At 65.5% G+C, this 55563-nt stretch carries 55 protein-coding genes (2 of these 55 running past the window's edge); 23 read left to right on the top strand and 32 right to left on the bottom strand.

The annotated features are described in order from the left end of the window. Both NDN16_RS09385 and NDN16_RS09380 read left to right on the top strand, forming a co-directional pair. Window positions 1–710 carry the 3' portion of a pyridoxal phosphate-dependent aminotransferase gene (locus NDN16_RS09385; RefSeq protein ID WP_251113351.1) on the top strand. 460 nt of this gene lie to the left of the window's left edge, so 710 of the gene's 1170 nt are visible here — the last part of the coding sequence; its start codon lies off the left edge, out of view; the stop codon is at window positions 708–710. Then, window positions 707–1828 carry an AbrB family transcriptional regulator gene (locus tag NDN16_RS09380; protein WP_251113350.1) on the top strand — a complete coding sequence of 374 codons (1122 nt, stop codon included), beginning with the start codon at window positions 707–709 and terminating at the stop codon, window positions 1826–1828. The genes NDN16_RS09385 and NDN16_RS09380 overlap by 4 nt, the downstream gene beginning before the upstream one ends. Before the next feature lie 18 nt (window positions 1829–1846). Here the strand turns inward: NDN16_RS09380 and NDN16_RS09375 are convergent, their stop codons facing one another. The 4 genes from NDN16_RS09375 to NDN16_RS09360 all read right to left on the bottom strand — a co-directional run bounded on the left by NDN16_RS09375 (window position 1847) and on the right by NDN16_RS09360 (window position 6023). After that, window positions 1847–3490, bottom strand: a complete 1644-nt coding sequence (locus NDN16_RS09375; protein WP_251113349.1) for a Na+/H+ antiporter — start codon at window positions 3488–3490, stop codon at window positions 1847–1849. Between the two features lie 41 nt (window positions 3491–3531). Continuing rightward, window positions 3532–4809 carry a 5-aminolevulinate synthase gene (gene hemA / locus NDN16_RS09370; RefSeq protein WP_251113394.1) on the bottom strand — a complete coding sequence of 426 codons (1278 nt, stop codon included), beginning with the start codon at window positions 4807–4809 and terminating at the stop codon, window positions 3532–3534. Between the two features lie 93 nt (window positions 4810–4902). Further along, window positions 4903–5070: a hypothetical protein gene (locus NDN16_RS09365; RefSeq protein ID WP_251113348.1), complete on the bottom strand. Its 168-nt coding sequence runs from the start codon at window positions 5068–5070 to the stop codon at window positions 4903–4905. Further along, entirely contained in the window at window positions 5067–6023 is a 957-nt protein-coding gene (locus NDN16_RS09360; protein ID WP_251113347.1) for an NAD-dependent epimerase/dehydratase family protein, read from the bottom strand. The genes NDN16_RS09365 and NDN16_RS09360 overlap by 4 nt, the downstream gene beginning before the upstream one ends. An 83-nt stretch (window positions 6024–6106) precedes the next feature. Here NDN16_RS09360 and NDN16_RS09355 point away from each other — a divergent pair, with 83 nt between their 5' ends. Next, a complete protein-coding gene (locus NDN16_RS09355; RefSeq protein WP_251113346.1) occupies window positions 6107–6658 on the top strand; it encodes a sugar transferase in 552 nt (183 codons plus the stop codon). A 73-nt stretch (window positions 6659–6731) separates the two neighbouring features. Beyond that, the gene (locus tag NDN16_RS09350; protein ID WP_251113345.1) at window positions 6732–8054 is read left to right on the top strand and encodes an NAD(P)H-dependent oxidoreductase; all 1323 of its coding nucleotides are present in this window, start codon (window positions 6732–6734) and stop codon (window positions 8052–8054) included. Between the two features lie 4 nt (window positions 8055–8058). On the opposite strand, the gene NDN16_RS09345 is transcribed toward NDN16_RS09350, so the two are convergent. Genes NDN16_RS09345 through NDN16_RS09330 form a run of 4 tightly spaced genes read right to left on the bottom strand, consistent with a single transcriptional unit; the run spans window position 8059 to window position 12578 of the window. Beyond that, window positions 8059–9306 carry a DUF2254 domain-containing protein gene (locus NDN16_RS09345; RefSeq protein ID WP_285292536.1) on the bottom strand — a complete coding sequence of 416 codons (1248 nt, stop codon included), beginning with the start codon at window positions 9304–9306 and terminating at the stop codon, window positions 8059–8061. 28 nt (window positions 9307–9334) lie between these two features. Then, window positions 9335–10144 carry an ABC transporter permease gene (locus tag NDN16_RS09340; RefSeq protein WP_251113343.1) on the bottom strand — a complete coding sequence of 270 codons (810 nt, stop codon included), beginning with the start codon at window positions 10142–10144 and terminating at the stop codon, window positions 9335–9337. Next, window positions 10141–11061, bottom strand: coding sequence for an ABC transporter permease (locus NDN16_RS09335; RefSeq protein WP_251113342.1), 921 nt, complete (start codon window positions 11059–11061; stop codon window positions 10141–10143). The genes NDN16_RS09340 and NDN16_RS09335 overlap by 4 nt, the downstream gene beginning before the upstream one ends. Window positions 11062–11084: 23 nt before the next feature. Then, window positions 11085–12578: an ABC transporter substrate-binding protein gene (locus NDN16_RS09330; RefSeq protein WP_251113341.1), complete on the bottom strand. Its 1494-nt coding sequence runs from the start codon at window positions 12576–12578 to the stop codon at window positions 11085–11087. Between the two features lie 120 nt (window positions 12579–12698). Between NDN16_RS09330 and NDN16_RS09325 the strand changes: the two genes are divergently transcribed. Then, complete coding sequence (locus NDN16_RS09325; RefSeq protein ID WP_251113340.1) at window positions 12699–13766, top strand: siderophore-interacting protein; 1068 nt, start codon at window positions 12699–12701, stop codon at window positions 13764–13766. A gap of 6 nt (window positions 13767–13772) precedes the next feature. Here the strand turns inward: NDN16_RS09325 and NDN16_RS09320 are convergent, their stop codons facing one another. The 4 genes from NDN16_RS09320 to NDN16_RS09305 all read right to left on the bottom strand — a co-directional run bounded on the left by NDN16_RS09320 (window position 13773) and on the right by NDN16_RS09305 (window position 17149). Further along, window positions 13773–14108, bottom strand: a complete 336-nt coding sequence (locus NDN16_RS09320; RefSeq protein WP_251113339.1) for a DUF779 domain-containing protein — start codon at window positions 14106–14108, stop codon at window positions 13773–13775. Between the two features lie 59 nt (window positions 14109–14167). Next, on the bottom strand, window positions 14168–15685 hold the full coding sequence (gene adh / locus NDN16_RS09315; RefSeq protein ID WP_251113338.1) for an aldehyde dehydrogenase: 1518 nt from the start codon (window positions 15683–15685) through the stop codon (window positions 14168–14170). Window positions 15686–15828: 143 nt separating this feature from the next. Then, window positions 15829–16785, bottom strand: a complete 957-nt coding sequence (locus tag NDN16_RS09310; protein WP_251113337.1) for a GAF domain-containing protein — start codon at window positions 16783–16785, stop codon at window positions 15829–15831. A 91-nt stretch (window positions 16786–16876) separates the two neighbouring features. Further along, window positions 16877–17149 (bottom strand): helix-turn-helix domain-containing protein, encoded by a 273-nt coding sequence (locus NDN16_RS09305; protein WP_251113336.1) that lies wholly within the window; start codon window positions 17147–17149, stop codon window positions 16877–16879. Window positions 17150–17413: 264 nt separating this feature from the next. Here NDN16_RS09305 and rocF point away from each other — a divergent pair, with 264 nt between their 5' ends. Then, a complete protein-coding gene (gene rocF / locus NDN16_RS09300) occupies window positions 17414–18343 on the top strand; it encodes an arginase (RefSeq protein WP_251113335.1) in 930 nt (309 codons plus the stop codon). A gap of 3 nt (window positions 18344–18346) precedes the next feature. After that, the gene (locus NDN16_RS09295; RefSeq protein WP_251113334.1) at window positions 18347–19387 is read left to right on the top strand and encodes an ornithine cyclodeaminase; all 1041 of its coding nucleotides are present in this window, start codon (window positions 18347–18349) and stop codon (window positions 19385–19387) included. A gap of 11 nt (window positions 19388–19398) precedes the next feature. Here NDN16_RS09295 and NDN16_RS09290 read toward each other — a convergent pair whose 3' ends face one another. After that, window positions 19399–19815, bottom strand: coding sequence for an Lrp/AsnC family transcriptional regulator (locus NDN16_RS09290; protein WP_251113333.1), 417 nt, complete (start codon window positions 19813–19815; stop codon window positions 19399–19401). Between the two features lie 310 nt (window positions 19816–20125). Between NDN16_RS09290 and NDN16_RS09285 the strand changes: the two genes are divergently transcribed. After that, window positions 20126–20596 (top strand): hypothetical protein, encoded by a 471-nt coding sequence (locus NDN16_RS09285; RefSeq protein ID WP_251113332.1) that lies wholly within the window; start codon window positions 20126–20128, stop codon window positions 20594–20596. 26 nt (window positions 20597–20622) lie between these two features. Here the strand turns inward: NDN16_RS09285 and NDN16_RS09280 are convergent, their stop codons facing one another. Genes NDN16_RS09280 through cyoA form a run of 6 tightly spaced genes read right to left on the bottom strand, consistent with a single transcriptional unit; the run spans window position 20623 to window position 26284 of the window. Next, window positions 20623–21237, bottom strand: coding sequence for an SCO family protein (locus tag NDN16_RS09280; protein ID WP_251113331.1), 615 nt, complete (start codon window positions 21235–21237; stop codon window positions 20623–20625). After that, window positions 21234–22055, bottom strand: coding sequence for an SURF1 family protein (locus tag NDN16_RS09275; protein ID WP_435301081.1), 822 nt, complete (start codon window positions 22053–22055; stop codon window positions 21234–21236). Before NDN16_RS09275 ends, NDN16_RS09280 begins: the two co-directional genes overlap by 4 nt. Continuing rightward, window positions 22052–22432, bottom strand: a complete 381-nt coding sequence (gene cyoD / locus NDN16_RS09270; protein ID WP_251113330.1) for a cytochrome o ubiquinol oxidase subunit IV — start codon at window positions 22430–22432, stop codon at window positions 22052–22054. The genes NDN16_RS09275 and cyoD overlap by 4 nt, the downstream gene beginning before the upstream one ends. Continuing rightward, on the bottom strand, window positions 22429–23061 hold the full coding sequence (gene cyoC / locus NDN16_RS09265; RefSeq protein ID WP_251113329.1) for a cytochrome o ubiquinol oxidase subunit III: 633 nt from the start codon (window positions 23059–23061) through the stop codon (window positions 22429–22431). Before cyoC ends, cyoD begins: the two co-directional genes overlap by 4 nt. Before the next feature lie 4 nt (window positions 23062–23065). Beyond that, on the bottom strand, window positions 23066–25069 hold the full coding sequence (gene cyoB / locus NDN16_RS09260; RefSeq protein ID WP_251113328.1) for a cytochrome o ubiquinol oxidase subunit I: 2004 nt from the start codon (window positions 25067–25069) through the stop codon (window positions 23066–23068). A 54-nt stretch (window positions 25070–25123) separates the two neighbouring features. Beyond that, window positions 25124–26284: a ubiquinol oxidase subunit II gene (gene cyoA, locus NDN16_RS09255; protein WP_251113327.1), complete on the bottom strand. Its 1161-nt coding sequence runs from the start codon at window positions 26282–26284 to the stop codon at window positions 25124–25126. Window positions 26285–26489: 205 nt separating this feature from the next. Between cyoA and NDN16_RS09250 the strand changes: the two genes are divergently transcribed. Next, window positions 26490–27857, top strand: a complete 1368-nt coding sequence (locus NDN16_RS09250) for an MFS transporter (RefSeq protein WP_251113326.1) — start codon at window positions 26490–26492, stop codon at window positions 27855–27857. A gap of 22 nt (window positions 27858–27879) precedes the next feature. On the opposite strand, the gene NDN16_RS09245 is transcribed toward NDN16_RS09250, so the two are convergent. Together NDN16_RS09245 and NDN16_RS09240 are read right to left on the bottom strand one after the other, a co-directional pair. Continuing rightward, on the bottom strand, window positions 27880–28410 hold the full coding sequence (locus NDN16_RS09245; protein ID WP_353050206.1) for a response regulator transcription factor: 531 nt from the start codon (window positions 28408–28410) through the stop codon (window positions 27880–27882). A gap of 2 nt (window positions 28411–28412) precedes the next feature. Continuing rightward, window positions 28413–29696: an ATP-binding protein gene (locus NDN16_RS09240; protein WP_251113325.1), complete on the bottom strand. Its 1284-nt coding sequence runs from the start codon at window positions 29694–29696 to the stop codon at window positions 28413–28415. A 205-nt stretch (window positions 29697–29901) separates the two neighbouring features. Between NDN16_RS09240 and phnD the strand changes: the two genes are divergently transcribed. The 4 genes from phnD to phnE (NDN16_RS09220) are packed head-to-tail and all read left to right on the top strand — an operon-like array spanning window position 29902 to window position 33328. Beyond that, window positions 29902–30861: a phosphate/phosphite/phosphonate ABC transporter substrate-binding protein gene (gene phnD / locus NDN16_RS09235; protein ID WP_251113324.1), complete on the top strand. Its 960-nt coding sequence runs from the start codon at window positions 29902–29904 to the stop codon at window positions 30859–30861. A gap of 15 nt (window positions 30862–30876) precedes the next feature. Next, the gene (phnC, locus tag NDN16_RS09230) at window positions 30877–31710 is read left to right on the top strand and encodes a phosphonate ABC transporter ATP-binding protein (RefSeq protein WP_251113323.1); all 834 of its coding nucleotides are present in this window, start codon (window positions 30877–30879) and stop codon (window positions 31708–31710) included. Further along, window positions 31707–32516, top strand: coding sequence for a phosphonate ABC transporter, permease protein PhnE (gene phnE / locus NDN16_RS09225; protein ID WP_251113322.1), 810 nt, complete (start codon window positions 31707–31709; stop codon window positions 32514–32516). The genes phnC and phnE (NDN16_RS09225) overlap by 4 nt, the downstream gene beginning before the upstream one ends. Continuing rightward, window positions 32516–33328 (top strand): phosphonate ABC transporter, permease protein PhnE, encoded by an 813-nt coding sequence (gene phnE, locus NDN16_RS09220; protein WP_251113321.1) that lies wholly within the window; start codon window positions 32516–32518, stop codon window positions 33326–33328. The genes phnE (NDN16_RS09225) and phnE (NDN16_RS09220) overlap by 1 nt, the downstream gene beginning before the upstream one ends. Here phnE (NDN16_RS09220) and NDN16_RS09215 read toward each other — a convergent pair. Genes NDN16_RS09215 through NDN16_RS09195 form a run of 5 tightly spaced genes read right to left on the bottom strand, consistent with a single transcriptional unit; the run spans window position 33325 to window position 37560 of the window. Further along, window positions 33325–33810, bottom strand: coding sequence for a DUF1348 family protein (locus tag NDN16_RS09215; protein ID WP_251113320.1), 486 nt, complete (start codon window positions 33808–33810; stop codon window positions 33325–33327). The two genes, phnE (NDN16_RS09220) and NDN16_RS09215, sit on opposite strands and share 4 nt — an antisense overlap. Before the next feature lie 2 nt (window positions 33811–33812). Beyond that, a complete protein-coding gene (gene cynS / locus NDN16_RS09210; protein ID WP_251113319.1) occupies window positions 33813–34307 on the bottom strand; it encodes a cyanase in 495 nt (164 codons plus the stop codon). A gap of 32 nt (window positions 34308–34339) precedes the next feature. Continuing rightward, a complete protein-coding gene (locus NDN16_RS09205) occupies window positions 34340–35323 on the bottom strand; it encodes an ABC transporter ATP-binding protein (RefSeq protein WP_435301080.1) in 984 nt (327 codons plus the stop codon). Between the two features lie 11 nt (window positions 35324–35334). Continuing rightward, window positions 35335–36177: a nitrate ABC transporter permease gene (gene ntrB, locus NDN16_RS09200; protein WP_251113318.1), complete on the bottom strand. Its 843-nt coding sequence runs from the start codon at window positions 36175–36177 to the stop codon at window positions 35335–35337. A 3-nt stretch (window positions 36178–36180) separates the two neighbouring features. Further along, entirely contained in the window at window positions 36181–37560 is a 1380-nt protein-coding gene (locus NDN16_RS09195; RefSeq protein WP_251113317.1) for a CmpA/NrtA family ABC transporter substrate-binding protein, read from the bottom strand. A gap of 164 nt (window positions 37561–37724) precedes the next feature. Between NDN16_RS09195 and NDN16_RS09190 the strand changes: the two genes are divergently transcribed. Further along, complete coding sequence (locus NDN16_RS09190) at window positions 37725–39593, top strand: sigma 54-interacting transcriptional regulator (protein WP_251113316.1); 1869 nt, start codon at window positions 37725–37727, stop codon at window positions 39591–39593. On the opposite strand, the gene NDN16_RS09185 is transcribed toward NDN16_RS09190, so the two are convergent. After that, complete coding sequence (locus NDN16_RS09185; protein WP_251113315.1) at window positions 39590–40711, bottom strand: NADH:flavin oxidoreductase; 1122 nt, start codon at window positions 40709–40711, stop codon at window positions 39590–39592. The two genes, NDN16_RS09190 and NDN16_RS09185, sit on opposite strands and share 4 nt — an antisense overlap. Before the next feature lie 99 nt (window positions 40712–40810). Between NDN16_RS09185 and NDN16_RS09180 the strand changes: the two genes are divergently transcribed. Then, on the top strand, window positions 40811–41176 hold the full coding sequence (locus tag NDN16_RS09180) for a winged helix-turn-helix transcriptional regulator (RefSeq protein WP_251113314.1): 366 nt from the start codon (window positions 40811–40813) through the stop codon (window positions 41174–41176). On the opposite strand, the gene NDN16_RS09175 is transcribed toward NDN16_RS09180, so the two are convergent. Next, a complete protein-coding gene (locus NDN16_RS09175) occupies window positions 41173–42021 on the bottom strand; it encodes a response regulator (RefSeq protein WP_251113313.1) in 849 nt (282 codons plus the stop codon). The two genes, NDN16_RS09180 and NDN16_RS09175, sit on opposite strands and share 4 nt — an antisense overlap. Beyond that, window positions 42014–45379 (bottom strand): hybrid sensor histidine kinase/response regulator, encoded by a 3366-nt coding sequence (locus NDN16_RS09170; RefSeq protein ID WP_251113312.1) that lies wholly within the window; start codon window positions 45377–45379, stop codon window positions 42014–42016. Before NDN16_RS09170 ends, NDN16_RS09175 begins: the two co-directional genes overlap by 8 nt. Window positions 45380–45626: 247 nt before the next feature. Between NDN16_RS09170 and urtA the strand changes: the two genes are divergently transcribed. The 7 genes from urtA (at window position 45627) to NDN16_RS09135 (ending at window position 52147) form a co-directional block, all read left to right on the top strand. Then, entirely contained in the window at window positions 45627–46892 is a 1266-nt protein-coding gene (gene urtA / locus NDN16_RS09165; RefSeq protein WP_251113311.1) for an urea ABC transporter substrate-binding protein, read from the top strand. 73 nt (window positions 46893–46965) lie between these two features. Further along, complete coding sequence (urtB, locus tag NDN16_RS09160) at window positions 46966–47892, top strand: urea ABC transporter permease subunit UrtB (RefSeq protein ID WP_251113310.1); 927 nt, start codon at window positions 46966–46968, stop codon at window positions 47890–47892. Window positions 47893–47900: 8 nt separating this feature from the next. Continuing rightward, window positions 47901–49034 (top strand): urea ABC transporter permease subunit UrtC, encoded by a 1134-nt coding sequence (gene urtC / locus NDN16_RS09155; protein WP_251113309.1) that lies wholly within the window; start codon window positions 47901–47903, stop codon window positions 49032–49034. A 12-nt stretch (window positions 49035–49046) separates the two neighbouring features. Then, complete coding sequence (gene urtD, locus NDN16_RS09150) at window positions 49047–49793, top strand: urea ABC transporter ATP-binding protein UrtD (protein ID WP_251113308.1); 747 nt, start codon at window positions 49047–49049, stop codon at window positions 49791–49793. 27 nt (window positions 49794–49820) lie between these two features. Beyond that, window positions 49821–50510: an urea ABC transporter ATP-binding subunit UrtE gene (gene urtE, locus NDN16_RS09145; protein ID WP_251113307.1), complete on the top strand. Its 690-nt coding sequence runs from the start codon at window positions 49821–49823 to the stop codon at window positions 50508–50510. Between the two features lie 45 nt (window positions 50511–50555). Further along, entirely contained in the window at window positions 50556–51788 is a 1233-nt protein-coding gene (fmdA, locus tag NDN16_RS09140; protein ID WP_251113306.1) for a formamidase, read from the top strand. Between the two features lie 20 nt (window positions 51789–51808). After that, window positions 51809–52147, top strand: coding sequence for a zinc ribbon domain-containing protein (locus tag NDN16_RS09135; RefSeq protein WP_251113305.1), 339 nt, complete (start codon window positions 51809–51811; stop codon window positions 52145–52147). Here the strand turns inward: NDN16_RS09135 and NDN16_RS09130 are convergent. The 3 genes from NDN16_RS09130 to NDN16_RS09120 are packed head-to-tail and all read right to left on the bottom strand — an operon-like array spanning window position 52137 to window position 54626. Beyond that, the gene (locus NDN16_RS09130) at window positions 52137–52898 is read right to left on the bottom strand and encodes an ABC transporter ATP-binding protein (RefSeq protein WP_251113304.1); all 762 of its coding nucleotides are present in this window, start codon (window positions 52896–52898) and stop codon (window positions 52137–52139) included. The genes NDN16_RS09135 and NDN16_RS09130 overlap by 11 nt on opposite strands. A 1-nt stretch (window position 52899) precedes the next feature. Then, the gene (locus NDN16_RS09125; RefSeq protein WP_251113303.1) at window positions 52900–53670 is read right to left on the bottom strand and encodes an ABC transporter permease; all 771 of its coding nucleotides are present in this window, start codon (window positions 53668–53670) and stop codon (window positions 52900–52902) included. Next, window positions 53667–54626 carry an aliphatic sulfonate ABC transporter substrate-binding protein gene (locus NDN16_RS09120; RefSeq protein WP_251113302.1) on the bottom strand — a complete coding sequence of 320 codons (960 nt, stop codon included), beginning with the start codon at window positions 54624–54626 and terminating at the stop codon, window positions 53667–53669. The genes NDN16_RS09125 and NDN16_RS09120 overlap by 4 nt, the downstream gene beginning before the upstream one ends. Window positions 54627–54794: 168 nt before the next feature. On the opposite strand from NDN16_RS09120, the gene ssuD reads away from it, so the two are divergent. After that, on the top strand, window positions 54795–55563 hold the 5' portion of the coding sequence (gene ssuD / locus NDN16_RS09115; RefSeq protein ID WP_251113301.1) for an FMNH2-dependent alkanesulfonate monooxygenase. 407 nt of this gene lie beyond the right edge of the window; only the first 769 of its 1176 coding nucleotides appear in the window; the start codon lies at window positions 54795–54797; the stop codon falls past the right edge of the window.

Below are 55563 nucleotides of genomic sequence, written 5' to 3'. Positions count from 1 at the left end.
TCGACCGCCTGAAAGCCGCGATCGGGCCGCGCACCCGGGCGATCTTCGTCAACAGCCCCAACAATCCTACGGGCTGGACGGCCGATATCGACACGCTGCGGGCCATACTGGCCATGGCGCGGGCGGCCGGCATCTTCGTCATCGCGGACGAAATCTATGGCCGCTTCTTCTACGAAGGCGGACGGGCGCCGTCCTTCCACGATGTGATGGAGCCGGGTGACGCGATCCTGTTCGTCAACTCCTTCTCCAAGAACTGGGCGATGACGGGCTGGCGCGTCGGCTGGATCGAGGCGCCGGCCGAGTTCGGCGACGTCATCGAGAACCTTGTCCAATACTCCAACTCCGGGGTCGCGCCCTTCATCCAGCGGGGCGCCATAGCTGCCCTGCGCGAGGGAGAGGAGTTCGTGGAGGGACAGATCGCCCGCGCCGAGACGGCGCGCGACATCTTCTGCGAAACGCTACGCGCTACCAACCGCGTTTCGCTGACCATGCCGGCGGGCGCGTTCTATGCCTTCTTCGCTATCGACGGCGTCACCGATGCCAGGGCCGCAGCCATCCGTATCGTGGACGAGGCCGGCGTCGGGCTGGCGCCGGGCGCGGCCTTCGGCAACAGCGCGGCACCCTATATGCGTGCCTGCTTCAATCGGCGGTTGGACGAGGTGGAGGAGGCCGCCGCCCGCATCGCCCGCTGGGTGCGGCACGCCGCGTGATTTCGAGGATGCCGGAAGCGGCGCGGCTGTGCCTGACGCTCCTGTTCGGTGCGACGGGAGGGCTGGTCGCGCATCTGGCCGGAATGCCGGCGGCATGGTTGCTGGGCTCCATGCTGGCGACGCTGGCCTCCGTGCTGTGCGGCTTCAAGCCATCGCTGCCGAACTGGTTGCGCGACATCACGTTCTTCATCCTCGGCGTTCAGGCCGGGTCCGGCGTCACCCCCGCCGTCATCGAGCAGTTGGCCCTCTGGCCGCTGTCCTTCGCGATCCAGATGGCGGGTGTGGTCGTCGTGGCGCTGGTGACGATGCTGTTCCTGGAACGCGCCTTCGGGTGGGACAGGGAAACCGCGCTCTTCTCGTCGCTGCCGGGGGCGCTGTCCTTCGTGCTGGCGGCGGCGTCCGAGACGCGCGCGGACATGACCCGCATCACGGTCCTGCAGACGGTACGGCTGTTCTTCCTGATTGCCGTGCTGGTGCCGCTCCTCGGATGGCTGGAGGGCGAGGAGCCGGAGCTGTCGGCCATTGCCACGCATGGCGAGGCATGGTGGCAATATCCGCTGCTGGTTGCCGTCTGCGCGGTCGTCGCATGGGCAGGCGTCCGCAGCCGCGTGCCGGGCGGCCTCATTCTGGGCGCGCTCGTCGGCAGCGCCTTCCTGCACGGTGCCGACGTCGTGACGGTGGGTGTCCCACCCTTCATCGCGACGCCCGGTCTCGTCGCCATGGGGGCGTTGATCGGCTCCCGGCTGCAGCGTGAGGACAGGGGCGCGCTTCCGCAGCTTCTGCCGGCCTCGGTCGGCGCGTTCGTCATCGGGCTGTCGATCATGACGTTGGCGGGGTGTGCCGCCATCTGGACGCTGGGGCTCGACATCGGACGCGTGTCGCTGGCCTATGCGCCCGGGGCGCTGGAAGCGTTGACGGTTCTCGCCTACCAGTTCGACATCGATCCCGCCTATGTCGCCGCACACCATGTCATTCGCTTCGTCGGGATCGCGCTGCTGGTGCCCGTGCTGGCGCGCCGGCTGCCGCGCCGTAGCGCGATGCCGGCCGATGCCGCACGGACCGAGGCGGCCTTGCCGGCCGCCGCGCACGACACCGAAGCGACGGGCCGCGATCGCTGAACGGCGGGGCGGAAACGCTCAGCCGCCGCGCAGGCGCGTTTCCAGAAGGTCGAGTTCGCGCACAAGCTTGCGCATGATATCCTCCGGCAGGCGGTGTGTGCGCGTCAGGTGATAGAAGGTGTCCCGCTCGGCCTTGATGCCCGCCAGCCGCAGGTCTCGTTCGATAACCTCCATCCTGCGCATCGCCTCCGCATCCTCGCCGGTCGAAGAGCCGCGCTGCAGGCGCTGGCGGTAGACGTCCATGATATGGGCGGCGGCATCCGCATAGACGTCCGCCTCATCCGCGCTCTTGCCGCCAAGCCGGTATTGTGCCGTCTCGACCGCCTTCATGCCGGCCTGCGCAGCGGCCAGCCGTGCGCGATCTTCCTCTTTCCTGTGGGTGGGTTCCGGCGGCAGATGCAGCCCGGACAGCATCGTCGGCAGGCCGATGCTGGCGATGACCAGGGATAGGATGATGACGCCTGCCGCAAGGAAAATGGCGAGGTCGCGCGCGGGGAACGGCGAGCCGTCCGGCAGCAGCAGGGGCAGGCTCATGACGCCGGCAAGCGTGACGGAGCCGCGCACACCGGCAAGCGCGGTAGCCACGACCAGCCGCCAATTGGGCGCCGTCATGCTGTGGCCGCGCCGCGCGGCACGAAACAGCGTGAAACGAAGTGCCGTCCACGTCCAGATGAAGCGAAGCAGGACGAGACCCAGGGTCATGGCGAGAATGTACACGGCCAGCCATGCCGGCTGGTGGTGACCCGTCTCGCGGACGACGCGGGCAGCACCCTGGACGATGCGAGGCAACTGCTCTCCCAAAAGCACGAAGGTCATGCCGTTGGCGGCGAACTGGACCGTATCCCAGAAGGAGGCGCGGCGGACGCGCGTCATGGCGAGGGCCTGGCCCCATTGCTCGACATAGCTCATGCTGATGCCGGCGCCTACGGCCGCAAGGATTCCGGAACAGCCGAGATGCTCTGCCAGAAGATAGGCGCCGAAGGGCGTCAGCAGGCTGATGAGGATCTGCGATCCCGTTTCCTCGCCGTAGCGCAACGAGGTGTAGCGCTTCGCCTGCGTGATCGCATAGGTCAGCACGATGCCGACCGCCAGGCCGCCGACCGACATCCAGACCAGGCTGCCGAAGGCGCCGGCCAGAGAGAAGGTGCCCGTTGCGGCGGCGGCGACCGCGAACCGCATGCAGACGAGGCCGGACGCATCGTTGAGCAGCGACTCGCCTTCCAGTATGTGCATCAACCGCCTGGGAATGGGCGTACGCGATGCGATGGCCGAAACGGCGACCGGGTCTGTCGGCGAAACGACCGCGGCCAGCGCGAAGGCCACCGCCAGCGGCATGGACGGGATGAGCCAGTAAAGAAAGAACCCCAGGCCGACCACCGTGAAGACGACGAGACCGAAGGCCAGCGCCAGAATGGTTCTGGCGTCGTGGAACAGCCCGTCCTTCGGAATGCGCCAGCCGTCCAGGAACAGCAGCGGCGGCAGGAACAGCAGCATGAAGATTTCGGGCTGCAGGAGAATGCCGAAATCGAAGGTCGCCGAGATCGCCGCGCCAAGCGCGATCTGCACCAGCGGCAGCGGTATGGGCAACGGCAGCGCCCGCGTGACCGTGCCGCTGATCGCGACGGCGACGAGCAGGACGAGTACGGGTACGACCGATTCCATTCAACTTCCCGGACAGGCAGGTGCCGCTGTGCGGCGGCAGCTTATCCGCCTGCCTTGGATACGACCAGTGGTGTCGCCGGCATATCGGCTTCTCCTCGGGCGGGCCGGTCGCCGGCGAAGGGGATGCCGACCGAGATCCAGGTTTCCACCAGTGCATCGCGCAGCGTTTCGATCAGCGCATCGCCATGCAGTGGCGTCGGAGTGATGCGCAGCCGTTCGGTGCCGCGCGGCACGGTCGGATAATTGATCGGCTGGATATAGATGCCGTGCCGCATCAGGAGATGGTCGCTGGCCTGCTTGCACAGGTCGGCATCGCCCACCAGCACCGGCACGATATGCGTGTCGGACGGCATCACCGGCAGGTTCGCGGCAGCGAAGACGGACTTGGCGCGCGATGCCTGCCGCTGCTGCCCGTCCCGCTCGGCCTGCGACCCTTTCAGATGGCGGATGGATGCCGTTGCCGCCGCCGCGAGGGCGGGGGGCAGGGCGGTGGTGAAGATGAATCCCGGCGCATAGGATCGCACCGCGTCGATCAGGTCCTTCGAGCCTGCGATGTAGCCGCCCAGGACGCCGAAGGCCTTGGCCAGCGTGCCCTCGATCACGTCCAGGCGCGCCGCCACCCCGTCGCGCTCGGAGATGCCGCCGCCGCGTGGGCCATACATGCCCACGGCATGCACCTCGTCGATATAGGTCATCGCGTTGTAGCGATCGGCGAGGTCGCAGATTTCGGCGATGGGCGCGATGTCGCCATCCATCGAATAGACGCTCTCGAACACGATCAGCTTGGGGCGGCCGGGCTCCGCCGCCTTCAACAACTCTTCCAGGTGCGCCACGTCGTTGTGGCGGAATATCTGCTTCTTGCCGCCGGCCTTGCGTACGCCCTCGATCATCGAGGCATGGTTGAGCTCGTCCGACAGGATGAGGCAATCCGGCAGAAGCCGGGCGATGGTGGAGATGGAGGCCTCGTTGGAAACGAAACCGGAGGTGAAGACGAGCGCCGCCTCCTTGCCATGAAGGTCGGCGAGCTCCTGCTCCAGCTCGACGAGCGGGTGGTTGGTACCGGAGATGTTGCGCGTACCGCCCGCGCCGGTGCCCATGGCGCCGGCTGTCTCGCGCATGGCGGCGACGACCTTTTCGTGCTGGCCCATGCCGAGATAGTCGTTGGAGCACCAGACTGTTATTTCCTGCGCCTTGCCGTCATGCCGCAAGATCGCCTGGGGAAAACGACCCGCGATCCGCTCCAGGTCGGCAAAGACGCGGTAACGCTTCTCGGCGTGCAGGGCCTCGATGGCGGATCTGAAGTGGCTCTGATAGTCGATCATCCGGAACTCCTTCGTAAGAAGGGTTCTAAGGTCCCCGGCGCGGCAAGTCCATGCCCGGAACCGTGCCTTGGACATTCTGTCCAAGCCGGCTCAATCCTTTTCGGGCCTGTCTGCCTGTTCCTCGTCTTCGGGCTCGTCCATCAGGGAGCGGCGGGCCTTGGCCTGCGCCTTGCGTTTCCTGAGGTTTTCGCGAAGCTGCTCCTCGAGCCGCTTCTGTCGCTGCACCTTGCCGGGTTCGATCGGCCTGTGCGAACTCATGCGCCTTTCCTCCGGTCGTCGGAGCGGTTGTAGAGCGTCAGCGCCTCATGCGTGGACAAACGCGGCCGCCAGCCCGTGCGCAGCCGGATCTTGGCCGTATCGACCACGAATTCGGCAAACAGCCTGTCCGCCATCTCGGATTTGCCGGCCAGCCGCGCGAGGAGGCGGAGAAGGCCGACCGGCATCGCGAACAACCCGGGAGATCGGCCCCGCGCCCCTCGCATCGCCGCGACGAGCTCCGACAGCGTCGCCGGAGCGTCGTCGGCCACAAGGAAGGTCCGGCTGGCGGCGGCGGGATGCTCGATCATCGCGATGATGGCCTCCACCGCATTGTCGACGGCAAGGATGCTGCGGCGGTTGCGGGCGGACCGAAAGGGCAGGGGCAGGCGGGTCGCGGCGAGCCTTTCCAGCTTGGCGATGGCGCCCTTGCCGCCGGGGCCGTAGACGGCAGGCAGGCGCATGATCGTATATTCGGTGGCGCTGTCTTCCAGCTCGGCGCGCAATCGGCGCTCGGCCTCCAGCTTGGAAGCTGCGTAATTGTCGACCGGGCGCGGCCGGTCGTCCTCGATGATGGGCCTGTCGCCCTGCATGGAATGGATGTTCGCGGTGCTGGCGAACACGAATCGGCGCACGCCGGTTTCCGAGGCCACCCGCGCCAGCGCAGCGGTGCCGCCGGCATTGGCTTGCCCCAGCGCCACCGCATCGTCCATGGTGGTATCGCCGCGCTCGGGGTTGAGGGCGGCAAGGTGCACGATGGCGTCGAGTCCGAGGGGCCAGCCTTCGTGCCGGCGTATGCGCGACAGGTCGCGCGGGGAATCCAGCGTCTCGGCCCGTTCGTCCGGGCTTTTCCCATCCTCGCGCACGAGCACGGTCACCTCGTGCCCTTCGTCGAGCAGGCGCGAAACGAGGCGGCGACCGATGAACCCTGTTGAGCCTGTGACGAGGATGCGCATGAGACTGCTTGAAACGACTCCAATTCATTGCCGGTCGTTTCTTCCTTGCCCAATAAGTGGCTTTGCGGCAATTCGCTTGTCCCATGAAACGTGTTTTTGACATAGCAGCGAGCTTTTTCGGTCTCATATGCCTCGGCTGGCTCATCCTGCTGCTTGCAGCGATGATCCGGCGCGATACGCCGGGACCGGGCATATTCCGGCAGACGCGCGTCGGCCGGAACGAACGGCCCTTCACCTGCTACAAGCTGCGCACCATGGCGTCCGGTACCGTCTCGGCGGCCTCGCACGAGACACCGCGCGCGGCGGTGACGAAGCTCGGCGCGCGCCTGCGCGCCTGGAAGCTGGACGAGCTGCCGCAACTGTGGAACGTGCTGAAAGGCGACATGAGCTTCGTCGGACCGCGTCCCTGCCTTCCCGTCCAGACCGTGCTGATCGAGGCGCGGCGACGGGAGGGCGCCTACCGCGTGCGGCCGGGCATCACCGGGCCGGCCCAGGTGCGCGGCATCGACATGTCCGAGCCGGAGCGGCTGGCTCGTATCGACGGGGCCTATGCGCGCTCATCCGGTTTCTGGAGCGATCTGGCGCTGATCCTCCAGACGGTCACGGGCAAGGGCCGGGGCGACAGGGTGCGGTGATTTCACAAGCGCCGCCAATTGCCTTATAGACCCCGAACTTCCCGGCCGCCGGGACCAGATCGAAAGGCGTTTCATGAACCGGATCGACCCAATCGGCTTCGCTGCGGAGCTTGCGGCCCACGCGGAGCGGCACGGCCCGGTCACGATCGGGCTTGCCGGAGCGGGCCAGATGGGCACGGACATCGTCGTGCAGGCCGCCTTGATGCAGGGCATCCGCATAGGGGCCATCGCCGCCAGCCGTCCGACGCGGCCGATGGAGGCCATCGCCATGGCGGGCCATGGCGAGGGACACGGTATCGTCGTCGAAACGGATGGCGCTATCGACGCCGCCATCGAGGCCGGGCGGATCGCGGTGACGGGGGACCTGACGGCATTGACCCGCGCCGGGCGCATCGACGTCGTGGTGGATGCGACGGGCAGCCCGGAGATCGGCACGCTGCTGGCGCTGGAAGCGATCCGCAACGGCAAGCATATCGTAATGCTGAATGTGGAAGCCGACATAACCGTCGGCCGTTATCTGGCGGAGGAGGCCCGCAAGGCCGGCGTGGTCTATACGGGGTCCGCAGGGGACGAGCCCGCCGCGACGCTGGACCTGATCGCCTTCGCGCAGGCGCTGGGCATGGACGTCATCGCCGCAGGCAAGGGCAAGAACAACGCCCTGGATTTCAATGCCGTGCCGGCCGACTTCGAGGAAGAGGCGCGCGCCCGCAACATGAACCCCCGCATTCTCGTGGAGTTCGTCGACGGCTCCAAGACCATGGTCGAGATGACGGCTATCGCCAATTGCACCGGGCTGCTGCCCGATGTGCCGGGAATGCACGGTCCCGCCGCCACGCTGGACAATCTGGCGCAAATCCTGTGCACCAAGGCGGACGGCGGAATCCTTTCACGGCCCGGCTGCGTCGATTACACGATCGGCAAGGGGGTGGCGCCCGGTGTTTTCTGCGTGGTGAAGCCGCGGCACGAGCGCGCCATCGAGCGCATGGCCGACCTGAAGGTCGGGCACGGGCCATGCTTCACCCTGACGCGGCCCTTTCACCTGACCAGTCTGGAAACGCCGTTGTCGGCCGCCAGGGCCGTGATGTACCGGCGGCCCGACATGGTCCCGCTGGCGCGTCCCGTGGCCGAGTGCGGCGCCGTGGCCAAGCGGGACCTCGCCCCCGGCCAGACGCTGCAGCGCATCGGCATGGAAGATTATCGCGGCTACGCGATGACATGGGCGGATGGCCGTGCCGCCAGGGCGTTGCCGCTGGGGCTTGCCGAAGGATCCCGCGTCACGCAGCCCGTCAAGGCCGGCGATCTCCTGACGCACGACAATTGCAGGGCCGACGAAAGCCTGAACGTGACGCGTATCCGCAAGCTGATCGACGACGCCGATACACGATACCTCACGTGATGCATCAGGTGAACCGGCTGTCGTAAACCTGTTTGAGGGCACGTTTTTCGCTGTCCATCTGCAATGTCGTTTCGCCGCGCTCCAGGAGTTCGAGCGCGTGGCGGCGCGATGCCTTGCGATAATCCGGTCCGCCCAGATCGTGCAGGCTGGCGAGTGCCTTCATCAACCGCACCATCACCTCGATCTCGCCGGCGCCGTCGCGCCCGAGCGAGGTGAACATGTCGTCGAACAGGTCGTCGGCCTGAATGCGCGCCACATAGACCCTGTCGTGGCTGATATCGGACGCTTCGGAGGGCTGCGCGGCGGCGGCCATGACGCGCAATGACCGCCCGATGATGTCGATGGCCGTGCCGATATCGTTGATCGCCGCCGACAGGGCCCGCGCCCCGATCTCGGCAAGGACGGCGACGGCAAATCGCGGATCCTGATCGAAGGACCGCTGATCGCCGATCGTGAGCGCCTCCAGGAAGGCGGCATCTTCCGGCATCTCGCCGTCACCTGCGATCTCCAGTACGGGGCGCGAAGGATCGCAGAAGGTGCCGACGTCGGACACAAGCGCGATCCGGCAGTCGAAGCGCTCCGCAAGGCTTTGCAGGCCGGCGAAATCGACATGCTGGATGTAACCTATGGTGCGGCAGCGCAGTTTGCGCCGGTTACCCTCCGCAGGAAAGTCGACGCTGTTCCTGCAGCCCCTGAACGGGTCTTTGGCATAGGTTCCGACGACATCGAGCGCCACCTTTTCCACCCGCTGGGCCGTATCGCCCACCCGGCCGATACGCGACAGGTAGTCGATCCAGCGCAGCAGCGTGAACACCGTGACCACGATGACGGCGATGGTTGCGCCGAACAGGATGACGCGGCCCTGCTCGCCATATGTGCCGGTGGACAGGGCGATGATTCCGACGATGGAATAAAGGAACACGCCGACGAAGGTGGACAGGACGTTCTGGCTGGTCGGGTCTGCCATGAGCAGGCGCGTGGCGCGCGGTGTCGCGTTGTTGGTTGCCGAGGAATAGGCGCCCACCATGATGTTCAGCGAGAAGGTCGTCACCGCCAGCATGCTGGAAGCCAGGATGCCGAGGATGTTGTCCACGGCGTCGGCGCCGATCTGGCCGCCGAGGTCCGACGGGATCAGGGGGCTCAGCCACGCCGCCATCAGGGCGGCGACGACGCCGATGGCGGAAAAGATAAGGGAACGGAACCAGAGCCCGCTGGTCAGTTGCTTGAGGATAAACCGCCAGCGTGACATCATACTCTCTTCGGCAGGTTGCGAACGGTCCTTATCTTGGCGTCCGGCCGCGCGGGTCCAGCCTTTCCGCAAGGCCGTCGCCCAGAATATTCGCGCCCAGCACCGTTATGGCGATTGCCGCGCCCGGCGCCAGCGCCAACCACGGTGCGACGCCGAGGAAACTTTGCGAATCCGCCAGCATGCGCCCCCAGGATGGCGAGGGCGGCTGTGTTCCCAGGCCCAGATAGCCGAGCCCGGCTTCCGTCAGGATGGCCAGCCCGAATTGCAGGGAGGCCTGGACCGCCAGGAGGCCGCCGATGTTCGGCAGCACATGATGTGCCGCGATGCGCCGGTCGCCCGCGCCAAGCGCTCGCGCCGCCCTTACGAAATCGCTGCGCAGCACCTGCCCGGCCCCCGCATGGGCAACCCGGGCGAAGACCGGCGTGACGAAAAGGGCGATGGCGGCGACCGCGCCTTGCGGCCCTGCGCCGAGCGTGAAGGCAAGAAGCAACGCGGACAGCACCGGCGGAAAGGCGAAAAGGATATCCATGATCCGCATGGTGAGGGCAGCGGCGATGCCGCCGCGAAGTGCGGCGAAGAGACCCGCGGCGCTGCCGGCGAGGCCGCCGAGGGCCACGGCTGCCAGCGCGATGGACAACGAGCTTGCCGCCCCCATCATGACCATGGAAGCCGTGTCGCGCCCGAGTTGATCGGTGCCCAGAAGGGCTGCCGAGCCGGGCGGTGTCAGCCGGGCGGCGATATCCAGGCGCAGGGGCGCGGGGTCCGGCGTCCATGCGAACGACAGAAGCGCCATCCCCGCCACAAGGCCCAGCGAGGCCAGGCCGATGGTGACGCGGATCATGTTCGCGCCCTCGGGTCGGCGGCCGCGACGAGGGTCTCGATCGCGAAATTGACCAGGACGACCATGGCGACGAAGATCAGGATGCAGCCTTGCAGGACGGGTATGTCGCGTTGCGCCAGGGCCTGTATGGCAAGGCGGCCAAGCCCCGGCAGGACGAAGACGTTCTCCACCAGCACCGCGCCGGCCACGAGATACGACAATTGCAGGCCCGCCAGCGTCAGGATGGCGGGCAGGGCAGACCCGAAGACATGGCGGCGCATGATGGCGGCGTCCGTCAGCCCCTTCGCGCGGGCGGTCCGGACATGATCCTGCGACAGGGCTTCCTTCAACGCGCCGCGCGCGACGCGGGCAAGCACCGCGGCCTGCGGTACGGCCAGCGCGATTGCCGGCAGTATCAGGTAGGGCAGCGCCGCAAGGCCATCCTGCCAGCCGGGGAAACCGCCCGTCGGCAACGGTCCGGCCTGAAAGGCGAGAATGAGAAGGATGCCGATGAAAAAGCCGGGCAGGGCGATGCCGCCTTGCGCCAGAAGGGCGACAGCGGCTTCGGCGGCCGGGCGACGGCGCGCCGCGGCCATGGCCAGGGGCAGCGCCAGCAGGGTGGCCGCCAACATGGCCAGGCCGGCAAGCGGCAACGTGACGGACAGCCGCTCGGCGAGGAGGCGGGATACGGGAACGCCATAGGTTGCCGAGACGCCGAAATCGCCTCTTGCCGCGTCCGCGATCCAATGAAGGTACCGCAGCCAGAGCGGCCGATCCAGGCCGAGTTCGGCGCGAAGGGCGGCAATGGTTTCCGGTGACGCCGAGGTGCCGAGCATGATGGCGGCCTGGTCCCCCGGCAGGATCGATGTCATCAGGAAGATCAGGCTGGCGACCGCCAGCAGCGACAGGACCAGAACCGCCACACGTCGTGCGAGCATGCCTGCCGGTCGGCCGCGGGGCCTCACTCGCTGCTCCAGCGAACATCCGTCAGATCGTTGGAAGGAATTGGTTCGTCGTGCCAGAACCCGGTGAGGCCGGATCTCCAGACACCGAGTTTCGGCATCACGAACAGGAACAGTGCCGGGACATCGTCGGCCAGAACGTCCTGGGCTTCCCCGTACAGGATGTCCCTGCCGGCCTTGTCGCCGGCCGCTTCCGCCCTGGCGATGATGTCGTCGAAGCTCGGGTTGGCGTAGCCGAAATAATAGTCGGGCCGCGAGAAGATATCGATATCCATCGGTTCGGCATGCGCCACGATCGTCATGTCGAAGTCGTGGTTCTGCAGGACGTCCGATACCCAGGCGGCCGGAAACTCCGTCGGAACGATCCTCAGGCTCACGCCGACTTCGGCCAGGAAAGCCTGCAGGATTTCGGCCGAGCGCACGGCATAGGGCATTTGCGGAACCTTGATGCTCATACTGAGCCCGTCCCCGTAACCTGCTTCCTCCAATAGATTTCTGGCGCCGACGGGATCGTAGGCGAGATGCCCCGTCAGATCCTTGAAGCCCGGATCGTTCGGCGTGTAGTGGCTTCCGATCGGCGTGCCGTAGCCCGACCACGCCCCATCCACCAGGGCCTGCCTGTCGACGGCCATCATCAGGGCGCGGCGCACGCGGACGTCGTCGAATGGCGGCCGGCGAAGGTTCATTCCCGCGACTACCTTCAATTCCGTATTGCCCACGACCGTTTCGAACGCCGGGTTTGCCTCGAGCGCCGCGTACAATTCGGGGGCTGCGAATTCCGGAAAGGCATCGACCTGCCCGGAGTTGAGCGCGGCCGCCTGCGCCTGCGGATCGTTGATGAAGCGGAAGGTGGCTTCCGCCAGATGCGGTGCACGGGCCTCGTCCCAGTAATCGCCGCTGCGCGCCAGCCTTACGCTGTCTCCGGGCTTCCACTCGGCTACGGTGAATGGGCCCGTGCCCACCGGCGAGGTCCGGTTTTCGTCGGCGCTCGACGGCTCCACCATGACGCTGGCCGGCCATCCAAGCCAGTAGGGAAGGTTGCCGGAGGGGCGCGACAGGCGGACGATCAGCCTGTCCGGCCGGGGTGCCTCGACGCTGTCGATGGCGGCGAAGAACCTCTTCTGCGGATTGGCGGAATCGGCCCCGCGCGCGCGATCCAGCGCAAACTTCGCAACCTCGGCATCGAAGGGAACGCCATTATGGAAGCGCACGCCCTCCTGCAGGTCGAATTCGTAGGTGAGGCCGTCGTCGGACAGCGTCCAGCGGCGCGCCAGCAGTGGCTGGACCGATCCATCCTCGGCGATCCGCGTCAACCCCTGGAACACGTTCTGCCAGACGACCTGGCCGATGGAAACCGGGGCCGAGATCGTCGGATCCAGGCCCGCCGGCTCGATCGACATGCCGATGACGACATCGCTGCGCGGCGCCGAAGTCGCCGTGCCGCCGAGTGCCAGGATCAGGCCTGCCGCCAGCATCAATCCGGAAAATCGCATGAGGCCTTCGCACCCGCATAAGAAACCGTTCGGACTTCATCCATCACATGAATGGCGCGTTGTCGAGCCCGCCCACGGCATGTGCTTGACGCTCCCGCAGCGGCAAAATAGTGGAGTGTCATGGACAAGTTCAACGAAGCAGGGACACTGCGCTCCAAGGCCGTCATGCGCCTTGCCGACGGGGCAGGCTTCTTCCGCCACATGATGCGTCAGTATCCCGACGCCTTCGACGCCCGCGCCGGCCGCTTTTCGATGGGATTGGCCGTTGCCGTGCTGAGCGTGGATGCCGAAACGCTGACCGTCGAGGCGATGTCCGACGATATAGGCGACCTCGGCGTCATCAAGGGGATCGTCGCTTACCATATCCAGAACTGGCAGGGCTCCGACGGATCCTCCGTGGTCTGGACGGGCGACGGTGCAGGGTCGACCGTTCTACCGCACTTCCGGGCCATGCGCCTTGCCGCACGCCTCTGGCTGACGCCGCGCCTGTGCCGACTGACGCTCGAAGGGCCCGATCTGCACCGTTTCGCACGCGGCGGCTGGCACGTCCGGCTGCTTCTGCCGGCGGATGGCCGCAACCCCGTCTGGCCGCATGCTGGCCCCGGAGCGTTGCCGATCTGGCCGCAAGGAGCGGACAGGCTGGCCTTGCGCACCTATACGCTGCGCCATGTCCGGCCGGACCGCGACGAAGTCGATATCGACGTGGTGATGCACGAGCCGGCCGGCCGCATGACGGACTGGGTATCGCATGCGGCGCTGGGCGACCCGATCGGCATGATGGGGCCGGGCGGCGGCGAGGTGCCCGAGGTGGACCAGGTCTGCCTCGCGGGTGACGAAACCGCCCTGCCGGCCATCGCCCGGGCGCTGGAGCGGCTGCCGGCCGGCGCGCGGGGCCATACCTTTATCGAGGCCGACGGCCCGGCGGACGAGATGTCGTTGCACAGGCCCGCCGGGGTGGATGTGCGATGGATACACAGAACCGCGCCCGCAGGCCTTTGCGATGCCCTGCAGCGGGCGGTGGCGGCGTTGCACTGGCCCGACGGGCCGGGGACCGTCTACGCCTTCTCGGGCACCGAGTTCGTCGCCTACAAGGCGCTTCGGCACGAGTTCCGCAAGCGTCGCGCCCTCAAGCGCAGCCAGCATCTGGCGATGTCCTACTGGCGGCGCGGTATCGCCGAAAGCGCCTGAGCGGCATCAGCCGTCGACGGCGCACAGGGTCGAGCGCGTCAGGAAGCGCCGCTCCCGGCCGTTGTCGAGCGAGAACATGCCGCCGCGCCCCGGCACGACGTCGATCACCAGGTCGGTATGCTTCCACGCCTCGTATTGCGAGGCGCTGATATAGAAGGGCGCGCCGCCGATCTCGCCCAGCTTCACGTCGCGGTCGCCGATGATGAAATCGCCCTGCGGATAGCACATGGGCGACGAGCCGTCGCAGCATCCGCCGGATTGATGAAACAGGACCGGGCCATGATCCGCGACGATCTCGCCCAGAAGCTGCAGGGCTTCCGGCGTTGCAGTGACCTTGTCCATGGCTTCTCCTCCGGACGGGGATCGAGCGCCCGTCGACAAGATGGGCGCTCGATAATGCCTCAGAAGAAGCCGAGCTTCTTGGGGCTGTAGGATACCAGCAGGTTCTTCGTCTGCTGGTAGTGATCGAGCATCATCTTGTGCGTTTCGCGCCCGATGCCGGACTGCTTGTAGCCGCCGAAGGCCGCATGGGCCGGATAGGCGTGGTAGCAGTTGGTCCAGACGCGGCCGGCCTGGATGGCCCGTCCGAAGCGGTATGCCCGGTTGCCGTCGCGGGTCCAGACACCGGCGCCGAGGCCGTAGAGCGTATCGTTGGCGATCGACAGCGCCTCGTCATCGTCCTTGAAGGTCGCGACGGACACGACCGGCCCGAAGATCTCTTCCTGGAAGACGCGCATCTTGTTGTGGCCCTTGAAGACGGTCGGCTTGACGTAGTAGCCCCCGGCCAGGTCGCCCGGCAACTCGTTGCGCGCGCCGCCCGTCAGCACCTCGGCGCCTTCCTGGCGGCCGATATCGAGATAGGACAGGATCTTTTCCAACTGCTCGCTGGAGGCTTGGGCCCCGATCATGGTGGACGGGTCCAGCGGATCCCCCTGGGTGATCGCCTCCACGCGCTTCAGCGCCCGTTCCATGAAGCGGTCGTAGATGGATTCATGGATGAGCGCGCGGCTGGGGCAGGTGCAAACTTCGCCCTGGTTGAGCGCGAACATGACGAAGCCTTCGATGGCCTTGTCGAAGAAGTCGTCATCCTCTGCCGTCACATCCTGGAAGAATATGTTGGGCGATTTGCCGCCCAGCTCCAGCGTGACCGGAATGAGGTTCTGGCTGGCATACTGCATGATAAGCCGGCCGGTGGTGGTTTCGCCGGTGAAGGCGATCTTGGCGATCCGGGGCGAGGAGGCCAGCGGCTTGCCGGCTTCCAGCCCGAAGCCGTTGACGATGTTGAGGACGCCTTCCGGCAGGATGTCGGCGATCAGGTCCGCCCAGAGCATGATGGAGGCCGGCGTCTGCTCGGCCGGTTTCAGCACCACGCAATTGCCTGCGGCAAGGGCGGGCGCGAGTTTCCAGCAGGCCATCAGGATGGGGAAGTTCCACGGGATGATCTGCCCGACGACGCCGAGCGGCTCGTGGAAATGGTAAGCGACCGTGTCGTGGTCGATCTCGGACAGCGCGCCTTCCTGCGCGCGCACCGCGCTGGCGAAGTAGCGGAAGTGATCGATCGCCAGCGGAATGTCGGCGGCCGTCGTCTCGCGGATGGGCTTGCCGTTATCCCAGGTCTCGGCCAGTGCCAGAAGGTCGAGGTTCTCTTCCATCCGGTCGGCGATTCGGTTGAGCAGCAAGGCGCGCTCGGCCGGGCTGGTGCGGCCCCATGCCTCCTTGGCGGCATGGGCGGCATCCAGTGCCGCCTCCACATCGTCGGCGTTGGAGCGCGCCACGCGGCACAGCACCTGGCCGTTGACCGGCGAGGTATCGTCGAAATACTGGCCTGAACGGGGCTCGACGAACTTGCCGCCGATGAAGTTGCCGTAGGACTCCGCATAGGGCGATTTCTGCGTGCGGTAGAATTCCACCTTGTTCATCTTTTTCCTCCCGAAAAAGGCGATGCCGCGCTTCAGGCGGCGAGACGCCCATCTGAACCGACCCATCGCCGCCTGTCAGGCGGGTGGGCGGGCAACGCGTCCGGCACTTGTCGCAACTTTGCGACAGGCCCGGCGTCAAACCGTCAGTGGTGACGGCCGATGTTCAGCCTGTTCAACTTCCGGTGCAGGGTCGCGCGGCTGATGCCGAGGCTGCGCGCGGCGGCCGAAACCTGATTGCCGTTTCGGGCAAGGGCGCGCAGCAACGTCGCCCGCTCGGCGGATTCCAGATCGTCTTCCGCCTCGCCGAAAATGTTGTCGGCCGGCAACGGCCGCCCTTCCGCCAGCGCCGACATGTCCTGGGACAGCCGAGCGCCGCGCGTTGCCCCGACGACCAGATCGTGCCTGTCCACCGCTACGAGGCCGCCGGGGCCACGTTCCGTGGCCGGGGACAACAGGATACGCTCTCCGGCGAAGAGGCTGCGGAAATTGTCGTTCTCGATCCGCCGCGCCGCCTCGTTGACCGAAAGCGCGATCAACTGCGCGAACTCCAGCGTCAGGTCCTTGCGGCACGAGGAAACGTCGAGCGCCGCCACCAGCCGCCCCTCATGATCGAAGACAGGCGCGGTAGTGCAGCTCAAAAGCGTATTGCGCGAGAAGAAGTGCTGGTCGCGGTGGATGGTGACGCCGCGCTCCTCCACGAGGCAGGTGCCGATGCCGTTGGTGCCCTCGGACTCCTCGCTCCAGACGTTTCCCGTCCACAGGCCCCAATCGCGGAACGTCGCATCGTCGGCGGCGGCCCCGCGCCGTTCGATCGGGATGCCGCTGGCATCGGCCAGAAGGACGCAGCATCCGATACCGCCGACCGCGGCATAGAGACGGTCCAGCGTATCGCCCGCAACGGACATAAGCCGCTGCAACGGCTCGCGGATGCGGACGAGTTCGGGCTCGGATAGCTGCTTGGGCGGCCTATGCTGTTCCGGATGCAGGCGATGAAGCGTCACGGAACGCTGCCAGGAAGCCACGAGCGCAGAACGCGCGGCTCCGCCGCTGGCCAATGCAGTTTCAACCAAGGCGACATGCTGGCTGCGGCTGGCTTGCAAGCATTCCTCCCATGACCATGGCTATCGGATCTGGCGGCTCGCGTCTCCCATCGCTTGCAGTCTCCGCCCGGCCGATACGCCGCCCGGAACGTTAGACCCTGCGCGCCTCCGCGTCCACGAAAGCTTGTGCTGCAGCGCGGCGAACGGTTCTACCCTGTGTGCCATCCCAGGCGGCCAGTCCGTGTGCGAGGGCATTGCAGGCCAGCGCCACCGTGTGCGGGATCCGAACGGGCCTGCCGCTTTCCCGCCGAATGCCGAGTTCGTAATTGTAGATGGATGGTATCGAGAGGCCGAGCGCCAGTGCGGCCTGCCGCCGCGAAAGGCCACATCGTTCTCGCCATGTCTTGAAGTCAGCGGGTGTCATGCAGATCCAGTCTCCGATCCCACGCAAACAGCCCCGGCGGACGAGGCACGGGCGATCATACATTTAGTTGATTGCAAACTCAACTAAAACGGTTGGCTTGTGTTTCAGGATCGGATGGTTACCCGGTCGATCGAGAATGACTGTACAAATTGTTAAATTGTCCTGCCATAATGCCCGATAGATGCTTTCAAAAATGACAGCATGCCTATTCAAAGTGGGCATCCGGTTGCCATAGCCTGAACTCTGTCGCAGAGGAGGCGTAGCGTGGACCGCAAGAAATGCATTCTCGTCGGCGTGCCGGTTCAGGACGGGGCAGGGCGGCCGGGTTGCGAGATGGGCCCGAGCGCCTATCGCACGGCAGGCCTGCCGGCGGCGCTGGCCGAACTGGGTTTTGCCGTCGAGGACAGGGGAGACCTTCCGCGGCCGTCCGAGGCGCGCGCGCGGCACTCCAACATGGCGCTGAAGCAGCTTGGCCGCGTCAGGGCCTGGACGCAGCAGGCCGAGGCGGCGGCATTCGATGCGGCGGGCGACGGGTTTCCGATCTTCCTGGGGGGAGATCACAGCCTGTCGGCCGGCACGATCGCCGGTTTGAGCCGACGTGCGGCGCGCGAGGAAAAGCCGCTCTTCGTGCTGTGGCTGGACGCCCACCCCGACTATCATACGCTGGAGACGACCACGAGCGGCAATCTCCACGGCGTGCCCATGGGTTACGTGACCGGCCTGCCGGGCTTCGAGCCGCACTTCCCGCCACTTGCCCATCCTGTGCCGCCCGGCCGCGTCTGCATGATCGGCCTGCGGAGCGTCGATGCCGCTGAGCGCGCCGCATTGACGGAGGCAGGGGTGGATGTCAACGACATGCGGGCATTGGACGAACGGGGACTGGCGACGATCCTGTCGGCCTTCCTGCAGCGCGTGGCTGCAGAGGACGGGCTGCTGCATGTCAGCCTGGACGTCGATTTTCTCGATCCCGGCATCGCGCCCGCCGTCGGCACCACGGTTCCGGGCGGCGCCACTTTCCGCGAGGCGCATCTGGCGATGGAGCTTCTGCACGACAGCGGCCTCGTCCGCAGCCTCGACCTTGTGGAACTCAACCCGTTTCTGGACGAGCGGGGCCGCACGGCGCTTCTGATGGTAGACCTGGCCGCCAGCCTGATGGGACGCCGCATCTTCGACAGACCGACCCGGAGTTTCTGACCCATGATGCCGAAACTGAATATCGTGCCGTTCGTCAGCGTCGACAACATGATGAAGCTTGTTCTCTCCATCGGGGTCGAACGCTTTCTGATGGAGCTCGCGGCGTATGTGGAAGAAGATTTCCGCAGGTGGGAATCCTTCGACAAAACGCCGAGGGTCGCCTCGCACAGTGCCGAGGGCGTCATCGAGCTGATGCCGACAAGCGACGGGATCGCCTATGGCTTCAAGTATGTGAACGGCCACCCCAAGAACACGAAGGAAGGGCGGCAGACGGTTACGGCCTTCGGCGTCCTGGCCGACGTATCCAATGGTTATCCGTTGCTTCTGACGGAAATGACGATCCTGACGGCCCTGCGCACCGCCGCGACATCGGCCGTGGCCGCGCGCCATCTGGCGCCGAAAGGCGTGCGCACGATGGCCATTATCGGCAATGGCGCGCAGGCCGAGTTCCAGGCACTGGCGTTCAAGGCGCTGCTGGGCGTCGACAGGCTTCGCCTCTACGACATCGACGGGACGGCAAGCGAGAAGTGCCGCCGCAACCTTGCCGGTTTCGGCTTCGACATCCACGTCGCGGCCAGCACCGAGGACGCCGTCGAAGGCGCCGGCATCGTCACCACGGTCACGGCCGACAAGCAGTACGCCACCATCCTGACCGACAATCTCGTCGGGGCCGGCATTCATATCAATGCCGTGGGCGGCGATTGCCCGGGCAAGACGGAGCTTCATGCGGACATACTCCGCCGCTCGGAGATCTTCGTCGAATACCCGCCGCAGACCCGGGTCGAGGGCGAGATCCAGCAGCTTCCCGCGGACTATCCGGTGCGGGAGCTCTGGCGTGTCATCGCGGGGCTGGACGAAGGCCGCACGGATGCGGCGCAGATCACGCTCTTCGACTCCGTCGGTTTCGCGACGGAGGATTTTTCGGCGCTGCGCTATGTCCGGGACCGGCTGGGTGGGACGGACTTCTTCGAGGAGCTCGACATGCTGGCCGATCCCGACGAGCCGCGAGACCTGTTCGGCATGCTGCTGCGGGCCGCCGCCTGAACGCCCCCCGCTCAGGCGGAACTGAGGAGGATGCTGGTTTCGCTGTTCAGAATGCCGTCGATCGCGCGCACTTCGCGCAGCACCCGGTCGAAATCGCGCAGGTCGGCCGCGCGGATTTCGTCGACAAGGTCCCACGCGCCGTTTGTCGTGTGCAGGGCGTGCAGCTCGGGCAGCCCGTGCAGCCGCTTGATGATGGTGTCCGTACGCCGTCCGGCGACTTCGATCATCATGACTGCGCGGATCGCCTCGCGATCGTGGTCCTGCCGAACCCGGACGGTGAACCCCAGCACGGCCCCGCCATCGATGAGCTTGTCCAGCCTTGCCTGCACCGTCGCGCGCGAAACGCCGAGGATGTCGGCCAGCTTGGACACCGGCGCGCGGCCATCCGTCCTCAGCGCGGCCACCAGCTTTCGGTCGAGTTGGTCCATCCTGCTTCGCATCCTGGTAGCCGCGCACTTCCGCCGAACGTCTTGTTGGCGGGCCATCCAAACGCCGTCAAGCGCGATCAGTCTTGACGGCATAAAAGAAAGATATATAAGTAGAATGAATTTCGAGGAAGCGAATGTCATTCAAGCTCAAGAGGCCTCAGGCTGCGCCTGTTGCTACCGCCCCCGTCAAGGTCGAGGGGCGGTTACCGGCGGTATGGACTCTGACGTTCCCTGACGGAACGACGCGACGCGTGGTCCGAAGTGACATCATCGCGCGCGCTCTACGGTCTGCTGTCACGCCGAAGTAAGCATGAGCGAGATTGCATCCGCCTACAGTCGTGCTTTCGAGAATATGGTTCACAACGGCCCGGACGACGTCGTGGGCCTTCTGGCCTATGCGCTTTACAAGCAGCATATCCGCGAAGAGGCCGCGCAGGGGCAAGTGACCGAGGCAGGGCGCCGCAACCCCACCAGCCGAATGGTCGCTACCTTTCGCGCGTCGGCAGACAATCTTCTCGGAAAATTCGCAGAAGAGGCGATCCGGCTCTCCGAATTCGATCGGGAGAAATCCGCGACCTTACAGCGTCTGGATGCAGTCGAGAGCAACGTCAAGGCTCATGTCACAGATGCTCAGCCAAGCTTTCTGGCCCAGATCGCGATGAGCATCATAGGGTGGCTTGCATCGCTTGCGGTAACGATCGTCATTGTTGCAGGCTTGAGAAGCTCGGAAGTTCTCAGCCAGGTCACCGCGAAAATAGTCGCCTTTCTGACCGGGCTGTGACCTGCCATATCGGGTAAGGAACCGCGTCAGCGGTTTGCCGCGACCCGGCCCGATGCACCGTCCTTCAGCAGCAGGTCGCGAATGCGGGCAACGGCGTCCTCCATCGTCACCTCATAGGGCAGCATGCCTTTCAGCCGTCCGTCGGCCCCGACCAGGAACACCGACATCGTATGGCTCATGCTGTAGCTTTCGCCCGCCGCGTTTTCGCTCGCCGTGACGAGCCAGGCGTCCAGAACCTTCCGCATTTCCGCCTTGTCCCCGGTGATGCCGGTGATCCGGTCCGAAAAGGCCTCGACATACGGCCCCAGCACTTCGGGCGTGTCCCGCTCCGGATCGATGGTGAAGAACAGCGCCTGAAGCCGGTCGCCCTCCGCCCCCAGCTCATGCAGCCATCCCGACATCTCGTACAGCGTCGTCGGGCACACTTCCGGGCAGTGCGTGTAGCCGAAGTAGACAAGCGAGGGACGCCCCTTGAAGACCGTCTGGTCCACGCTTTCGCCGCGCGTGCTCGTCAGTTGGAAGGGCGCGTCGGGCTTGCCGCTGGGCCGGGCGATGGCGGTGTAGGCCAGAACGCCGACCAGAAACGACATGAGCGTCGCCAGTCCGCCGATCGCCAGAAGGCGGTTGGATCGAGAGGTCATGGGCGGCTCCCGTTCGATGAGGCGAGGGGTGCGCCTTGGGCGTGCCGGCCGGCGGCGGATCGCCGGCGGCGCGAGTCGTCCATCAGGACATAGGCGGTCGCGCCCGCGACGATGGCGGCAAGGCCGAACCAGGTGAGCGCATAGACGAGATGCGAGTTGCGAAAGGAGACGACCGTCAGCCCACCGACGGGCAGGCCGCCGCTATTGGGCGTGGCGTCGGCATCGACGAAATAGGGCTGCGCGTCGATCAGACCGTGCGCTTGCACGATGGCCGCCACATCGCGGGAGAACCACCGCGCGGCTAGCGGGTCGTTGCTGCGCAGGAAGCCGCCATCCGGTTCGCTCAGGCGGACCAGGCCGGTAACCTCGACCGTGCCGTCGCGCTGGCCCGCGGTGCGGCTTTCCTGTGCGCGCCGGTCGCCGGGCACGAAGCCGCGATTGACGAGAACCGTTCCGCCCGAGGCCAGAGACAGGGGCGTCATCACCCAGAAACCCGGCCCCTGCTCGGTGACGGCCTGCACCAATGTCTCTTCCTTGTGGCGAAAGGCGCCTTGCAGGACGACATGCCGATACTCGTCACGCCATGGATCGAAGGGCGGTTGCCCCTCGGTGCCTGGTGCAGCGGTGGGCGCGGCATGAATGCGCGCATCGACGCGCTCGATGAGGTCGAGCTTCCAGTACAGCCGCTCGACCTGCCAGATTCCGAGCGAAACGAAGCCAAGGGCCAGAAGAGCTCCGCAGGCGGCCACCACGGCGCTGCGGCGCCGGGAGGCGACGGGCACGGACGGCGTTCCGGCCTGTGGCGCAGGATGGGTCACGGCGTGTTGCTGACCTCGCCCATCGGCATCATGTTGGTGTTGAGGTGGTACATGACCCAAAGCGAGCCGGCCAGCATGATCACCGTGATGACCACGGTGAAGATGAGGGCAAGCATGTTCCAGCCGCCTTCCGAATGCGTGTTCATATGCAGGAAGTAGATCATGTGGACCACGATCTGCACGACGGCGAACCCCATGATGAGGAAAGCCGTCATCTGCGGCGATATGCCGAAATCGCGCATCGCCAGCAGGAACGGGATCGCGGTCAGTACGACCGAGAGGCCGAAGCCGATCATGTAGCCGCGGATCGTGCCATGTGCCGCGGCATCGTGATGGTGGCCGTCGGCGGCGTGGGCGGAGTGCTTGTGATCGCTCATGACAAAGAGCCTATCAGGTAGACGAAGGAGAAGACGCCGATCCAGACGACGTCGAGGAAATGCCAGAACATGGACAGGCACATCAGGCGTCGCCGGTTTGCGGCGATGATGCCGCGCTGGCCGATCTGCACCATGAGGACGGTGAGCCAGATGCAGCCGAACAGGACGTGCAGCCCGTGCGTGCCGACCAGGGTGAAGAAGGCCGACAGGAACGCGCTGCGCTGCGGGCCGGCCCCGATCTCGATCAGGTGGTGGAACTCGTAGATTTCCAGCCCGAGGAAGACGAGGCCGAGAACCAGCGTGACGCCGAGCCATGTCATCATCGCCTTCTGGCGTGCGTTCTGCATGGCGATCATGGCCATGCCGAAGGTGAGTGACGACAGAAGCAGCATCGACGTGGCGATGGCGACGAGGTTGAGGTCGAACAGGTCGGCGCCGGAAGGGCCGGCCGCAAAGGACCGGCTGTAGACGCCGAAGCAGGCGAAGAGGACCGCGAAGATGAGACAGTCGCTCATCAGGTAGATCCAGAAGCCCAGCATCGTGCCGCCGTCGGACTCGCCGTGATGCTCCTCTTCGAGGACGTAGAAGTCGACGGCCTCGGCGGTGGCTGCGGTTTGTGCGTTCACCATCGTATCAGGCTCCGGCTGCGAGGGCTTTGGTGCGGCGGTTCTCTTCCTCGGCCACCGTGTCGACGGGGATGTAGTAATCCCAGTCGTAGTTGAAGGTGTGCGCGATGGCGAGAACGAGGATCGCGGCGAAGCTGACGGCGGCGAGCCACCAGATATACCATACCATCGCGAAGCCGAAGGCCAGCGCCAGGCCCGACAGGATGATGCCCGTGCCGGTGTTGCGCGGCATGTGGATGGGCATGAAGCCCTTGACCGGGCGCTCATGGCCGCGGCGCTTCATGTCCCACCACGCGTCCTGATCGTGGACCACGGGCGCGAAGGCGAAGTTGTAGGCCGGCGGCGGCGATGACGTCGCCCACTCCAGCGTACGGCCGCCCCACGGATCGCCCGTCACGTCCTTCAGCTTTTCGCGGTCGCGGATGCTGACATAGATCTGCACCAGGAAGGAGGCGATGCCGATGGCGATCAGCACCGCGCCGAAGGCGGCGATGACGAACCAGATCTGCAGCGACGGATCGTCGAAATGGTTGACGCGGCGCGTGACGCCCATCAGCCCCAGCACGTAGAGCGGCGTGAAGGCGAACCAGTAGCCGACCAGCCAGAACCAGAAGCTCATCTTGCCCCAGAACGGATCGAGGCGGAAACCGAAGGCCTTTGGGAACCAGTAGTTGATGCCGGCGAAGAGGCCGAAGACGACGCCGCCGATGATGACGTTATGGAAGTGCGCCACCAGGAACAGCGAGTTGTGCAGCACGAAATCCGCCGGCGGCACGGCCAGCAGCACGCCCGTCATGCCGCCCACGGTAAAGGTGACCATGAAGCCGACGGTCCACAGCATCGGCACGTCGAAGCGGATGCGCCCCCTGTACATGGTGAACAGCCAGTTGAATATCTTGGCCCCTGTCGGGATCGAGATGATCATCGTGGTGATGCCGAAGAACGAGTTGACCGTCGCTCCGGCGCCCATGGTGAAGAAGTGGTGCAGCCATACGAGGTAGGAGAGGATGGTGATGACCACAGTCGCGTAGACCATCGACACGTAGCCGAAGAGACGCTTGCCGGAATAGGTCGACACGACCTCCGAGAAGATGCCGAAGACCGGCAGGATGAGGATGTAGACTTCCGGATGGCCCCATATCCACACGAGGTTCACGTACATCATCGGATTGCCGCCGAGATCGTTCGTGAAGAAATTCGTGCCGACATAGCGGTCGAGCGTCAGCAGCGTGATGACGACGGTGAGCACCGGAAAGGAAGCGACGATGAGCACGTTGGTGCACAGCGACGTCCAGGTGAAGATGGGCATCTGCATCATGCCCATGCCCTTGGCGCGCATCTTGACGATGGTCACGATCAGGTTGATGCCCGACAGGGTCGTCCCTATGCCCGCTATCTGAAGCGCCCAAAGATAATAATCCACGCCGACGCCGGGACTGTAGGCCGCCCCGGACAAGGGCGGGTAGGCCAGCCAGCCGGTGCGGGCGAATTCGCCCACGAACAGCGACACCATCACCAGCGCGGCGCCGGCGGCCGTCAGCCAGAAGGACAGGTTGTTCAGGAAGGGGAAGGCGACGTCGCGCGCGCCGATCTGCAGCGGCATGACATAGTTCATGAGGCCCGTCACCAGCGGCATGGCGACGAAGAAGATCATGATGACGCCGTGCGCGGTGAAGATCTGGTCGTAGTGGTGCGGCGGCAGGAACCCTTCGTTGGCGCCGAAGGCCATGGCCTGCTGCGCACGCATCAGAAGCGCGTCCGAAAAGCCGCGCAGGAGCATCACGATGGCCAGGATCACATACATGATGCCGATCTTCTTGTGATCGACGGACGTGAACCATTCCTTCCAGAGGTAGCCCCATAGGCGATACTTGGTCAGGGCGTACAAGAGCGCCAGCCCGAGGACGGCGACGCCTGCGAAGGTCGTCACCAGGATCGGGTCGTAATAGGGGATCGCTCCGAGGCTGAGACGCCCGAAGATCAGTTCCGTAAGGCCCGTATTGGATTCCATGGCTCGGTTCGTTCCTTGCGCGTTCGGGGTACGGGCCGCCGGCCCGGCGATCTTCTAGTTGAGCTGGTCCGGTGCGGCGGTACCCGTGTCCGGGTTGTCGCCGCGCTGGCCTTCATGCGGTGCGGTATCGCCGCTTTCCGTCTCGTCGGAGCGCGGCAGGCGGTCGGTGGCGGGGAAGGTGGCGCCCGGCGCCTCGGCGCCGTCTCCTGCCCCGACATAGCCTGAAGGGCCATGCCCGTGCTGCGTGCCGTGAATGCGGTTGGCGTCGTACATCAGCCGGTCCATGTTGGCGAGGCTGTCGATGCCGCCGCCGCCCTGCATGTCGATGTGCATCATCTCGTCGGCGCACATGCGGCCGGGCTCGACGCACATGTTCAGCACGGCCTGGAACAGGCCGGCATCGACTTGCGAGAAGTAATGGACGGGCTCGAGCTCGCTGGGTTGCTCTATCTCCAGGTAGCGCTCGCGCGTCAGCGGCTGGCCCTCGGCGCGCACCCGCTCGACCCAGGCGTCGAAATCGCCTTCCGAAAGTCCCAGGAACTGGAAATGCATGTTGGAGAAGCCGGGGCCGGAATAGTTGGAGGCGATGCCCTGGTAGGTGCCTTCCTGGTTGATGACGGCGTGAAGCTGCGTCTGCATGCCCGGCATGGCGTAGATCATGCCGGACAGCGCCGGGATGTAGAAGGAGTTCATGATGGACGAGGAGGTCAGCCGGAAATTGATGGGAGTATCCACCGGCGCCGCGAGCTGGTTGACCGTCGCTATGCCGAGCTCGGGGTAGATGAACATCCATTTCCAGTCCAGCGCCACCACCTGGACGGTGATCGTCGGGGTCTCTTCCGTCACGGGGCGATCCGGTCCGATGCGGCTGAGCGGACGATAGGGATCGAGCAGATGGGTGAACAGCCAGGTCATCGCGCCGAGCGCGATGATGATGAGCAGCGGCGCCGTCCAGATGATGACTTCCAGCTTGGTGGAGTGGTTCCATTCCGGATCGTAGTCCTCGCGCTTCGCGGCCGCGCGATAGCGCCAGGCGAAGAAGAGCGTGAAGCAGATCACCGGCACGATGATCAGCAGCATCAGGCCCGTCGACCAGAGGATCAGGCTTGCCTGACGCGAGGCGACGTCACCGGCCGGATTCATGACGATCATGTTGCAGCCGCCGAGGAACAGCAGCGGCAACAGGAGAAGAAGGCGGAACGGTTTCGAAGGCAAATCTTGAGTCCCCGGCCTGAGCGTCTGGTAGCCTGCCTGTAAGTCTTTGGCGGCAGGTGAGGGATTGGACGTTTTGTCCACCCCCCACCCCTTTGACCTCGGTGCGCGCGTGCGACTATTGGGCAGTGGTGGAAAGCATTATAGGCTGTATGCGGAACCGAAACAGCCTAGGGTCTATTCCGAGATATCTGAAGGAGGCTCGTGCATGAGCTCGACTACCGTGCAGACGGGTTCATCGACGCAGGCGGAACGTCATGCGCGGCAGGCTTCGGGGGCAAAGGACCACAAGTCGCACGTATCGCCGGGCGAAATGGCGCTCGCCGTCATCATCGGCCGCTCTTCCGAGGCGTTCGACTTCTTCGTCTTCGGCATAGCCTGCGTGCTCGTGTTTCCGGCCATCGTGTTTCCCTTTGCCGATCCGGTGGTGGGCACGATCTATTCCTTCGCGGTGTTCAGCCTTGCCTTCATCGCCCGTCCGATCGGCTCCATCCTGTTCATGTCGGTCGACCGCGAGCATGGCCGCAGCACCAAGCTGACCATCGCGCTGTTCCTTCTGGGCGGCTCCACCGCCGCCATCGCCTTCCTGCCCGGTTACGAGACCATCGGCGGATATGCGATCGCGGCGCTGATCCTGTTCCGCCTCGGACAGGGCTTCGCGCTCGGCGGCGCATATGACGGGCTCGCGTCCCTTCTCGCGCTCAACGCGCCGGAGCGCCATCGCGCCTGGTATGCGATGATGCCCCAGCTCGGCGCACCCATCGGCTTCATCGTCGCGAGCGGCCTGTTCGCCTTCTTCTACCTGAACCTGTCCGAAGGGGATTTCCTCGGTTGGGGCTGGCGCTACCCGTTCTTCGTCGCCTTCACCATCAACGTGGTGGCGCTGTTCGCCAAGCTGCGCCTGATCGCCACCCCGGAATACGCCGAACTCTACGAGAGCACCCATCTGGCGCCGACGCGGGTTTCCAAGCTGGTCGAGAGCCGCGGCGCGGAAGTGATCGTCGGAGCCTTCGTGCCGCTGGCCAGCTTCGCGCTTTTCCACCTCGTCACGATCTTCCCGATCTCCTACATCGAGCTGTATTCCAACCGTTCCATCGGCGAGTTCCTCCTGACGCAGCTCGCCGGAGCGGCCATCGCCCTCGTCTGCGTCATGGCGTCGGGCACGATCGCCGACCGCATCGGCCGGCGCAAGCATCTCGGCTATTGCGCGGCGGCCATCGCTGCCTTCAGCATCGCCACGCCCTTCCTGTTCGCCGCCGGTTATCCCGGGCAGACGGCCTTCATCCTGATCGGCTTCGCCTTGCTGGGGTTGTCGCACGGTCAGGCGGCCGGGGCGGTCGCATCCAATTTCGCGAACCGCGACCGCTATACGGGCTCGGCCATCACCTCCGATCTTTCATGGCTGATCGGCGCCGGGTTCGCGCCCCTGGTGGCCCTGCTTCTCACCTCGCGGTTCGGCGTCGGCGCCATCGGCCTCTATCTGATGTCGGGCGCGATCTGCACGCTTGCGGCCCTGTGGTTCAACCGCAACCGCCGCGCCAGCGAATTGTCCGGCCCGTCGCCGGACGGCGCCTGATCGGGGGAAGCCATGCGGCAGGTCAGCGAACCTGCCGCTTTTCCAGCTTGCGCGCCAGGGTGCGGCGATGCATGCCGAGCCGCCGCGCCGTTTCCGAGATATTGAAATCGGCTTCCACCAATGTCTGGTGGATGCGTTCCCATTCCAGGTTTTTCAGCGATGTCGGCCGGCCGTCCACGGCAACGCTTGCATCGCCCTCGTCGCGATGGAAGGCGAGCTCGATGTCGTCGGTGTTTGCCGGCTTCGGCAGGTAATGGCTTGCGCCGAGCTTCACCGCCTCGACGGCGGTGGCTATGCTGGCGAAGCCCGTCAGCACCACGATGCGCATGTCCGGATCGTGCATATGCAGGCGCTTGACGCAATCGAGGCCGGATCGGCCGACGAGCTTCAGATCGACCACCGCGAAATCGGGCGATGCGCCGTCAAGGAAACGCTCCATCGCATCGTAATCCGCCACATGCGCAACCTCGTATTCGCGCCGCTCGAAAGAGCGCTTCAGCGCTTTCGCAAGCGCCATGTCGTCCTCGACGATCAGTAATGCACCCTTGGACACGTCTATTGCCCTTTCCCGATGGAAGACAATGGCAGGCGCAGGACGACGGTCGTACCGCCGCCATCGCCGGCGTTGCGCGCTTCGAGCGTTCCGCCCAGCTTGCGCACCACATTGCTGACGAGGAACAGGCCCAGCCCCGCGCCCGGCCGTCCCTTGGTTGAAACATAGGGACGACCGAGCGATTCCAGAACCTCGGGCGAGAAACCGGGTCCATCGTCCGAAACGGTCGTCAGCACGTGATCCCCGTCGCGCGAAAGGGTTACCGTTATGGTGCGCCGCGACGCCTCGAGCGCGTTGTCGAGAAGGTTGAAGACGACCTGTCGCAGCGCCAGGTCGACGACCATCGGCTGGTCGGGAGCGAAGTCGTTGAAATAGGTCAGCCTACGTGCCGCCCCGATGCGGCTCCAGTCCGCGATGAGATCGTCGAAGAAGGCCCGCACGGTGGTTCGCACCGTGCCTTCGCCCCGCGTCTGGCCGGCCGAGGTCAGGATACTGGAGACGATGGTCTTGCACCGGTCCAGCTGGGCTTCCGCCTCTTCGAGTTCCTCGATGATGCCCGGGTCGGAGCGAAAACCGTCCGCACGGCGCCAGTCGTTCATGATGACGGACAGCGTCGCCAGGGGCGTGCCGAGCTCGTGGGCGGCGCCGGAGGCCAGAAGGCCGATGCGCACGATATGGTCTTCCTCTACCGCCTGCCGCCTCAGTTCGGCGACGCGGGCGTCGCGGGCGGCGAGGTTGCCGTTGATCCGGATGATCAGATAGGTCAGCAGGACGGCGACCAGCAGAAAGCAGATGAACAGTCCCTGCACATGCAGACTCGCGATGGCGAGCTCGCCCTCGTGCGGAATGTCGATGGGCCGGTAGACGATCGACAGGGCGACGAAGCACCCGGTGGCGACGACCACGAGCGCCCACGCGTACGAGCCGGCCAGGAGCACGGCGCCGATGATGACCTGCAGCAGGAACAGGGAAATGAACGGATTCAGCGCCCCGCCGCTGAGATAGAGCTGGGCGCTGAGCGCAGTCACGTCGAGCAGCAATTGCGCGAACAATTCCCGGTTGGATACGGCCGGGCTGCGCTGGTAGCGCAGGAAGCTTGCGATGTTCACCGCCGCCAGCAGCGCCAGCACCGAGCACATCTCCTGCATGGGCAGGCCGATGCCCAGCCGGAAATGCACGAAGAGGATGGTGAACACCTGGCCGGCGACCGCTATCCAGCGCAGTTGGATCAGCAGCAGCAGATTGCTGCGGTTGGCGACCTCCGTCGCGGAACTCTGGGGCCGCATGGGACGCACCTCGGATAGCTGCCGGCAGGGCAGGGCATGGCGCAATTGCCGGCGCTTGTCAAAACGCCTGGCAGCGAACCACACGACAGCGTGATCGGCTGTTGATCGCGATTGCGTCCGCCGTGCGGGCGTTTGTCATGCGGCTGTAATCCACCCTTGGTTTTACGCGGCCCTCGCACCTTCCGGACAGTTCCACAGGATCGCCATGAAAACCTATCTGACCGCTCTTGCCGCAGGCGCCGCCCTCGCGCTGGTGTCCACCACGGGCGCCTTCGCCCAGTTCGCACTCGACGGCCGTTTCACGGATGCCGACGGCGACATGATCGCCGATATCCCGACCGACGAGACGCAGCTCGTCGACCCCGATACCCTGGTGTTCGCCTATACCCCGGTGGAGGATCCCTCGATCTATGTCGATGTCTGGGACGATTTCCTGAAGCACCTTGAGGAAAAGACGGGCAAGAGCGTCCAGTTCTTCCCGGTCCAGTCCAATGCGGCGCAGCTCGAGGCCATGCGCGCAGGCCGCCTGCACATTGCCGGCGTCAATACCGGCGGCAACCCGCTGGCGGTCGCCTGCGCAGGCTTCCGGCCCTTCGCCATGATGGCGGCCGAGGACGGAACCTATGGCTACGAGATGGAGATCATCACGCATCCGGATTCGGGCGTGGAAGAGGTCGCCGACCTTGCCGGCAAGACGGTCGCCTTCACCTCCGAAACCTCGAACTCCGGTTACAAGGCGCCTTCGGCGCTCCTGGCCAGCCAGTTCGACCTGACGGCAGGCGACGATTTCCAGACGGCATTCTCCGGCGCGCACGACAATTCCATCCTGGGCGTCGCCAACAAGGATTACGATGCGGCCGCCATCGCCAATTCGGTGAAGGGCCGGATGATCGAACGTGGCGTCGTGCAGGAAGAGCAGCTCCGCACGATCTATACGTCCGACAGCTTCCCCACCACGGGCTATGGCGTCGTCTACAATCTGAAGCCCGAGCTGCAGGAGCAGATCCGCGATGCCTTCTTCTCGTTCGACTGGGCCGGAACGGGCCTTGCGGCCGAGTTCGGCCCGCAGGGCGAAGAGAAGTTCATGCCCATTACCTTCAAGGAGCATTGGAGCGTCATCCGCGACATCGACGCGGCGATGAACGTCTCCTACACCTGCTCCTGAGCTCCGGGTCCGACCATGCTGCGTATCGAGGCACTGGAAAAGCGCTACCGGACGGGGGACCTCGCCATCGGCGGGGTCTCCCTGACGGTCTCCCGGGGGCAGGTCGTTGGCCTGATCGGCCCGTCCGGGGCCGGAAAGTCGACGTTGATCCGCTGCGTCAACCGGCTGGTCGAGCCTACGGCCGGGCGGATATACCTGGGCGATACGGAGCTGACGCGGCTCGGCGGCCGCCAACTCAGACGCGCCCGCCGGCGCATCGGCATGATCTTCCAGGACTATGCGCTGGTGGAACGGCTGACGGTCATGGAAAACGTCCTGTCCGGCCGGTTGGGCTACGTGCCCTTCTGGCGTTCGTTTCTGCGCCGCTTTCCGGGCGACGACGTCGAGCGCGCCTTCGCGCTCATCGACCGCGTCGGTCTTCTCGACCATGTCGACAAGCGCGCCGACGCTCTCTCGGGCGGCCAGCGCCAGCGTGTCGGCATCGCGCGGGCGCTGGCGCAGGAGCCCGAACTGCTTCTGGTGGACGAGCCGACGGCCTCGCTCGATCCGCGGACGTCGCGGCAGATCATGCGTCTCATCCGCGCCATATGCGCCGAGCGTAGCCTGCCGGCCATCGTGAACATCCACGATGTGCTTCTGGCCCGCGCCTTCGTCGACAGGATCGTCGGCCTCCGCGCCGGCGTCGTCGTCTTCGACGGCGCACCGGACGAGCTGACCGACGACGTCCTGACGGTGATCTACGGGGAGGAAGACTGGAAGGCGCTGCGCGGCGAAGAGGGAGACGAGACGGAAAGTCCGGCGCCCGACTTCGCCGTCGCGTCCCTTCGGCGGCAGGAGGCGCTGGCATGACCGTCGCATCCGCCCATGCGCGGACATGGCGAAGGCCGCCTCTGTTCATCCAGGCGCGCGCGACGCGCCTGATCGTTTATGGCGGCATCGGCATCTATCTGGTGCTTGCCCTCGCGTCCGTCGATGTGAACTGGGCGCGGGTAGCCGAGGGGCTGGAGCGCGGCCAGCGGTTCGTGTCCGCCTTCCTCTCGCCCGACTTCACCTCGCGCTGGCGCGATATCAGCCAGGGGCTGGCCGAGAGCCTGACGATGACGTTCTGCGCAACCATCGTCGGCATTCTGGTTTCCGTTCCCATCGGCATCGGCGCCGCACGCAACATCGCGCCCCTTCCGGTCTACTGGGCATGCCGGGGTATCATCGCCGTCAGCCGTGCCTTCCAGGAGATCATCATCGCCATCCTGTTCGTGGCCATGGTCGGATTCGGCCCGCTGGCCGGTTTCCTGACGCTGGCCTTCGCCACGATCGGTTTTCTGGCCAAGCTTCTGGCCGAAGATATCGAGGAAATCGATCCTCGGCAGGTGGAGGCCATCCGCGCAACGGGCAGCTCGTGGCGGCAGGAGATCAACTATGCCGTGCAGCCACAGGTAATGCCGCGCGTCGTCGGCCTGTCGCTCTACCGCTTCGACATCAACTTCCGCGAATCCGCCGTCATCGGCATCGTGGGCGCGGGCGGCGTCGGCGCGACGCTCAACACCGCAATGGAGCGCTACGACTACGATACGGCCGCCGCCATTCTTCTGATCATCATCGCCATCGTGATGATGGCCGAATATCTGTCTTCCTTCATCCGCAAGCGGGTTCAATGATGACCGGACCTTCACGCCCGGCGCCCGTCTGGCGCAAGCGCACCACTGCCGCCGAATGGCTGCAATGGCTTTGCTGGGCGGCGCTCGCCGCCTTCTTCGTCTGGTGCTGGCAGGTGATGAACCGGAATACGATCTGGGCCTTCGCCCTGGATGCGCCGTCGCAGGGCGCGCAACTGGTCGCACGGGCGTTTCCGCCGCGCTGGGATTATGCCGGCCAGCTCATGGGCCCCTTGTGGGATACGATCAACATCGCGACGCTCGGGACGCTTCTGGGTTCGGTGCTGTCCGTGCCGGTCGCGTTTCTCGCCGCATCCAACACGACGCCGAGCGCCGCCTTCCTGCGGCCCCTGGCGTTGCTGGTCATCGTCGCCTCCCGCTCGATCAACTCCCTGATCTGGGCGCTGGTGCTGGTCGTCATCTTCGGGCCCGGGCTTCTCGCCGGCATCCTGGCCATCGCGCTCCGCTCCATCGGCTTCATATCCAAACTGATCTACGAGGCGATCGAGGAGATCGACGAAGGCCAGGTCGAGGCGGTCCGCGCAACCGGCGCCGGTACGGCGCAGCTTCTGGATTATGCGGTGGTGCCGCAGGTGCTGCCCACCTTCATGGGTGTGACCGTGTTCCGCTGGGACATCAACATCCGCGAATCCGCCATCCTCGGTCTTGTCGGGGCCGGCGGCATCGGAATGCAATTGCAAAGCTCTCTCAACATGCTGGCCTGGAGCCAGGTGTCGGTGATCTTCGCCCTGATCCTCGCCACCGTCTTCCTATCGGAATGGGTGTCGGCCAAAGTCCGTCACGCGATCCTTTAAAGGCCGAGGTCGGACAGTCCCGGATGATCGTCCGGGCGGCGGGCGCCCTCCCAGCGGAACAGGCGCTCGTGCTCCGATATCTGCACGTCGTTGATGGAGGCCTCGCGGCGCTCCATCAGGCCTTCGGCATCGAATTGCCATTGCTCGTTGCCATGGCTGCGGAACCACCGGCCGTCCGCGTCGTGCCACTCGTAGGCAAAACGCGCCGCAATGCGATTGCCGTGGAAGGCCCAGACCTCCTTGATGAGGCGATAATCCAGTTCCCGCTGCCATTTGCGGCTCAGGAAGGCGACGATCGCCTCGCGCCCCTGCAGGAACTCGGACCGGTTCCGCCACCGGGAGTCCGCCGTGTAGGCCATCGCCACGGCGGCCGGATCGCGTCCGTTCCAGGCATCTTCGGCCCGCCGTGCCTTGATGCTCGCGGTCCCGGCATCGAAGGGGGGAAGCGGCGGGCGCGCTTCGGCCGGGACCTGCGAGCGCATCGTCAGGCGTCCTTCTGCCTGTATCCGAGGGCCGGGCAGCCTTCTTCCGGCTGATGGTACCGGTAGGGCAGGAACTTGCCCGACATGGTGATGCGCACCCGGTCGCCCGCCTCGTTCGGCTCGCGTTCCATCTGCAGGTCGAAGTCGATGGCCGACATGATGCCGTCGCCGAACTCCTCATGGATATATTCCTTCATCGTCGGGCCGAAGACCATCATCGCCTCGTGAAAGCGGTAGAGGGTCGGATCGGTCGGCGGGACGAGGCTCTGCTCGGCACGATACGGAACCTCGCCCAGCATCTTCTGCTCGTTCTCGCTCAGGCCGAACAGCGCGGCCGCCTTGGCGGCCTGCGGGGCCGGCAGGCGCATCTGCCCCATCAACGCCGTCATGATGTAGAGCTGGGAGTAGCCGCCGATCTCTTCCGCGATGGCTTTCCAGGTCAGGTTCTTCTCACGCTTCACGTCGAAGATCTTCTCGACGAGTTCGATACGCTTCATCGGTAGGGTCCTTTGCATGGGTCGGGGGGTATTCAGGAGGCGGCGCGACCGCCGTCCTCGGCCTCGGCGGCGATGACCGCCGAGGGCACGGCGTCGCCGATGGGCTGGACCAGCGGCGGCGTCCTTCCGTTCCACTCCAGCCCGCCTGCCAACTCCTGGGCGAAGGTGGCCGAGCGGGTCACGAGGAAGTCCATCAGGTGATTGCGCAGCTCGTAATAGCCGGGCAGCCTGTGGAGGTCGTTGCGCATGCGGTCCCGCGGGAGCGTGTTCCGCACGATCTCGGCGACATGCGCCCCGGGCCCGTTCGTCATCAGCACGATCTTGTCGGCCAGGTAGATGGCCTCGTCCACATCGTGGGTGATCATCATCACCGTCTGGTCCGACGAGACGCAGATGCGGCGCACCTCGTCCTGCAGGGTGCCCCGCGTCAGCGCGTCGAGCGCCGAGAACGGCTCGTCCATCAGCAGCGTCTTCGGCTCGATGGACAAGGCGCGGGCAATGCCGACGCGCTGCTTCATCCCGCCGGAAAGCTCCGCCGGCTTGCGGCCGGCGGCCGGCCCGAGACCGACGAGTTCGATGAAGCGCATGGCATGCTCGCGCACCCTTGCCCCGGACCAGTCGGGGTGGCGGGCGGAAACGGCATAGGCGACATTGCCGAGCACGCTCATCCATGGCAGCAGCGCGTGGCCCTGGAAGATCACGGCCCGGTCGAGGGAGGGCCCGGAAATCTCCTTTCCGTCGACGATGACGACGCCTTCCGACGGCTGGTCCAGCCCGGCCAGGATGTTGAGTACGGTCGTCTTGCCGCAGCCGGAATGACCGATGATGCAGACGAATTCGCCCCGGTCGATCGGCAGCCACAGATCCTCGAAGATGGTGAGGTCGCCTTCGCCCTTGCGCGGGTAGCGCTTGGCGATGCCTTCGATGGAGATCAGTCGTTTCGACGGCATGGGCTTTTCCGTCCTCTTGCCTTCTGTTGGCGGGCGCTTGCGCCCGATGGGCAGGATGTTGCTCATGGTCGACGCTCCTACTCGGGAAAGGTCACGAGGCGCGCCGCGCCCGCCAGGATCTGGTCGAGGATCATGCCGATCACGCCGATCATCAGGATGGCGACGATGACGTTGACGATGGACAGGTTGTTCCACTCGTTCCAGACGAAGTAGCCGATCCCGGTGCCGCCAACGAGCATCTCGGCCGCGACGATGACGAGCCATGCGATGCCGATGGATATGCGCATGCCCGTCACGATGGTCGGCGCGGCGGCCGGCAGGATGACCGTGAAGGCCCGCCGCAGGGGCGAGATCTCCAGCGTGCGGGCGACGTTCAGCCATTCCCGCCGCACATTGGCGACGCCGAAGGCCGTATTCACCAGCATCGGCCAGATCGAGCAGATGAAGATCACGAAGATGGCCGAGATGGCCGAGTCCTTGATCGTGTAGAGGGCGAGCGGCATCCAGGCCAGCGGCGATACCGGCTTCAGGATCTGGATGAAGGGGTTCAGCGCCTTCGATACCAACGGCGACATGCCGATCATGAAGCCCAGCGGCACCGCCACGACGAAGGCCAGGCCGAAGCCCAGCAGCACGCGGCCGAGGGAATAGAGCAACTGAAGGCCGATGCCCTTCGAATTGGGCCCATGGTCGTAGAACGGGTCGGACAGGTGTCCCCAGAGCGTCCGCGCCAGGTCCATCGGACCCGGCATGGCCGAGGCGCCCTGCGTGACCTGCGCTCCCATCAGGGCGGCATATTCCGGATCGAGCCCCTCGGCCGCCGTGCCCCCTTGCGATACGGCGACATGCCAGCCGATCAGGATTGCCGCGAGGATGGCGAGCGACAGGATGCCGGCGCGCAAGGAAAGCGAAGCCGTCATCGTTCAGCTCCGCCCGATGTCGAAGGAGGCGAGGTAGCCCTCCGGGTCGGCCGGGTCGAACGTCTTGCCCATGACGGAGAAGCTCTTCGAGTTCTCGGCCGGCGCTTCCAGCCCCACCTCCTGCATCAGGCGGCGGGCATCGGTGGCGAGGTAGACCTGTTCGGCTATGCCGGCATAATCGACATCGCCCGAAACCTGCCCCCAGCGCTTCATCTGGGTCATGATCCAGACGGCGAAGCTTTCCCAGGGGAAGGGCGCGAAATCGATGCGGTCGGGGTCGCGGACGACATTGCCGAGCCCATCGGCGTAGGTGCCCGTCAGCACCTGGTTCACGACGGTTTCCGGCTGGTTCAGGTATTGCTGCGGTGCGATGGCGGCGGCGATCTCGCTGCGGTGCGCGGCATCGGTCGCGTAGGCCGTCGCCTCCATGATGGCGCGTAGCAGGGCGGCATAGGTGTTGGGCGAATTCTCGACGAAAGCGCGCGAGGCGGCGAAGCCGCAGCACGGATGGCCGTCCCAGATTTCCTTGGACAGGATATGGATGAAGCCCACGCCGTCATAGACGGCGCGCTGGTTGACCGGGTCGGGCGCAAGGAAACCGTCGATATTGTCGGCCCGCAGGTTGGCGACCATCTCCGGCGGCGGCACGGCACGGATAGACACATCCGCGTCCGGGTCGATGCCCGCCTCCGCGAGATAGTACCGCAGAAGGTAGTTGTGCATCGAATAATCGAACGGGACGGCGAAGCGGAAGCCCTTCCAGTCGGCCGGGTCGCGCCGCTCCCGGTGCTTCATCGCAAGGGTGATGGCCTGTCCGTTGATGTTCTCGACCGCCGGCATCGTATAGGGAATGGCGTTGGCCCCGGCGCCCATGGTGATGGCGATGGGCATGGGGGCCAGCATGTGCGCGGCGTCGTATTCGCCATTCATCGTCATGTCGCGGATGACGGCCCAACCTGCCGTCTTCACCACGTTCACGTTCAGGCCCTGCCGCTCGTAGAAGCCCATCGGATGCGCCATGATGATCGGGGTGGCGCAGGTGATGGGGATGAAGCCGACATTCAGGTCGGTCTTTTCCAGCGGCCCGGCGCCCTGTGCGAAGGCATCGGCGATCATCCCGACGGGCAGGAATTGCGCCAGCGCGGCCGCCGCAGTGCCGGAGCCGACGGCGCGCAGGAAGGCGCGGCGGGAACGGTCCTGCGGGAAGAGGGCGCGCATCAGGGCCGATTCCACCACGCGCGTCGTGCGGGCTTCCTCGCGATCCGCCACCGCTCGCGCTTCCAGTTGCACCGCCATCCGATGCTCGGCCTCGCTGGCATGGCGGCCGCATGAACAGCGAGCAAGACTTGTATCGGGTCGGAACGGATTGTCGAAAAGTGCCATCGGGATACCCCCTGTCTGAGACGCGCTGACAGGGGTGTTGCAATCCGCGTGCCAATTTCGATAGGCCTGCCTGCCCGCATGCGGCGTGCGCCTTGCCAGGTCGGATCACGCGAAATCACGAGATTTCGTTTCGTAATCTTACGAAATCTCGTTATCGTGCGTGCATGCAACTGCACACTCCGCCGCCGTCCCTTGCCGTCATAAAGGTCGATCCCACCGAAGACAGGATCGTCGGCATCAGCCGTGCGGCGGAACTTCTGTTCGGGGCCGGGGAGGGCAAGTTGCTGGATGCCGGCTTCTCCGCCTTGCATCCCGGCCAGTTGCCGGCGCTGATCGTCTTCTGCGAAGCGGTGCTGACGCTCGGCTATTACTGGACGCGCGGCCTGACGCCGCGCCACGCCTCCGGCAGCGAACTGCGGGTGGAGTATCGTGGCGACAGGATCGAGAATGGCAGCGGCAAGGCGCATATCCTGCTGACGGTCATCGACCTCGCGGAACAGGCGCGCCATGCGACGGATACCGCGGCAAACCGCTTCCAGCATTCCGGCATCGCCGAATGGCAGCGCGTCGACCGCATCTTCAGGGACATCGAGCAACAGAATCAGTTGATCTTGCGCGCCGCCGGCGAGGGCGTCTACGGGGTCAATGCCGAAGGCAAGACCACCTTCCTCAACCCGGCGGCCGAAAAGCTGCTGGGCTGGCGTGCCGAGGATCTGGTCGGAAAGGGCATGCACGAAAGCGTCCACCACCACCATGCCGATGGCCGCCATTATCCCGCCGAGCATTGTCCCATCTATGCGGCCTTCCGCGATGGGGCGGTGCACACGGTGGACGACGAAGTGTTCTTCCGCAGGGACGGTTCGTCCTTTCCGGTGGAATACACGTCCACGCCCATCCGCGAGCGGGGCGCGGTGGTGGGCGCCGTCATCGTGTTCCGCGACGTCACCCGACGCCGACGCGCAGAAGAGGAACTGCGTTCGGCCCTTGCCGAGAACGACCGCCTGCGGCAGAGGCTGGAGCTCGAGAACGCCTATCTCCAGGAGGAAATCCGACTCGAATTCCGCGACCGGGGCATCGTCGGCCGCTCCGCGCCGGTCGAGGCGCTGCGCAAGCGCATAGAACTCGTCGCACCGTCGGACGCGGCGGTGCTGGTGACGGGCGAATCCGGCACCGGCAAGGAACTGGTGGCGCGCGCGATCCACGAGGCGAGCGGGCGAGGGGACAGGCCGTTGATCCGCGTCAACTGCGCCGCCGTCCCGCGCGACCTGTTCGAATCCGAATTCTTCGGCCATGCCAGGGGTGCGTTCACCGGCGCCCTGCGAGACCGCGCCGGGCGTTTCGAGCTGGCGGATGGCGGTACGCTGTTCCTGGACGAGGTGGGGGAAATTCCGCCGGAGTTGCAGGGCAAGCTCCTGCGCATTCTGCAGGAGGGGCAATACGAGCGTATCGGGGAGGAAAAGACGCGCGAGGTGGATGTGCGCATCGTCGCCGCCACCAACCGTAACCTGGAAGCGGAGGTGGCGGCGGGGCGCTTCCGCTCAGACCTGTATTTCCGCCTGAACGTCTTTCCGATCCACCTGGTGCCCCTGCGGGAGAGGGTGGAGGACATTCCTTTGCTGGTGACGCACTTTCTCGAAAGTCCCGGACGCAAGGGCAGCCCGCAGCAGCGGCGCATCCGCGCCGGCGACATGGAGCGCCTGCAGGCCTACGACTGGCCCGGCAATATCCGCGAGTTGCAGAACGTGCTGGAGCGCGCGCTGATCCTGTCGCGCGACGGCAGGCTGGATTTCGACCTGCCGCAGGCGCGGCCGACGCCGGCCGTGGCGCGCCGTAACGGCGCGCCGGGCGAGGCGCCCCGCACCGAAACGGGGCGGCGCGCGGCCGAAAAGGCGGATATCGAAAAAGCCCTGTCGCTGGCCGGCGGCCGGGTATCCGGCCCCGGCGGCGCTGCGCTGCTGCTTGGGGTAAAGCCGACGACGCTCGCTTCGCGGATCAAGGCGCACGGCATTCGGCCATGGGAGTTCCGAAGCTAGGCCAGTTCGGTCAGGGCCGCCGGGTCGAAGCCCTTCAATCCGTCGGCGTCGCCCTGCCTTACCTTGGCGACCCAGTCCGGATCGCTCAGCAGCACGCGCCCGACGGCGACGAGGTCGAATTCATCGCGCTCCATCCGCTCGATGAGTCCGTCCAGTCCGGATGTCGTCGCTCCCTGTCCCTGGAACGCCGCAAGGAAATCGCCCTTCAGGCCGACCGAGCCGACGCTGATCGTGGGGGCGCCTGTAAGCTTCTTCGCCCAACCCGCGAAGTTCAGCCCTTCGGCGCCGTCGATGTCCGGAAACTCCGGCTCCCAGAACCGGCGTTGCGAGCAGTGCAGGATATCGGCGCCGGCTTCCACCAGCGGCTGCAGCCAATCGGCAAGGCCGTCCGGCGTTTCGGCGATGCGGGCAGCGTAGTCCTGCTGTTTCCATTGGCTGACGCGCAAGATGACCGGAAAACCGTCGCCGACGGCAAGGCGCACCGCCTTCACCACCTCGGCGGCGAATTGCGCGCGTTCGCGGATGGTCGCCCCGCCGAACCGGTCGGTGCGCTCGTTGGTGCCGGACCAGAAGAACTGGTCTATGAGATATCCGTGTGCGCCATGCAGCTCGACCGTGTCGAAGCCGAGCGCCTTGGCGCTTGCGGCGGCGGAAGCGAAGGCGGCGATCGTGTCGGCGATGGCTTCCTCGCTCATCGCCACGCCGCGTTGCACGCCGGGCGCGTCCAGGCCGGACGGGCTTTCGACCGGGGCGTCGGCCTGCCAGTCACCGAGGATGCTCTTGACCGCGCCCGTGTGCCAGAGCTGCGGCCCCATCCGTCCGCCGGCCGCGTGGACGGAATCGATAACGCCCTTCCAGCCTGCCAGTGCCTCCCGGCCATGGAAGAAGGGTATGCCAGGATGGTTTCGAGAGGCCGGCCTGTCGATCACGGTGCCTTCAGACAGGATCAGCCCGACCCCGCCTTCGGCCCGTCGCCGATAGTAAGCCGCGTTTTCCGGGCCCGGAATCCCCTGCTTCGTGAAGGTGCGCGTCATCGGCGCCATGACGATGCGATTGGGTAATTCCAGGCTCCCGATCCGAAATGGGCGAAACAGGATGTCCGTCGATAGGTCCGGCATGGATAGGAGCTCCGTTGATATGGGAGCCCACTAGGTATATGTTGTAAACCTGAGGTCAATAAGGCACTGCAAGTCGCTCAGGTATACCGAAGGAAACCGATGCCCGATTGCGAACACTTCCACGTCGACTGTCCAAGCCGCCTTCTGTTCGACCAGGTGGCGGACAAATGGTCGGTCATGGTGCTGACGGTGCTGGATGCCGGCCCCATGCGCTTCAACGGCATCAGGCGGCACCTGGAGGGCGTGACGCAGAAGGCGCTGACGCAATGCTTGCGACGGCTGGAGCGCAACGGGCTCGTATCGCGGCGCGTCATCCCGGTTTCGCCGGTGGGCGTGGAATATTCCATCACCCCTCTCGGCCGTTCGCTTCAGGTGCCCTTCAAGGCACTCTACGGCTGGATGATCGCCAATCTCGACGCGGTCGAAGCGGCCCGCCGCAGCTTCGACGAGCAGAAGCCGGGCTAGATCTTCGCCACCGCCAGCGCCACCGCCGATGTCCGGTTTTCGACACCGAGCTTGCGGAAGACCGTTTCCAGATGCTTGTCGACCGTACGGGGAGACAGGCTGAGAATGGTGGCGATGTCGCGGTTCGACTTGCCCCGCACGAGCCAGATCAGCACCTCCGCCTCGCGGGTGGTCAGCCCGAAGCCCTGCTTGAGCACATCTTCCGGCGTCTGCGCGCTCGCCTTGTCCAGCAGTTCGAACAGGTATTCGGACGGGCCGCATGCGCCGAGAAGGCGCAGCGTCTGCCCTGCCGCCTCGATGGTTTCCCCCGGGCTGATGGTGCGCGGGTCGTCGTGCAGCCTTGCGCCGCCCTGCAGTGCGGCGCGCGCTTCGGCCGATACCCACGAGACGCGGCCCTGCGCGTCGGTCGCCACCAGATGGCGTCCGCTGGTTTCCAGCGCGCGCTGCACGAGGCGCGACCGGCTGGCGTTGCGCCCATGGACCTCGATCCGCGCGATCACTTCGGCAACGGCGAAAGGCTTGGTCACATAGTCCACGCCGCCGACGGAAAAGGCCCGAACGATATGCTCCGTCTCGTCGAGACCGGTCATGAAGATGACCGGGATGCCGGCGGAGCTTTCGTCTGCCTTCAGGGCACGGCACGTCTCGAAGCCGTCACGGCCCGGCATCAGCGCGTCCAGCAGGACGATGTCGGGCTTGACGCGAGCGACGATGCCGAGGGCCGCATCGCCGGACCGCGCCACGAGGACGTCGGCACCCTCGCGCTCCAGCGTCTCGGTCAGCACGGCGAGGCTGTCCGGGGAGTCGTCGACCACCAGCACGGTAATGCGCGAAAGGTCAGGCATCGGCGCGGCTTGCATCGAGATCTTCGGCGGCCTCGACGAGTGCAAGGCAGGCATCGAGATCGTACAGTTCGAGGCGGGCTCGGACCTGCGCGACGAAGCGCTCTGTGCGGGGATGGGCGAGGGCGATGGCATCGAGTTGGACATGGGCGCCTCTTGCGTGGCCGATCCGCAGCGCGTCGGCAAGTTGCGCGCGCGCTTGCCTGCCGGGAATTTCGGTCGGTTCCAATGGGCTGTTCAGCACGGAGGGTGGTGCCGGCAACGCGGCTTCGCGTATCCACTCCAGCCGAAGCAGACGTTCGATCGAGGAGAGAAGCGTTTGCAGGGACAGGGGCTTGGAAACCCATTCGTCGCACAGCCGGCCATCTGGGTTGGCCGGACGCCTGTCCGCCGAAAGCATGATGAGCTTGGCCGTGTTGCCCTGCCTGCGCAGCCTGCGCGACAGTTCCCAACCGTCCATCCCCGGCATGTTGACGTCCAGTATGAACAGGTCGGGCTCGATGAGCCCGGCCATCTGGAGGCAGGCCGCGCCGCTGTCCACCGTAAAGAGGGTGAAGCCGAGCGGGCGCAGTATCTCTTCCAGCAATTGCCGGTGCGCCGGTTCGTCGTCGACCGCCAGGATCGTGCGCCTTTTGCCGAGATAGCCTGTCGGATGCCCCGACAGGCTGTCCGTCATCCGGGGCGCCGTATCGCTGGACAGCATCAGCCGCACCGTGAAACTGCTGCCGATGCCGAGGCGGCTTTCTACCTTCAACTCACCGCCAAGGATTTCCACCAGGAGCTTGGTGATCGTCAGGCCGATACCCGAGCCGGGCGCACCGTGGTCGCCGCGCTCGAAGGGTTCGAAGATACGCTCCAGATCGCCTGCCGGAATACCCGGACCGGTGTCGATGACGGTGAACTCCGCCGTCTGGCTGCGATAGCGCACCCGAAGGATCACCGTCCCCTCACGCGTGAACTTGCAGGCATTGGACAGAAGGTTGATCAGGATCTGGCGCAGCCGCTTTTCGTCGCCGCGCACATGGTTGGGCACCGCGCCCTCGCGGACGAACATGAATTCCAGCCCGGCATTTGCGGCCTGCATGCGGAACATTTCCTCCAACTCGCCCAAGAGGGCCGTCAGCGAGATCGGGTCGCGGTAGACCTGCAGTTTTCCGGCCTCGATGCGGGAGATATCCAACAGCCCGTCGATGAGCCCGGCAAGATGCTCGCCGCTGCGGCGGATCACCTTCACGCCTTCGCGGCGGCGGGCCGGCAGCGTCGTATCCTGCTCCATCAACTGCGCGAAGCCGAGAATGGAATTCAGCGGCGTACGCAGCTCGTGGCTCATTCCGAACAGGAACCGGGTCTTGGCGAGGCTGGCGGCCTCGGCCTTCTCCTTGGCGGCCTGCAACTCGATATCCGTCTGGCGATGCGCCGCGATTTCGCGCGTCAGCGCCCGGGTCTGCCGGCTGGTCTCCTCCTGCGCGACGCGCCGGCTGTGATGGGCCAGCACGAACAGCCACGAGACGATGCCTTCGACGATGGCGAAAACCACGAAGACGCGCAGGGCAAAGCCGGTGATGGCGTCGGTTTCCTCCGGGCGGTCCAGTGCGGCCTGGAAGGCGATGAGGGCGAGGATGCCGCCGGTCAGCGTCATCATGGTGGCGAAGACGGCAAGGTAATGCCCGCGCGGAGAATCGGCGAAGGCAGCCAGTTGCCGCGAATGCGTCCGCAGGAAGGAGACGATCTGCTCGCGTAGGCGGCTGTCCGTTTTGCACAGGTCCCGGCAGCGGGCATCCAGCGTGCAGCAGAGAGAGCAGATGGCCCCCGAATAGGCCGGGGAGGTCGCCATGTCCTCCGGCTCGAAACTGTTTTCGCACACGCAACAGCGTAAGGATTGCGCGCCGTTCCAGCTATCCGTCGGTGCGCGCGCGATATAGGTGCGCCCTCCCGTCGCCCATGCGATGAGCGGCGAAACGGCAAAGGCCGTGACCATCGCGACGTAGACATGCAGCGCCGCCAGCGTCTGGCCGAACAGGCCGAGATAGGCGAGCGTCGAGGCCAGGATGCCGGCGCCCATGGCCCCGAACCCGACGGGGTTGATGTCGTAGAGATGCGCGCGCTTGAACTCGATGGGCTTGGGCGACAGGCCGAGCGGCTTGTTGACGACGAGGTCCGCCGTCAGCGCGAAGACCCATGATACCGCCACGATGGCATAGAGGCCTAGGATCTGCTCCAGCGCCTGCAGAACGCCCATCTCCATCAGGAGGAGCGCGATCGCCACGTTGAAGACCAGCCAGACGACCCGGCCCGGATGGTGGTGCGTGAGCCGGGAGAAGAAGTTGGACCAGGCGATGGAGCCGGCATAGGCGTTGGTGACGTTGATCTTCATCTGCGCCACCACCACGAAGATGCCGGTGACCGCTATGACGATGGCCGGATTGTCGAACATGGTTCCATAGGCCACGCGGTACATTTCGGTCGGGTGCTTCGCGTCCGCCGGCGCCAGGCCATGGGAGACGGCAAGCACTGCAAGGAAAGAGCCTGCCAGTATCTTGACGGCGCCGATGACGATCCAGCCGGGGCCGCCCGCCAGCAACGCCGCCCACCAGCCGATGTTGCGCCCCTTCGGTTCCCGCTCGGGCATGAAGCGAAGATAGTCTACCTGCTCTCCGATCTGCGCCGTCAGCGCGAACAGGATGGCGGATGCCGCCCCGAACATGGCGATCGGAGAGGCATCGGAGCCGATTGTGCCGGAGTAGGCCGTCCAGTCGCCGAGGCCGATCGGCGCCGCGATGGCGAGGAACAGGAAGGGCGCGAGGTTGAGCGCCAGCCAGAGCGGCTGGGTGACGATCTGGAACCGGCTGATCATGTTCATCCCATGCGCGACGATGAGGATCACCGCGACGGCGCAGACGATGTAGCCGGCCCAGAGCGGCAGGCCCGTCATCATCTCCAGCGCCATGGCCATGATGGCCGCCTCGATGGCGAAGAAGATGAAGGTGAAGGAGGCATAGATGAGCGAGGTGACGGTGGATCCGAGATAGCCGAACCCCGCGCCGCGCGTCAGGAGGTCCATGTCGATGCCGTAGCGGGCGGCATAATAGGTGATGGGCAGGCTTGCGCAAAAGATGAGGGTGGACACCGTCAGCGTGGCGGCCAGCGCCGCCCAGAAGCCGAAATGCAGTGTGATCGCCCCGCCGATGGCCTCCAGCGCCAGGAACGAGATGCCGCCGCACGCCGTCATGGCGAGTTGCAGCGGCGACCAGCGGCGCCCCCGCTTCGCGGTGAAGCGGAGCGCGTAGTCTTCGAGCATCTCGTTCGCAACCCACTGGTTGTAGCTGCGACGATTCCGGACGATGCGCTGGGGTGCTGTCATCTGCGTTCCGGACGGGGCGGAAAATGCCGGTCAAGGATGTCGCGCCGGGCGCGCCGACGCGTGCGGGAAAGGGAATTGGGTTCAAACTGTCGGCATGGATCATGCCACAGGGCCGCGCTGCGGGAATACGCAATTTCACGTATTTTGCAGCGCAGCGATCCGGGCAACGCTTCGACCCGTGATCAAGAGCGGCCCGACCGGATCAACCCTCAGGCGGCTGCATCTCTCAAGAGACGGGGCTTCACCAATGACTGAACGGAACAAGGGGACGGCCTCGCCGTCCGTCACGCGCCGACGCCTGATGTTCGGGGCAGCCGCCCTGGCGATGATGGCCGCACTGCCGTCCGCCGCCTTCGCGGCGGGGCCGCCGACGTCCGAAGTGAACACGACCGGGCTCGCCGTCACCGACGATACCGTCAAGGTCGGTATCCTGCACTCGGTATCGGGCACGATGGCCATCAGCGAAACCGGATCTGTACAGGCCGAGAAGCTGGCCATCGACGAGATCAACGCCGCGGGCGGCGTCCTCGGCCGCAAGATCGAGGTGATCCAGGAAGATGGAGCGTCGGATTGGCCGACCTTTGCCGAGAAGGCGCGCAAGCTCCTGGTGGAAGACAAGACGGCGGCCGTTTTCGGCTGCTGGACGTCGGCCTCCCGCAAGGCGGTGCTGCCGGTTTTCGAGCAGTATAACGGAATGCTCTATTATCCGACCTTCTACGAAGGGCTGGAGCAGAGCCCGAACGTCATCTACACCGGGCAGGAAGCCACGCAGCAGATCCTGGCGGGCATCGACTGGGTGACGAAGGAGAAGGGCGCCAAGACCTTCTATCTGCTCGGTTCCGACTATATCTGGCCGCGCACGTCCAACAAGATCGCCCGCAAGCACATCGAGAAGCTGGGCCTCGAGGTGGTGGGCGAGGAATATTACCCGCTCGGCCATACGCAGTTCAATTCGGTGATCAACAAGATCAAGCTGCGCAAGCCCGACGTCATCTACGCCATCGTCGTCGGCGGCTCCAACGTCGCGTTCTACAAGCAGCTCAAGGCTGCCGGCATCGACATGACCAAGGAGAAGCCGCTGCTGCTGACCATTTCGGTGACCGAGGACGAGATCCGGGGCATCGGCGGCGAAAACATAAACGGCGCCTATGCGGCGATGAAATACTTCCAGAGCATCGACAACGAGAACAACAAGAACTTCGTCGACAAGTTCAAGGAGGCCTATGGCGCGGACATGGTCGTCGGCGACGTGACGCAGGCCGCCTATCTCGGCCCTTGGCTGTGGAAGGCGGCGGTGGAGAAGGCCGGCAGTTTCGATATCGACAAGGTGCGCGCGGCCAGCCCCGGCATCGAATTGGACACGGCGCCGGAAGGCTACGTGAAGATCCACGAGAACCATCACCTCTGGTCCAAGACGCGCATCGGCCACGCGATGCCGGACGGACAGTACGACATCGTCTACGAGACGACCGACCTGATGGAGCCGAACCCCTTTCCCGAGGGCTACCAATAAGCGTTCCCGCGCGGCCGGCATGGGCCGGCTGCACTCCTTTCTCAACGCCGGATAACGCGACGGGAGCCGACCGATGTTCGCCGACTATAGCTGGAGCGAGCTTTCTTCCATCTTCGCCATGCAGGGGTTTGCCGGGCTGACGCTGTTCTCCGTCCTCGTGCTGATGGCGCTGGGGCTGGCGATCATCTTCGGGCAGATGGGCGTCATCAACATGGCGCATGGCGAGTTCATGATCCTCGGCGCCTATGTGACCTACCTCGTCTCGACGCTCGCGCAGGCGCATGCGCCGGCGCTGATGCCCATCACCTTCTTCATATCCATGGGCCTCGCCTTCATCGTCAGCGGCGCTGCCGGCATGGCGGTGGAGTGGGGACTGATCCGCTTTCTCTACCGCCGGCCGCTGGATACGCTGCTGGCCACCTGGGGCTTGTCCCTCATCATGCAGCAGGCCTTCCGCAGCATCTTCGGCGCGCGCGAAGTGGGCGTGACGCTGCCTGACTGGATGATGGGCTCGCTGGCGCTGACCGACATGGTCGAGGTGCCCATCAACGGCCTCATCGTCATGGGCATCACGCTGACGATCACGCTGGCCGTCTGGTTGCTGATGTACCGCTCCAGGTTCGGCGCGCGGGTGCGGGCCGTGGTGCAGAACCGGCCCATGGCCGGCGCCGTCGGCATCGATACGGAGAAGGTCGACCGGCTGACGTTCGGGCTCGGCTGCGGCATCGCCGGCATCGCCGGCAGCGCCTTCACCATGATCGGATCCACCGGGCCGAGCGCCGGCCAGCTCTACATCGTGGACACGTTCCTGGTCGTCGTCTTCGGCGGCGCGGCCAGCCTGATCGGCACGCTCGCCTCCGCCTTTGCCATCTCGCAGGCCCAGTCGACCATGGAGTTCTTCCTGTCGGGCTCGATGGCCAAGGTGCTCACCCTGCTCACCGTCGTCGTCATCCTGATGGTGCGGCCGCAGGGCCTGTTCACCCTCAAGGTCCGCAACTGAGGTCCGCCATGCAAAACCCGCTGAACTCTCCCCTGCGCGGTCAGGCCATCGGCCTTCTCATCCTGGCCGCGCTGATCCTGCTGGTCATCCCGGCCATGACCGATGCCTTCCGGCTCAATCTCGTCGGCAAGTATCTCACCTACGCCTTCGTCGCGGTCGGGCTGGTCCTGTGCTGGGGCAGCGCAGGCATCCTTTCGCTGGGGCAGGGCATCTTCTTCGGCCTGGGTGGCTACTGCATGGCGATGTTCCTGAAACTGGAGGCATCGACGCCCGAGGCGACCGCCATCCAGTCCACCCCCGGTATCCCGGACTTCATGGACTGGAACCAGGTGACGGAGCTGCCATGGTTCTGGCAGCCCTTCCACTCGCTGCCGCTGACCATCATCGCCGTCATGGCGGTGCCGGCCGCACTTGCCTTCGTGATCGGCTTCGCGATGTTCACGCGGCGGGTCGGCGGCGTCTACTTCGCCATCATCACGCAGGCCATCGCCGCCATCCTCACCATCCTCATCATCGGCCAGCAGGGCTATACGGGCGGCGTCAACGGCATTACTGACCTGCGTACGCTGGCGGGCTGGGATATCCGCGGCGACGGCGCCAAGACCATCCTCTATTTCGTCAACGCCTTCCTGCTCATCGGCGCCATCGTCGTCTGCATGCTGGTGCGCAATTCCAAGCTGGGGCGCATCCTGGTCGCCATGCGCGACAAGGAAGACCGGGTCCGCTTTTCCGGATACGACACGGCGCGCTTCAAGATCTTCGTCTTCACCTTCGCCGCGGCGCTGGCCGGCATCGGCGGCGCCATGTTCACCCTGCAGGTCGGCTTCATGTCGCCGACGCTGATCGGCATCGTGCCCTCGATCGAGATGGTGATCTTCTGCGCCGTCGGCGGACGGCTGTCGCTGCTGGGTGCGGTGTACGGCACGCTGCTCGTCAACTTCGCCAAGACTTCGTTTTCCGAAAGTTTCCCCGAACTGTGGCTGTTCGCCATGGGCGCTCTCTTCATCGGCGTCACGGTGGCTTTCCCGATGGGATTGGCGGGCCTTTGGACCGCGCATGTGGAGCCTGTCCTGAAGCGTCTTACGCGGCGCGGCGCGGCACGCATCTCCGCGCCCGACGCAACCCCGTCCACCGCCAAGTAAGGAGCGCCGGCCATGGCCACGACCAACGATTTCCTGCTGTCGGTGGAGGCGCTGACCGTATCCTTCGACGGGTTCAAGGCGGTCAACGACCTGTCCTTCTACGTCGACGAAAACGAGATCCGCGTCATCATCGGCCCCAACGGAGCCGGCAAGACGACGGCGCTGGACCTCATCTGCGGCAAGACGAAGGCCACCTCCGGCTCCATCCGCTTCCGCGACAAGGAGCTGACGCAGATGAAGGAGTATCAGATCGTTCATGCCGGCGTCGGCCGCAAGTTCCAGAACCCGACGATCTACGAGGATCTGACCGTCTTCGAAAATCTCGAAATCTCCTATCCGCGTGGCTGGTCCGTCTTCGGCGCACTCGCCTTCCGCCGGGACGCCGAGGTGCGCGACCGAGTGGAAGAGGTCGCCGAGACGATCTTCCTGAAAGAGCATCTGCACCGGCGCTCGGACATGCTGAGCCACGGGCAGAAGCAATGGCTGGAGATCGGCATGCTGCTGATCCAGGACCCGGACTTGCTGATGCTGGACGAGCCCGTTGCCGGAATGAGCGTAGCCGAGCGCGTGCGGACGGCCGAGTTGCTGCACCGCATCATCGACGGGCGTTCTGTGATCGTGATCGAGCACGACATGAAGTTCGTGGAAGACATCGCGCATCGCGTCACCGTGCTGCACCAGGGCCACGTCCTGTCGGAGGGCACGATGGAGCACGTCAAGAACGACCCAAAGGTCGTGGAAGTCTATCTCGGCCACTGAGCCGCCGACCGCGCAGGAGGTTGCACTATGCTGGACGTGAACGGTTTGCGGGTTTCCTACGGTTCGAGCGAGGTACTGCACGGGCTGGATTTCCGTGTCGGCGCCGGGGAGATCGTCGCCATCATGGGCCGCAACGGCATGGGCAAGACGACGCTCATGAAATCCCTGATGGGCATCATCCCGACGCGCGACGGGCGCGTGCAGGTCGACGGCGCCGACCTGACCTCGGCCAGAAGCCATGTCCGGGTGCGCAGCGGCCTCGGCTACGTGCCGCAGGGGCGGATGATCTTTTCCACCATGACGGTGCGCGAGAACATCGAGACGGGGCTGACCGTCACGGGAGAGCGCGACGTGCCGGGCGACCTGTACGAGCTGTTTCCCGTGCTGGCCGAAATGGGACGCCGGCGCGGCGGCAACCTTTCAGGCGGGCAGCAGCAGCAGCTGGCCATCGCCCGCGCGCTGGCCTCGCGCCCCAAGGTGCTGCTTCTGGACGAGCCGACCGAGGGTATCCAGCCTTCCATCATCCGCGAGATGGGGCGCACCCTGCGCCGGATCCGCGACGACAAGGGCCTGGCCATCGTCGTGTCCGAACAGGTCCTCTCCTTTGCACTCGATATCGCCGACCGGGTGCTCGTGATCGAGAACGGCGAGCTCGTCCACGATACGCCGGCTGCCTTGGTCGACGAGGCGCAGATCACCCGCTACCTGTCCGTATGACGGACGGGGCAAGACCGCAGTTGCAACCGACAACAGGAGCGTTTCATGCCTGATACCCTGATTTCCGTGGACCTGTCCCGTCCCGCGACGGAAAACGAGATGCTGCACAATCGCTGGCATCCGGACATCCCCATCGCCGTATGGGTGGAACCCGGCGCGGATTTCCTCGTCGAGACGGTGGACTGGACGGGCGGCGCCATCAAGAACGATGACAGCGCGGAGGATATCCGCGACGTGGACCTGTCCACGGTGCATTACCTGTCGGGGCCCATCGGCGTGAAGGGCGCCAGGCCGGGCGATCTGCTGGTGGTCGATATCCTCGACGCCGGTACGCTGAAAGGCCATGAATGGGGTTTCAACGGCTTCTTCTCCAAGAAGAACGGCGGCGGCTTCCTGACCGACCACTTCCCCCTCGCGCAGAAATCGGTATGGCACTACGAGGGCCTGTTCACGCGCTCGCGGCACGTGCCGGGCGTCGGCTTCGCCGGGCTTATCCACCCCGGCCTGATCGGGACGCTGCCGGACAAGGCGCTGCTGGACACCTGGAACACGCGGGAGCAGGCGCTGATCGATACGGATCCGGGGCGCGTGCCGCCGCTGGCGAACCCGCCTTTCGCCGCAACGGCGCATCTGGGCAAGCTGACCGGCGCCGACCGGGACCGCGTGGCGGCCGAAGGGGCGCGCACCGTCCCCCCGCGCGAGCATGGCGGCAATTGCGACATCAAGGACCTGTCCCGCGGGTCCAAGATCTTCTTTCCGGTCTATGTCGACGGGGCCGGCCTTTCGATGGGCGACATGCATTTCAGCCAGGGTGACGGCGAGATTACCTTTTGCGGCGCCATCGAGATGTTCGGCGCCTGGCTGCACATTCGCGTCAACATCATCAAGGACGGCATGGCGCTGTACGGGATCAGGAACCCGATCTTCAAGCCGTCGCCGATCACGCCGAACTACAACGACTACCTCATCTTCGAGGGCATCTCCGTCGATGAATCCGGCACCCAGCACTATCTGGACGCCAATGTCGCCTATCGGCAGGCCTGCCTGAACGCGATCTCCTACCTGACCAAGTTCGGCTATTCGCCCGCGCAGGCGCACTCGATCCTGGGCGTTGCGCCGGTGCAAGGCCATTTCTCCGGCGTGGTCGACATACCGAACAGCTGCGCCACCCTGTGGCTGCCGACGCAGATATTCGATTTCGACATCAGCCCAAGCGCCGCCGGCCCACAGAAATATCTGGACGGTTCGATCGACATGCCGATCGCCCAGGACCTTTGAACGAGAGCGAAGGGGGCAACATGCCGTTCTACGATTACGAATGCGCGGAGTGCGGGTCGTTTTCCACGCTCGCCCCGATGGCGCGCGCGGCCGAGCCGGCCCCCTGCCCAGGCTGCGGGAGGGCCGGCGAGCGGGTGATCTTGTCGGCGCCCTTCGTTGCGGGGATGGACCCGATGCGGCGCAAGGCGATGGCCACCAACGAGCGGAGCCGGCACGAGCCGGCCCGCTCTTCCGGGCGGCATCCGGCCGGTTGCGGATGTTGCGGCGACAAGAGCCGGGCCAAGGCCGGCAAGGCCGTCCATACCGCCGGCGGCGCAAAGACCTTTCCGTCGGCGCGGCCATGGATGATCAGCCATTGACGGCGGCCGGCGCGGAGCGCCGGCCGATCGCCTCGTCCAGGGCAAGCCGGACGTCGCGTACGGCCGTCTCGAAAGCGGCCGTCGTGCGGATGCGCGGGCGTGGAACGGAAATGCGTATGTCCGCAAAGATCCGGCCCGGATGTGCGCGCATGACGATGACCCTGTCGGCCAGCGCAACGGCCTCTTCTATATCGTGCGTCACGACGAGGAAGGTCCGTTTGTGGGTCTGCCACAGCGCGACCAGATGGTCCTGGAGCTCGGTCCGGGTGATGGCGTCCAGCGCGGAGAACGGCTCGTCCATCAGCAGCACGGACGGTTCCGGGGCAAGGGCCCGGGCGATGGCCACCCGCTGTGCCTGACCGCCCGACAACTCTTTTGGCCAACGCCGGCCGTAGGTCGGCAATTGCACCGCGTTCAGCAGGGCATCCACCCGCGTCGCGCGCTCGGCATCGGAGAGATGCGAAAGCCCGAAGCCGATATTGCGGGCGACGTTGAGCCACGGAAGCAGGCGCGGCTCCTGGAACACCAGCCCTATCCGCTCTATCGGACCTTCGATCCGCGCCCCGTTCAGGCGGATTTCGCCGCCGCTGGCCGTGTCGAGGCCGGAAACGAGCCGAAGCAGGGTAGATTTTCCGCAGCCGGAGCCGCCCACCAGCGCAACGATCTCGCCTTCGCCCACGGTCAGATTCAACCCGGACAGGGCGATGGTGCCGTTGCGAAAGGTCTTGTCCAGGCGGTCTATGGACAGCACTTCAAACCTCCTTTCCCTGGGTGTCCTGCCAGCCCAGCAGCGGTGCGAAGGCGGCTTCCAGGAGGGCATCGGACAGTTTGCCCAGAACGGCGAAGGCCAGGATCGCGGCAACGATCTGCGTTGGCTTGCCGAGTTGCTGCCCATCCACCAGAAGATAGCCGAGCCCGGCCGAAGCGCCCATGAACTCGGCCGCCACCACGAACATCCAGCCGAGGCCGAGGCCGGTGCGCAGCGCGGTGACATAGGCCGGCAGGATCGAAGGCAGGAGGATGCGCAGGATCGTTCCCGCCGGCGTCAGGCGGTGGATGCGGCCGACCTCCACGATCTTGCGATCCACTGCCGATAATGCGGTGCTGACGCCGAGATAGACGGGGAAGAAGACGCCGACGGCGATCAGCATGACCTTGGAGGTCTCGAATATGCCGAACCACAGGATGAACAGGGGAACCCAGGCGATGGAGGGGATGGAGCGCAACGCCTGCAGCGACGGGTCGAGCGTTTCGCGGGCGAGACGCCAGTAGCCGGTGATGGCGCCGGTGACTGTTCCGGCCAGTGCGCCCGCGAGAAAGCCGGTCGCCACGCGCCACGACGTGATTCCCGCATGTTCGGCGAGGGCGCCGTTGGCCGACAGGCGCACCAGTTCCGCCCAGATGCGCGACGGTGGCGGCAGCAGCCGTCCATCCGAGACGCCGATGGCCACCGCCACCTCCCATGCCAGTCCAAGGCTGATCGGCAGCGCCAGGCCGATCAATGCGGAACGCAGGCGACTCACTGTCCGAGATTGCCGAAGCGCTTGTCGATCAATGCGCCGACCGTCTGTTCCACATCCACGTCGGCCGCGATGACGCCCGCCTGCTGCAGGGCCTTTCCGGCCGCCTCGATCGTATCCGCCTGCGCATCTCCGATGGCGGAGTGCGTGATCTCCGTCCGCTCGAGCTGGCGGCGGATCACCGGTTCCGGCAGGCCGGTCGCTTCGATCAGAAGGGCCCGCAGGGCCGCCGGGTCGGCGATTGCCGCCTGCCGCGCTTCCTCATAGATCGACAGGACGCGCTGGACGATCTCGGGATGCTCGTCGGCGAAGTCGTCCCGCGTGTTGAGGACGCCCCAGGTGTTGGCGTCTGGATCGCGGAAGAACAGCTTTGCCCCGTCCTCCACCTCGGCGGAAGCCATGAGCGGGTCGAGCCCGGCCCAGGCGTCCACGTCGCCCCGCAGAAGGGCCGTCTTGCCATCCGCGTGCTGAAGCAGGACCAGGTTGACATCGCGTTCCGACAGGCCCGCATCCGCAAGCGCGCGAACGAGAAAGACGTGCGGATCCGTACCGCGTGTCACCGCGACCGTCTTGCCCTTCAGATTTGCGACCTGATCGATATCGCTGTCGCCACGCGCAACGAGAGCGGTCCATTCCGGCTTCGAATAGACATAGATCGACTTCACCGGGTTGCCGTTCACACGCGCCAGCAGCGCGGCGGAGCCCGCCGTCGAACCGAAATCGATGGACTGGGCGTTCAGGAATTCCAGGGCCTTGTTGGATCCGGCGGACTGCACCCAGCGGATGCCTATCCCGTCGGCCTCGAATTCCTTCTCGAGCAACCCTTTCTCCTTCAACAGGATGGAGATCGGATTGTAGGTGGCCCAATCGATGCGGATCTCGTCCAGTTCGGCGGCGGATGCGGTGCTTGCCGCAAGAAGCACGGACAAACCGGCAAGGATGGATGCAAATCGTGTCATCGGCGATGCTCCGGGGCTGGAAACGAGACCGGGATGCTAGATCGCGTGCCGACGAGCAGACGAGAAATAGTCTATTAATTTTGTGTACAATAACGACATTTCTTGCCTCGCCGGCGCGCTGGCCCGGCCGCTAGGCTTGCTGCATCGTCCAACCGGAGAAGAGAGCGCATGTCGACTGCCGAGCCCAGGCGTATCAAGGTTCTATGGTTCCTGCCGACACACGGCGACAGCCGCTACCTCGGCACGTCCGAGGGCGGACGGGCGGTGGACCTTCCGTATCTATCGCAGGTTGCGCGCGCAGCGGACCAGCTCGGCTATTACGGCGTTCTCCTGCCGACCGGCCGCTCGTGCGAGGATAGCTGGGTGACGGCGTCGGCCCTCGTTCCGCTGACCGAGCGCTTGCGCTTTCTGGTCGCCGTCCGGCCGGGCCTGCAGTCGCCGACGCTCGCCGCCCGCATGACGGCCACGCTGGACCGGTTCTCGGGCGGACGACTGCTGATCAACGTCGTCACCGGCGGCGATCCGGTGGAGAATGGCGGCGACGGCATATTCCAGTCGCACGCCGAGCGCTACGAGATCACCGAGGAGTTCCTCCACATCTACAAGGCGGTGCTGGCCGGCGAGACCGTCGAGCATGAAGGCAGGCATTTCCGCATCGCGGATGGGCGGCTGCTGTTCCCGCCGCACCAGACGCCGCATCCGCCGCTCTACTTCGGCGGCTCGTCCGACGCGGGTATCGACGTGGCCTCCCGCACGATCGACAAATACCTGACCTGGGGCGAGCCGCCGGAGGCGGTGGAGCGCAAGCTGGATACCGTGCGCGAGGCGGCGGCGAAGGCGGGCCGGGAGGTATCCTTCGGCATCCGGCTGCATGTGATCGTCCGCGATACCACGCAGAAGGCGTGGGCCGCCGCCGATGACCTGATTAGCCGGCTGG

This window comes from Aureimonas altamirensis (assembly GCF_023702225.1).
Lineage (GTDB): Bacteria > Pseudomonadota > Alphaproteobacteria > Rhizobiales > Rhizobiaceae > Aureimonas > Aureimonas altamirensis_B.
Note: the sequence above shows the minus strand (reverse complement) of the source record. Positions and strands in the feature narration are given on the sequence as shown.

Excerpts from the sequence above, each read along its gene's own strand:
- cyoC (WP_251113329.1), bottom strand. The coding sequence starts at position 23,061 with ATGGTGAACGCACAAACCGCAGCCACCGCCGAGGCCGTCGACTTCTAC.
- fmdA (WP_251113306.1), top strand. The coding sequence starts at position 50,556 with ATGCCTGATACCCTGATTTCCGTGGACCTGTCCCGTCCCGCGACGGAA.
- NDN16_RS09330 (WP_251113341.1), bottom strand. The coding sequence starts at position 12,578 with ATGCGATTTTCCGGATTGATGCTGGCGGCAGGCCTGATCCTGGCACTC.
- urtC (WP_251113309.1), top strand. The coding sequence starts at position 47,901 with ATGCAAAACCCGCTGAACTCTCCCCTGCGCGGTCAGGCCATCGGCCTT.
- NDN16_RS09240 (WP_251113325.1), bottom strand. The coding sequence starts at position 29,696 with ATGCGGCCCCAGAGTTCCGCGACGGAGGTCGCCAACCGCAGCAATCTG.
- NDN16_RS09355 (WP_251113346.1), top strand. The coding sequence starts at position 6,107 with ATGAAACGTGTTTTTGACATAGCAGCGAGCTTTTTCGGTCTCATATGC.
- urtB (WP_251113310.1), top strand. The coding sequence starts at position 46,966 with ATGTTCGCCGACTATAGCTGGAGCGAGCTTTCTTCCATCTTCGCCATG.
- NDN16_RS09250 (WP_251113326.1), top strand. The coding sequence starts at position 26,490 with ATGAGCTCGACTACCGTGCAGACGGGTTCATCGACGCAGGCGGAACGT.
- phnE (WP_251113322.1), top strand. The coding sequence starts at position 31,707 with ATGACCGTCGCATCCGCCCATGCGCGGACATGGCGAAGGCCGCCTCTG.
- NDN16_RS09180 (WP_251113314.1), top strand. The coding sequence starts at position 40,811 with ATGCCCGATTGCGAACACTTCCACGTCGACTGTCCAAGCCGCCTTCTG.
- urtA (WP_251113311.1), top strand. The coding sequence starts at position 45,627 with ATGACTGAACGGAACAAGGGGACGGCCTCGCCGTCCGTCACGCGCCGA.
- NDN16_RS09175 (WP_251113313.1), bottom strand. The coding sequence starts at position 42,021 with ATGCCTGACCTTTCGCGCATTACCGTGCTGGTGGTCGACGACTCCCCG.
- phnE (WP_251113321.1), top strand. The coding sequence starts at position 32,516 with ATGACCGGACCTTCACGCCCGGCGCCCGTCTGGCGCAAGCGCACCACT.
- NDN16_RS09335 (WP_251113342.1), bottom strand. The coding sequence starts at position 11,061 with ATGCTCGCACGACGTGTGGCGGTTCTGGTCCTGTCGCTGCTGGCGGTC.
- NDN16_RS09205 (WP_435301080.1), bottom strand. The coding sequence starts at position 35,323 with ATGAGCAACATCCTGCCCATCGGGCGCAAGCGCCCGCCAACAGAAGGC.
- NDN16_RS09345 (WP_285292536.1), bottom strand. The coding sequence starts at position 9,306 with ATGATGTCACGCTGGCGGTTTATCCTCAAGCAACTGACCAGCGGGCTC.
- NDN16_RS09305 (WP_251113336.1), bottom strand. The coding sequence starts at position 17,149 with ATGACACCCGCTGACTTCAAGACATGGCGAGAACGATGTGGCCTTTCG.
- NDN16_RS09185 (WP_251113315.1), bottom strand. The coding sequence starts at position 40,711 with ATGCCGGACCTATCGACGGACATCCTGTTTCGCCCATTTCGGATCGGG.
- NDN16_RS09280 (WP_251113331.1), bottom strand. The coding sequence starts at position 21,237 with ATGACCTCTCGATCCAACCGCCTTCTGGCGATCGGCGGACTGGCGACG.
- NDN16_RS09190 (WP_251113316.1), top strand. The coding sequence starts at position 37,725 with ATGCAACTGCACACTCCGCCGCCGTCCCTTGCCGTCATAAAGGTCGAT.
- NDN16_RS09120 (WP_251113302.1), bottom strand. The coding sequence starts at position 54,626 with ATGACACGATTTGCATCCATCCTTGCCGGTTTGTCCGTGCTTCTTGCG.
- NDN16_RS09135 (WP_251113305.1), top strand. The coding sequence starts at position 51,809 with ATGCCGTTCTACGATTACGAATGCGCGGAGTGCGGGTCGTTTTCCACG.
- NDN16_RS09375 (WP_251113349.1), bottom strand. The coding sequence starts at position 3,490 with ATGGAATCGGTCGTACCCGTACTCGTCCTGCTCGTCGCCGTCGCGATC.
- NDN16_RS09350 (WP_251113345.1), top strand. The coding sequence starts at position 6,732 with ATGAACCGGATCGACCCAATCGGCTTCGCTGCGGAGCTTGCGGCCCAC.
- cyoD (WP_251113330.1), bottom strand. The coding sequence starts at position 22,432 with ATGAGCGATCACAAGCACTCCGCCCACGCCGCCGACGGCCACCATCAC.
- phnD (WP_251113324.1), top strand. The coding sequence starts at position 29,902 with ATGAAAACCTATCTGACCGCTCTTGCCGCAGGCGCCGCCCTCGCGCTG.
- phnC (WP_251113323.1), top strand. The coding sequence starts at position 30,877 with ATGCTGCGTATCGAGGCACTGGAAAAGCGCTACCGGACGGGGGACCTC.
- NDN16_RS09360 (WP_251113347.1), bottom strand. The coding sequence starts at position 6,023 with ATGCGCATCCTCGTCACAGGCTCAACAGGGTTCATCGGTCGCCGCCTC.
- NDN16_RS09195 (WP_251113317.1), bottom strand. The coding sequence starts at position 37,560 with ATGGCACTTTTCGACAATCCGTTCCGACCCGATACAAGTCTTGCTCGC.
- cynS (WP_251113319.1), bottom strand. The coding sequence starts at position 34,307 with ATGAAGCGTATCGAACTCGTCGAGAAGATCTTCGACGTGAAGCGTGAG.
- ntrB (WP_251113318.1), bottom strand. The coding sequence starts at position 36,177 with ATGACGGCTTCGCTTTCCTTGCGCGCCGGCATCCTGTCGCTCGCCATC.
- NDN16_RS09320 (WP_251113339.1), bottom strand. The coding sequence starts at position 14,108 with ATGGACAAGGTCACTGCAACGCCGGAAGCCCTGCAGCTTCTGGGCGAG.
- NDN16_RS09215 (WP_251113320.1), bottom strand. The coding sequence starts at position 33,810 with ATGCGCTCGCAGGTCCCGGCCGAAGCGCGCCCGCCGCTTCCCCCCTTC.
- adh (WP_251113338.1), bottom strand. The coding sequence starts at position 15,685 with ATGAACAAGGTGGAATTCTACCGCACGCAGAAATCGCCCTATGCGGAG.
- urtE (WP_251113307.1), top strand. The coding sequence starts at position 49,821 with ATGCTGGACGTGAACGGTTTGCGGGTTTCCTACGGTTCGAGCGAGGTA.
- NDN16_RS09365 (WP_251113348.1), bottom strand. The coding sequence starts at position 5,070 with ATGAGTTCGCACAGGCCGATCGAACCCGGCAAGGTGCAGCGACAGAAG.
- NDN16_RS09170 (WP_251113312.1), bottom strand. The coding sequence starts at position 45,379 with ATGACAGCACCCCAGCGCATCGTCCGGAATCGTCGCAGCTACAACCAG.
- NDN16_RS09290 (WP_251113333.1), bottom strand. The coding sequence starts at position 19,815 with ATGGACCAACTCGACCGAAAGCTGGTGGCCGCGCTGAGGACGGATGGC.
- cyoB (WP_251113328.1), bottom strand. The coding sequence starts at position 25,069 with ATGGAATCCAATACGGGCCTTACGGAACTGATCTTCGGGCGTCTCAGC.
- urtD (WP_251113308.1), top strand. The coding sequence starts at position 49,047 with ATGGCCACGACCAACGATTTCCTGCTGTCGGTGGAGGCGCTGACCGTA.
- NDN16_RS09295 (WP_251113334.1), top strand. The coding sequence starts at position 18,347 with ATGATGCCGAAACTGAATATCGTGCCGTTCGTCAGCGTCGACAACATG.
- NDN16_RS09325 (WP_251113340.1), top strand. The coding sequence starts at position 12,699 with ATGGACAAGTTCAACGAAGCAGGGACACTGCGCTCCAAGGCCGTCATG.
- NDN16_RS09340 (WP_251113343.1), bottom strand. The coding sequence starts at position 10,144 with ATGATCCGCGTCACCATCGGCCTGGCCTCGCTGGGCCTTGTGGCGGGG.
- NDN16_RS09285 (WP_251113332.1), top strand. The coding sequence starts at position 20,126 with ATGAGCGAGATTGCATCCGCCTACAGTCGTGCTTTCGAGAATATGGTT.